We start from the raw sequence: 57,671 nt of genomic DNA, 5'->3' as shown, positions 1-57,671 counted from the left end.
ATGTAAGATTTTAGATCAACCACTATCTGCAAATATAACAATTAGCCAAATGAAGAAAATAACTTCAATAATATCACAGCGTGGAGGCATAGAAGATCTTGAAGGGTTACAATATTGTACTAATTTAGAGGAGTTGAACTTACTTGCTAATGAAATAAGTTATCTAGGACCATTGTCAAAGCTGACTAACTTAAAAGATATAAATTTAGGATTAAATCCTTTAAGCGATATAAGTCCATTGTCAAATCTAACTAATTTGCAAAGTTTAAATTTAGATTATTGTAACTTAAGAAATGATTTACCATCCTTATCTAAAATGACTAATTTAATTAATCTAAGATTAGGTGCTAATGGGATAAAGGATATTACTGCATTAGCAACATTAACTAAGTTAGAATTTTTAGATCTGGGGTATAACAATATAGAGGATATAAGTTTAGTTCCTAAATTTATAAACTTAAAACACCTAAATATACACAATAATTCAATAAATGATATGAGTCCATTAAAAAGTTTTAAAAGTATTGATTATCTAGAGACTAGTTGGCAAAAGGTGAAAGGACAGCAATTAATAGTCTATAAAGAAGATAAGATTTTAGAGGTTAAAAATCCAATAAAGGATAGGTATGGAAATCCCGTATCGAACTTTGAAATACAAGGAGGACGCTATAATAGTGCAAATAATACTCTTCAGTGGGACATAGCAGATGATATGAATTTCTGCGTTAACTTTTATGATGATGAAGGTAAATTTGGTATTATTGATTTCCCAGCTAACTTCGCAAGTATGCCAGAGAATGGACCTAAAATACAAGGGGTAGATTCTGCTACTTTAAAGGTAGGAGAAAAATTTGATTCCCTTAAAGGGGTAACAGCCTATGATGATAAGGATGGAGATTTAACTTCAAAACTTCAGGTTGAAGGTGTAGACACTAGTGAGCCTGCAGAAGTAAAAATAGTTTATGAAGTGACAGATAGTGATAATATTACTTCTAATATAACAAGGACCATAGTAATAAAAAGCAATAAAATTCCAGAAGTAAGTGGGATTCAGGATATAGCTATAAGTGTAGGAGATTATTTTAACCCTAGACTAGGAATTAAAGTTTATGATGATGAGGATGGTGATATAACTTCTACGATGAAGATAGAAGGTAAAGTAGATACTAGCAAGGGTGGTAACTATAATTTAACTTATAAGATTATAGATAGTGATGGAAATGCTGTGAGCTTAAAAAGAAACATAGTTGTATCTGAGCGAAAGATTCAAGTAATTCCAGGTATAGGCAAGGATAGATATGACACTGCAGCACAACTTAGTCAGCTGAAGTATATTTCCACTAGCACTGTAGTTATTGTAAATGGTGCTGCAATGGCTGATGGATTAGCTGCAACACCTTTAGCATCTTATTTAAATTCACCAATTTTATTAACTACTAAGGATACTCTTCCAGAGGTAACAAAGGAAGAAATTAAAAGATTGGGAGCTAAATATGCCATAATTGTAGGTGGGTCAGGTGTAGTTTCAGAGAAGGTTATGGGTGAACTGTATGACTCAGGAATTGATTATTTGAATGTATTAGGAGGAAAGAATAGATATGAAACATCCCTATTAATTGCTAAGTTCATTGATAGCTATTTTTATGATGTTAAAGATGTGGTTATAAGCTACGGATATGGGGAGGCAGATGCATTGTCCATTTCATCTGTAGCAGGAAGTCGTAATATGCCAATTATTTTGGTAGAAAAGGATTCGGTGCCTACTGATACTTATAAGTGGTTAAATGGAGAAATGGTGGATAATGCCTATATCATAGGGGGCACGGGAGTAGTCAGCGATGCAGTATTAAAGAGCGTTAATTCTTTGACTAGTTCAGATATAAGTAATAATAGACTTGGGGGTAAGGATAGATTTGCTACAAATGCCCAAGTAATTGAAAGGTTTTATAATGACTACGTGGATGTAGTGTATATAGCAAAAGGATATGAATTAATAGATGCATTAGCTTCAGGCGCTGTTGCAGCTTTAGATGACGCACCAGTCGTGATAGTAGGAGAGGATTTATCAAGTGAACAAAAGTCAGTTTTAACTGGGAAATCTACTTATATAATAGTGAGAGCTGGTGGTGGAATCTCTAACAAAGCAGTAAATAGCTTAGTAGAGTGTTTGAAATAATTAAATAAACTAAAATAAAAAACACCCGCAAGAATTGTTATCAAACTTAACATTCTTGCGGGTGTAAGAACCTTTTCCTTTTTTGCTTTTATGAATTCCGGTACCTCTTCCAATTTCACTGGTTTCAAATTTTCTTCTATTCAAATTCAGTTTATTCATATCAATGGAGAAGGACATACCTTGAATTAATTCCTTTTTAGATTTTTTCATTTAAATCATCCTTTCATCTTTTCTTTATAATATAGTATGATAAAATGCACACAAAATGCAACAGTTTTTAAAAAATCAGCATAAACCATAATACAATTATACCATATTTAACTAATTTTCCAGAGTGATTTTTTAATAGTTAGGGTAAGTGTTAGTTATTATTACATGATTATTTGGGGGAGTAAAAAAATAATAAGAGAGAAAAATGAACAAATAAATAAGATTTGGACTAAAAGAAGTTTAAGAGGGAAAATATTAAATAAAAGAAGAGAATATAATGTTATTGTATAATAAAACCTTCCTTAAAAATCATAGTTTTCAAGAAATTAAAAGGGAATATTATAGAAAATAGTGATATAATTAGTAAAGATAAAAAAGTTAAAATTAAGAAAGGTTGATTTTTGAATATCTAAATTGCTTTAGTAGATTATTAAGTAATAAATAAATGTTTGGAGATGAACTTATGGAATCAATAAGTATAAGATTGTTTAGAGATGAAGATTATGAAGAGTATAAGAAATTATTTTTTCAGGTATATAGGCATGAAATCAGTGATGAAGTGTTTAGGTATAAGAACAATGAAAATCCTTTTTTAAAAGGTAATCCTAAAATTTATTTAGTAATAGACGAAAATAAGATAATAGGAGCAAATTCATTTTTCCCTATTGAAATTATAATAGATGGTAAAACATATTTAGGAGTTCAATCTGGTGATACCATGGTATTAAGTGATTACAGGGGAAAAGGATTATTTAAAAAAGTAATAAGTTATGCCATAAAGGATTTGAGTCAAAGTGGATATGATTTTATTATTGGATTTGCAAACAATAATTCTTATCCAGGATTTATTAAGCTAGGGTTTAAGAAGGTAGATGAATTAAAGATTTATAAAACAATAATAAACTTTAAATGCATAAATAAAGTAAATAGAAGTTCAATATTAAAGCTGATAGCAAAAACTAATATACCTAATTTAGCTTTAAATATAGCCCGAAATACATCAAAGCTTAAAGATATTTATATTAATGAAATAGTTAATATAGATGGAGAAGTTTATAAATTTATTAATAAATGCAATGATGGTATTTATATAAATAAAAATTTACAATATAACAAATGGAAGTACAATAATAATAATAAATTAAAGTTAGCAGTATACAATAAAAATACAAATGAGATTATAGCATTTTTCATATTAAATAAATGCCAAGGCAATTCTATGTCAATTTTAGAACATTATATAGGTGATGAAAGCATGTTTAATGATATTTTCAACACACTAGAGATTTATATTTATGATAATTATAATGTAAGTTTAATTACAGTGTGGAGTTTAAATAATTCAAAACTGGATTTTATGGAGAAGAGTTACCTATATGGTAAATCAGCACCAGGTATTTATTATATATATAAGAATTTGAATAGTAAGAGTGATATTGATAAATTGGCAATGTTAAGTATTGTAAATGGGGATGCAGATACAGTATAGTTAATAAGGAGTAGGGGTAGAAAATGAACAGAGAGTTATACATAAAGCTATATAATTTATATGCAAAAGGATTACGAGTTAAAAATAATTTACCTATATATTCGATGAAAAATTCATCTTATTTTAAGAAGTGTTATTCTTTAGAACATGGAAATGAGAAAATAAATGCATTGAAGAATTTAGAAGGAAACAAGATACTAATTTTAGCACCACATGTTGATGATGATATAATAGGATGCGGTGGAGCAATATTGAAGTATATAAAGAATAACAAACAAGTATATGTTGTATATCTTACTAATGGGAATAAAAATGGAAATCCAGAAGAAAGAAAAAATGAAGCCATTTATGTGGCTTCCACTGTAGGAATTCATAGAGAAAATTTATATTTTTTAAATAGTAATGATAAAGAATTAATAACTTCAAATATAGAAGACGAATTGATTAGTGTAATAGAACAAGTTAAACCAGATACTATTTTTTTACCATGTACATTAGATACCCATATAGATCACTTTGGAGCTTCATCAAAGTTGGTAAATGCATATAATGGTTCTAAAAATACATTTGCCACGATAAAGAGAGTGTATCAATATGAATCTCAAAGTCCGATAACACATATTTATGCAAATACACTTCTGGATATAACTAATGAAATAAATAGGAAGATGAAAACTTTAAGTTTCTATCCATCACAAAAAGTGAGCTTTAGATTTTTTAAAGAGCTATATAGAATTAATGGAATGTTTATAGGTAAGAATAGATATGGAGAGTGTTACATTAAATCTACTTTAGAAGAATTTAATAACTTCTATATTAATAATTTTAAAAAGAATGAAGATTATGAAGATATTAGTGTGAAATTAATTCCACTTCGAAATAAAAGTTCTATGATTACAGCATATAATAGTAGTATAGATAACAAGAGTATGTTAAACCAACTATAATAGGAGGGAATGCAAAAATAAAATTATGAAGAGTAGATGAATTTGTGTAAAGCAAACTTATCTACTCTTTTGTTATTTCAACACACTTTGAAACAACAAAAGTACAGTGAAAAATATTTGAAAAAATATCCAAATAGGTTATAATAATTATAAGGTGGAATAATATTATAATAAATTAAGGGGGTGCATTTAAATGGAAATGTTAATGAATTTAGGAGTAAGCTTAGTATTTGGGTTAGTTGGAATTGTTATTTTAATAGTAGGATACAAGCTATTTGATTTTATAGTGCCAGCAGATTTTAACAAAGAATTAGAAAAAGGAAATACAGCAATAGCTATATTTTTAGCAGGTATGCTTATTGGATTAGCAATTATAGTTTCACAGGTTGTTAGATAAACGAATAAAGTAATTATTAAGTTAAATGATGAGTAGATTTTTTACTATAACTAATAAAATTGTATAGAGAAAAATCTACTATTATTATAAGTAATAATAGCTATTACTTATGACATGGACTTGAATATGGGGGTAAATAATTTGAGCATATATCTTTATAGAGATTATTTGGAATGGGAAAAGGATGAGCCTTTTGAAGTTCTGGAGGGTCAGCTGAATATTACGAGTAAAGGTCGTATTGTAATTGAAACTGTAGAGGATTTTAAAACCTATAAGCAAATACTTTCCTTTGATAAAATTTTTGCTATCGTATATAAGTTACCCTACAATTATATGAGTTATGAAAGAGAAATAAACATTTTCGAAAATAGTAATTCATGGTCAAACTCAACTCCAGAGGCAACCTTCAAAGGGGAAGTTCAGGAAAGCGAATGTAGCGATAGTCATATTACTTTTAATACAGTAGATAATTTTAAACAAATTATCTCTCTTTCTAAAATTTTTGCTGTTACTTATGAAAGCTAGGTGAAAGAATGAATTTGAAAGAAAAAGACTTTAGAAAAATATATAGATTTTGGAAATCTAATTTGGGGACTTTCGAACCGTTTATGAGAAGTGGACCTTTCGTATCACTTCAAACATATTCGGATTTTGAGATTACTTATTCCTTAGATGAACAATACCTTTACAATGAACATAAAGACAAATTAGAGGCGATAAAGAATCATGATTTAGAAAAAACTTTTGTTATTATAGATATTAATATGAGAGAATCTTTAGAAGTAGCTTATTTACTTAATAATAAATTCAACATAAAACCTATTATAAATTTTAATTTTCTATTCAACCCTTATGGGTTAATCGGAAGCAGGGATTCTATTGAAAGATTAGTAGTCTTAGGGGAAAATCTACAAAACATTAAGCCGATAGCTTATGTATTATTTTTAGATTATGAAAGATATGGTGACTTTCCGGAAGAGGCATATAAAAAGAAACTCAATAATCAATATGAATTTTCAGATGAGGATTTACCATACGGAAAAACATTAAAAACCTTAGGTTATACTAACTTAATCATTTATACAAAAAATAATATTAAAGAAGATATGAAAGATTATATTGAGACAATAAATAATGATTTAAATATTGAAATAAAAAGCTGGGGGTAAATATGGATGATTTTAAAAAATTATTAACTGTTAATAAAAGTAAAGCATTAGCTCTTGCAGTTGCAACAGCAATGACAGCTTCTTTATTTGTTGGCTGTACTCCAAAATCTGAATGGGATCAAAATCAAATTAACAATGAGGAAGAAGAAGAAGAGGAAAACTACAACGGTAACGTTGGTGGTTACTATAGACATATTTATGGTGGTAGGTCTGGTTTCATAGATTCAAAATATAATACAAATCAAAGTACTAATACAAATAAAAGTACGAATACAAATATCAAAGATGGTAATTCTAGCACAAGTACAAAAAAATCAACCACGGTATCTAAGGGTAAGTCTGGATATTCAAGTTCAAGAGGTGGAAGTTCTTCTAGCTAAGCTTCATAAAATAAATTAATAGAAAGGCTTTAATATGAAAAATCAAAGATTATTTACAGAAGATGTTTTATTTAATAATTATATGATTAGTAGCCCTTATGAAAATTATATTCATAGCCAAATACCATTTTATGTGGATACAAATTGTTATGATAAAATGGTGTATTACTCAGAAGCTATTAATAAAATTTCTATTAGAGTTCTAAGTGAATTAAATACAAATCATAAAAAACTTCTTTCATATATAGATAGCTTTCCTTTTAAAGATAACATTTTTAATTTGACTTGTCCTATAGCACCTATGCTATGGACAAGATTTGATACCTTTAGAGATTCAAAGGGTGAGGTTTATTTTGCTGAGTTTAATTACGATAAACCTTGTGCTCAAAAGGAAATAGCTTTGGCTGGTGACTTGGATTTTGAGAAAAATATAAACAAGGGCTTTAAGAAACACTTTATAGATTCATTAGTATCAATTTGTAATGACTTATATAATGATGAGAATATTAATGTTGGTATACTTATAGATCCATGTCATTATGAGGAACTTCATTTAGCTACTTATATTAAAGATATATTAAGTGAAACTAATATTAGTATTTATCAAGTTGGACCTAAAAATTTATCTGTTAAAGAGGATGAAGTTTATGCCTTTGACGAAATTAAAATCAATGTTATTTTAAAACTATTTCCCGCAGAGTATCTTTATGAGATAGATAATTTTATAGAAATATTAGAAGTGTTTAATAAAGGTAAGGTTACAATACTAAATGATCCTAGAGTTGTTGCTATTCAAGCTAAAACCTTCTTTGCTTATCTTTGGGAATTAGTATTATCAGATTCACCATTATTGTCTAGTGTGGAAAAGAAAGATATAGAAGCATGTATCCCATATACTACCTTATTTAATAAGGATATTGATAAAAATTTACAAAGCCAAATTTCCGAACTTATAAAGAATAAAGATAAGTATGTTATTAAATCTTCCCTTGGAAGGTATAGTGGTCAAGTATATATAGGTAAGTTATATAATAAAGATGAATGGGAAAATCAAGTTAAATTGGTGATAGAATCTGAAAAAGTTCATATAATTCAAGCTGTAATAGATATAAAACAAGAATATACCTATAGACCAGGAGAGTATAATATGAATTTGCCAGTACTTGGCTATGGGAATTTTGGAACATATATTACAAAAGAAAAGCTCATAGGTGTTTGTATAAGGTGGAGTGAAGATTTTCTTACTAATGATAGTAATTCTTGGATGTGTCCACTAGGTGTGAAGGACTATCCTGTGGAAATAGATTCTAAATATCTAAAGCCTAGAAAAGCAGTGTGGGATAGAGTTGTTGAGCGGTCCTTGTTTGAATATAACTTTACAGGTCCCTATACCAACGTAGATGAATTTTTATCTATAGATAGATTTATTATTACTAAAGAATTATATAATGAGATGAATGTAGCTAGCACTAAGTTTTGCAGTATATTAAAGAAAACTAATGAAGTTATAAAAGCTAATTTTTCTATGTTTTCTAATTTGTTAGGGTTACCAGAAAATTTAGTAGAGGCTATGCTAAATTCTGATACTGATACATTATGTGCAATAGGTAGAATAGATTTTGTCTTAGATAATAATGGGGATTTGAAAATATTAGAATTCAATTCAGAAACACCAGCTGGATTAGTAGAAAGTATTGGAATAACAAAGATTGTTAAAGAAGAATTGAATTTAGAATACATCAATCCTAATGAGGGATTAAAAGATAATGTTAGTGCTACATTTAAAAAAATTCTTAAAGATATTAAGAAGAATAAAGAAGTAAAAAACATTGGATTTGTATCTACAAATTATTATGAGGATTTATTTAACACTTCCATATTGTACGATATTTTAAAGGAAGAAGGAGAGTATAATTTAGTTATTGGGAATATTTATGACTTAGAAATTAGAGATGATAAAATATTCCTGTATAATACGGCTATTGATGCTATGTATAGATATTTTCCTTTAGATTGGATTTCTTATGACGATGATTTGTGTCATATTATACCCATGGTTAATAAGTCTATTTCATTTATAAATCCTACTCATACATTGATAACACAATCTAAGAGTTATTTAGCTGTTATTTATGAATTTATTGGCAAGGACTTTTATACAATAGAGGAAGAGGAATTTATAAAAAGGTATATTCCATATACGTGTTTAGTTCCAAATAATAAGATATCTACAGATTTTTTAGTTAAGCCTTATCTAGAGAGAGAAGGAGGCGGCATAACCATGAGTTATGAGTGCATCCCTGAAGATATAAGTAATGTTGTTTTCCAAGAACGTGTTAACATTGCACCTGTGCAAATTGAAAGGCACTCTACATTGGGGTCAAAAACTTCTATACAATTCCCTGTTATGGGAATTTATATAACTAATGATACTCCAGCAGGTATATTTACTAGAATCGGGGACTTCATAACAAATTCATCTGCAATATTCCTTCCAACTTATATAAGGAAGTAGTTAAAATAATATTGTTATTAAAAATCATTAAGCTAAATTATTAATTATTTAATAATTTAGCTTAATTTTCTTCCTTTAAGAATTTATAATAGCTAATTAAGCTAGCCTTTTTTTCATCTGATAAATTAGTAATATCAATAAATTCTCTATCATTATTTTTAATACATAAAGGTTCCCTTTGATCTTTTATTGAAATTAAGTAAGATGAAATTGTTGATGTTAACATGGATAAAAACCCTATACCTGTAAGCATTAATAAAATAGCAATTACTTTTCCTGCAGAAGTTTTAGGGCTTATATCACCATAACCAACGGTGGTTAAGGTAACTAAACTTAACCATAGAGCATCTCCATATGTAGAGATTGCCTCTCCACCTTTTTCAAAAAAGTATAGTGATAAAGAGCCAAAGAATGTTACTATACCAGTTCCTATAATAATTTGGATGAAGCAAGTTTTAAATAAAAAGACTTTCATATTATCAATTATTCTTAAAAAATAGGTTGCTACCCTTAGAAGCTTGAATATACTTCCAAAATCTCCAACAATAAAAAACTGAAGGGGGATTAGCGCTAAATAATCTATTTTATTGTCCATAACGAATTTTTTATAATTACTAGACAAAAATAGTTTAACTATACCATCCAATAAAAATATTACATATATTATATTATCAAAGTAATTTAACATACTTATTTGGTAATTAGTTAGATTATTGTTAAATTGAAATATAACTACAAAGACTGCAATAATAGATAAAAAGCCGATTATAACGTCATATATAATTCCTACAGTTTTGTTTTTGATAAACTCAAATTCATGCATAATTAATATCTCCTATAACATTGAAATTGCTAAGTATATTTTACCATAAATTACAGCTAATAAACTACTGATGATGATGAGGATATATTAAAATTTAAAAGTTTTTTAATTGAGGGGTATTTTACAATACCATAGAAGAAAAATTATAATAAAACATAAAACATACTTAACAATACTTAACATATACTTAACAATGCCTAATATAAACTTAACATCATCATGATAATATTAACATGCTGATAATTTGTTAATAAATTCAGTGCATAAAATTAAGGTGGAAACTATAAAATTCATAAGTAATAATTTAAAAGATAATTGTATTTTTAATTAGTAGATTTATAATCAATATTTTAAGAAGGAGTAAGTATATGAACTATAAGATGTTTTTTTCATTATTAGGTGGTCTTGGTTTATTCATTTATGGAATGAGTATGATGGGAGACGGATTACAGAAGGCAGCAGGTGCTAAACTAAAGAGAATACTAGAAGTTTTAACAAGTAATAGATTTCTCGCAGTTATAGTAGGGGCTGGAGTAACAGCTATAATTCAAAGTAGTAGTGCTACAACTGTAATGACTGTTGGATTTGTTAATGCAGGGCTTATGAATTTATTTCAAGCTGCTGGAGTAATAATGGGAGCTAACATTGGTACCACAATGACAGCTCAGCTTATAGCCTTCAAATTATCTGATATAGCACCATTTATTTTAGCTATAGGTGTCTGTATGGTTCTTTTTAGTAAGAAAAAGAAGACTAAAGATATTGGTGAAATTGTTCTTGGTTTTGGTATTTTATTTGTTGGTATGAGTATGATGGAACATTCAATGACACCATTAAGAGAATTGGAGAGTTTCAAAAATCTTATTTTAGTTTTAGGTAAACATCCTGTAATGGGAGTTTTAGTTGGACTTGCTATGACTGCTACAGTTCAAAGTAGTAGTGCTACAATAGGAATTTTAATGGCACTTGCTGCAAATAATGGAATACCTCTTGAAGTTGCACTTCCAATACTTTTTGGAGATAATATAGGAACATGTGTAACTGCACTTTTAGCAAGTATTGGAACTACTAGAAATGCAAAGAGAGCTTCATTAATTCATTTTATATTCAATCTTACTGGAACTATAATTTTTATGTGTGCATTACCATTGGTATTAACAATAATACCAAAATTTGGTGGAGATATACAAAGACAAATTGCCAATGCCCATACCTTATTTAATATATCAAACGTAATAATTCAAGTTCCATTCATTGGAGTATTGGTTAAAATAGTTGAAAAGTTAATTCCAGGAGAAGATGAAAAATCATCTGCATTAGTACTTCAGCATCTTGATAGAAGATTATTAGAAACACCTTCTATTGCAGTTGGACAAGTTGTTAAAGAAGTAGTGAGAATGGGTAATGTTGCATCACAAAACTTAACAAATGCAGTAAATGCTTTCATAAATAATGATGAAAAATTACTTGCTTGTGTAAATGAGCATGAAGAACTTGTTAATTATCTTGAAAGAGAAATAACATCTTATATGGTTGCTCTATCAAATACATCATTGTCTGAAGAACAATCTGAAATAATTACTTCTCTTTTCCATGTAGTTAATGACATTGAGAGAGTAGGAGATCATGCTGAAAATCTTGGAGAACTTGCTCTAAGTAAAATAGAAGGTAACATTAAGTTCTCTGAAAAAGCTATAAAAGACTTAAAATATATGTATGAAAGTGCAAAATATGCTATCGATAGTGCTGTTGTTGCCTTAGAAAATTCTGATGTTGAAGAAGCTAAAAAGGTAATTGAAACAGAAAATAAAATTGATGATATTAATAAACAATTAAGAGCAGAACACATAGGACGTCTTAATAAATATGAATGTAATCCAGAGTCTGGTACTATATTCTTAGAAATAGTATCAAACTTAGAAAGAGTTGGAGATCATTCAAATAATATTGCTGAGATAGTACTTAATTTTAAATAGAAATTAAAAACTTTAATTAACATAAAGTAACCCCATACATTTGTAGGGGTTACTTTTTTGCGAAAAGTGATAAAGATATAAAATTACTATAGGAGGTAGTGATATGTCAGAAATAAGTCACAGAAAATAACAACAACAAAAACATTGCTATATAGGCAATGTTTTTGTTGTGTGCTGTGATATAATAAATAAGTTCTAGTTATGTTTCTATACTAGAATTATGTGAAACTTTTTAAAGCAGTAATAACTAGCAATGAATTTCAATTATTAGAACTTATATAAGGTCATGTTAGCTGTTATAATCTACTTTAATGAAGATGGGGTTTTACAGGTGATAGACATCAGATAAATACAAATATAATCATATGAAGAAAGAGGAAGTTAAATGACGAAATCAAATTTTAAAGATTACAAACTAAGTGATGAAATACTAAAATCTCTTAGTATTTTAAATTATAAAAATCCAACAAAGGTACAGGAGCAAGTTATACCAGTTGCATTAGAAAATAAAGACGTACTTGTTAAATCACAAACTGGAAGCGGTAAAACAGCTACTTTTGCAATTCCATTATGTGAATTAGTTGATTGGGATGAAAATAAGCCACAAGCTTTAATACTTACACCAACTAGAGAACTTGCAATTCAAGTTAAGGAAGATGTATTTAATATAGGCAGGTTTAAAAGAATAAAAGTACCAGCACTTTATGGGAAATCCTCCTTTGGATTGCAGCAAAAAGAGTTAAAGCAAAAGACTCACATAGTTGTCGGAACTCCAGGTAGAACAATAGATCATATAAAAGAAGGCAATTTTGTTACAGATAATATAAAATACCTTGTAATAGATGAAGCAGATGAAATGCTTAGCATGGGGTTCGTAGAGCAGATAGAAGAAATAATAAAAAGTTTGCCAACAGACCGTGTAACAATGCTGTTCTCAGCAACACTTCCAGAGGATATAGAGACTTTATCTAAAAAATACATGAAAGAACCTGTTAAGATAGAAATTGAATCAAAAACTTTAACAGTAGATAAAATAGTACAAGATTGTTACAACGTAGAAGAAACAGGAAAATTGAACCTTCTAAAGGATATAACAACAGTAGAAAATCCAGATAGCTGTATGATTTTCTGCAACACACAAATTAAGGTAGAAACACTTTATCGTGAACTTTCAAAGCTTAAATACCCATGTGATAAAATACATGGAGGTATGGAGCAGGATGATAGAATAAGGGTGATGTCTAACTTTAAAAAAGGATACTTTAGGTATTTAATAGCTACAGATGTGGCAGCTAGAGGGATAGATATAGATAGTATAACTCATGTAATAAACTACGATGTACCTATTTTAAGAGAAAACTATGTTCATAGAATAGGAAGAACAGGACGTGCAGGCAAAGAAGGCAGAGCAATTACCTTTGTAATGGGATCTGATGAAAGACGTATATTTGAGATTAACTCATATACAGGTAAGGAGCTTACTTTCAAGAAAGTTCCTAGCAAGAAGATTGTCACAGAGTTAAAGGCTGATTTTGAAAAGAAATTAGCAGAGAAAGCTAAGGTTAAGGAAGATAAGGGTGCATGTCTTAGTGAAGACATATTGAAGATTCATATTAATGCTGGTAAAAAGACTAAGATGAGAGCTGTTGATATAGTAGGGACTCTTTGTAGTATAGATGGAATGACTGCTGATGATATTGGAGTTATAAGTGTACTTGATGTATCTACCTTTGTAGAAGTATTAAATAACAAAGGTGAGATGGTTCTTAAGGAATTACAGACTAAGAATATAAAAGGAAGACCTCGTAAAGTTACGAAGGTTGAAGATCAATTATAAAAAAAATTAATAAAAACTATAATAAAAACAAGTCATTTTAAGAATTAATTTAATATGACTTATTTTTGATTTTTAGATTGTACAATGAAGTGAAACCGTAATAAATATAATACTTAAAAAAGATTAATAAATATATGGTTCAAATTGTTATTTGTATAGTAGTAGGATATAATTATTTTAATATATTATTATATAAAGCAAATTAAGTTAAATATATAGATTGGATTAGGAATAACTGCAAAGGTATAATTGGGAGGATAAGATATGAATAAGAAGGATTTTTTAGATTTAGGAGATCAAATTAAGTATACTGTAGAAGATGCATTAAATTCTAGGGATTTTACTAGATTAAAAAATGAACTTGGTGATATGGCAGAAAGTACTTTAGGTGGAGTGTGGAGAAATTTAAAGACTAATACCGATCCCTACAAACAAAAAAGAGGGATGGAAGATAATCCATGGAGAGAAACTCATGACCCAATAAATAAAAATAGCAATCAGAGTAATATACAAGTTTGTAAAAAACCACATGGACGTGTTTCAGGAGTGCTGCTTATGGTATTTGGATCTTTAGGAATAGTAGTTTCTGGAGCGTTACTACTGGTTTATGGAATTATTGATTTTATTTTAGGAAAATATTCAATAGTTAATAGTATTAGTGTTGGAATTTTCCTTTTGGTTTTAGGAAGTAGTATTTTTATGATTTTAAGAGGAACAAAGTTAAGAAGGCGTGTAAAACGATTTAGACAATACGTTAAAGGACTTCGTGGTAGAAGTTATTGCTTCATTAGTGAGCTATCCACTTATATCAAAAAGCCAGTGAAATTTGTTGTTAAGGATTTAAAGAAGATGATTAACCTAGGAATGTTTCCAGAGGCTCATATAGATGATCAAGAAACTTGCCTTATGTTAAATTATGAAGTCTATGAACAATACTTAATGACAAAGCAAGGATTAGAGTTACGTAAACAAGAGGAAATAAAACGACAAGAAGAAGAAAAAGCAGCAGAAAATATAAAAGATCCGGCAATGAAGGAATTAAGAAGTGTAATTAATGAAGGTAAGAACTATATTATGCAAATTAAAGTAGCTAATGATGCAATACCAGGGGAAGAGATTTCAAGGAAATTATATGTATTAGAAGAAATTACAAGTAAAATATTTAATTACGTAGAGAAGCATCCTAAAAAACTTCCAGAGATTAATAAGTTTATGAAGTATTATCTTCCAATTACATTAAAACTAGTAAATGGATATAAAGAACTAGATGCCCAGCCTATTCAAGGTGAGAATATTATCACAGCGAAACAAGAAATACAGGATATATTAGATACCATAAATGTTGCCTTTGAAAATCTACTAGATAAGTTATTCCAAGATATGGCTTTTGATATTTCTTCTGATATTTCTGTGCTAGAAACAATGCTATCACAGGAAGGTTTAACAGAAAGTGATTTTAAAAAGTAAGACAAACAGGAGGAGTTTATAATGAGTAATGAAATAAAGGACAGTTCAAATATTGTACCCTCATTGACCTTTGAACCTTTTGAGGGAAGTGCACCTATTATTGAGAAGCAGAAAAAGGAAGAGGTACCAGTATTAGATGATAGCTATTTAACAGAAGAAGAGAAAAATATGGTAAATGAATTTGCAGATAAGATTGACATAAATAATTCTAATATGATTCTGCAATATGGGGTAGGTGCACAGAAGAAGATTGCAGATTTTTCTGAAACAGCTCTAGGTAATGTAAAAACTAAAGATTTAGGAGAAATAGGAGATATGCTTTCAAGTGTAGTATCAGAACTGAAAAATTTTGATGCTACAGAAGAGAAATCAGGATTTTTAGGGTTTTTCAAGAAAAATGCTAATAAGCTTACTATGATGAAAACAAAATATAATAAGGTAGAAGGAAATATAAATAATATTTGCAACATCTTAGAAAGTCATCAAATACAACTTTTAAAGGATGTGGCGATGCTTGATAAGATGTATGAACTAAATAAGGTATATTTTAAAGAACTATTAATGTATATTTTGGCAGGGAAGAAGAAGCTTGCACAATTAGAGGAAAAGGAGTTACCTATTCTATTAGAAAGAGCACGACTTAGTGGACTTCCAGAAGATGCTCAGATGGCAAATGATTTTTCAGCCCTTTGCAATAGATTTGAGAAGAAAATCCATGACTTAGAATTAACAAGGATGATTTCTATTCAGATGGCACCACAGATTCGTCTTGTGCAGAATAATGATACATTGATGTCTGAAAAAATCCAATCCACAATTGTAAACACTATCCCACTGTGGAAAAGCCAGATGGTATTGGCTCTTGGAGTCGCTCACTCTAGTCAGGCGGCTAAGGTTCAGCATGAAGTAACGGATATGACAAATGAACTTCTTCGTAAGAATGCAGAAACCTTAAAAATGTCCACAATTGAAACTGCAAAGGAATCTGAAAGAGGAATTGTTGACATTGAAACCTTGCGTATAACAAATGAATCCTTAATTTCAACCCTTGACGAAGTAATTCGTATACAAACAGAAGGAAAGCAAAAACGTAAAGAAGCTGAGGCTGAATTAAACCATATTGAAGAGGCATTGAAAAATAAACTTCTTAATATGAGAGGATAGAAAAAGAATATAATTATAGTGAAAAACCAGAGTGGAATTTTGTTAAACTCCACTCTGGTTTTATATGCATTTCTATTAATTAATCTTTATTTATAGCTTCTGGTTCTTTACTAGGGGAAATCTGAGAATTAAAATTAAGATTATTTAATAACTCTTTTTTTAATTTTTCTATTTCTTCACTTGAAATAGAATTTGATTCATAATTAGTATTTGTTAATTTTTCACTTAGGAGTAACATTATTAGAGATTCAAAGGCATTTGATGTTGAACCATCTCCACCTGAATTAACAACTGTTTTAGGAACAATATCAATTTTTCCTTCTTTAATAGCATTGGCAAAGGAAGACATGACATCACTTATAACCTTGTATTGAGGACCACCATAAGCATTAACTTGTTCTTTGGCAGCAATGGCTTTAGAGATACCAACTCTTGCTTCTTTGTCAGCATCAGCTTCGGCTATAACTTTAACACGGAAGGCCTCTGCTTCAGATTGTTGTTTTACTTTATATGCTTCAGCTTCTGAAAGTTTTTGAATCTTTTCAGCATCTTGTCGAGCTTTTTGCAATTCAGCTTTACCTTGATTTTCTTGAATTCTAATGTTGATGTCAGATTCAGTTAATACTGTTTGTTGGTTAGCTATAGCTTCAGCGGCTCTAAGTTCTTTTTCTTTCTCAGCAGCCTTTTGTTGTGTATCATAAGTTTCAAGTTGTTCTTTAGCAACTTGACGACTTCTTAATTGAGTTAAGATGGTCTCTATAGCATTATCACTATCTGAACCTCTAGGAGTTCCGATTAATACTTCTTCTAACTCTAAGTTATAATGATTAAATTTCTCTTTCATTTCCTGGGTACTTGTATTTTGAATTTCTGTTCTATCATGGATAATGTCTAGTAGAGTACGTGAATTACCAATGTTTTTAAAATATGCAGATATCATTGGATCAAGGGTTTGTTCTACTAACATTTTAATATCACCAAAGCGTTGAATTACTAGCGGTGCTTTTTTATAGTCTATATGGAATACTACAGAAAGTGGTAACAATGGTTCAAAGGCATCCTTAGTTATAATTGCAACTTCTGAAAGGTTGTCATCTAAACGATGGTTACCAGTTTGATTAGAAATCCACTTTAATATTACGTTAGTTGTTGGAACCTTTATAATAGAACCACTATAAGTATTGAAAGCGTATTTGCCAGGCATTAAGCCTTCACTCCATACTCCACGACAACCTTTTTTAACAAGTTCACCATGTTTATAATCACTACCAGAAGAATCTTCGCCCTTAGCTCCAGTGTAGCTTACAACAACGCCTAAATATCCAATTGGAATTATTGTTTTTGGAATTAGTTCAATTGATGCAAATAACCTATTGATATGGTAACTACCATCAGAAAGTACTTGATACTGTCTGCCTCTAAATCCACCAGCTATTAAGAACGCATCTATATCTTGAAAGTTGTTATGATAGTTTGGATCAGATGGGTCATCACCAACAGTTGGGCAAATAATATTATCAGAAGGCAATGAAGGGCCATCGTGAGTAGTTACAATACCTACTTGATCAGCAGAACCTTCAATAATAACTGGAACGAATCCATTTCTCTCAGTAATAAGCTTTGCCATTCTGTTTAGAGGTTCTTGTTCTTCTTTATCCCTAGACTTTAGACTATAAATTCTATTTTCTGTAATTATTACAAATATAGCTAGGTTAAAAGCGTAAGTACCTTCTCTTATGATTCCTCTTTGTGGTCCTTTTTGTCCACCACTATTTAAAAATCCTTTAACATCTTGAAAGTTATGTCCTTCAGGTATTATTTTACCAAGTGTTTGAGCTGGTTCTAATGATTTACCATCCTTAGCAAAGACATAAGCAATTTTACCTTGAGGAACTGTTACAAGTGGAACAATATGAGTTTTATACATTAGTGGAGTTTTGAAGTGAATACCTCCTCTTAAAACATTAGGTTGATATCCAGCTTCTCCATTTAATGCAATAATTTGTTCCTTTAAAGAACCTTTTGTTGACCACCATTTTTCCACTATGGCAATTTTGTTATTTGGAATAATTCTGAAGCCCAAAAGCCATAGCAAAAACCATAACCCTAAAACTCCACCTAAGACTTCAAGTAAGATTTTAATTAGACTTGCTTGTAATAACATATTCTAACCTCCATTAATTTAATTGATGAGTATAGAACAATTGGCTTGATTGTATATTAGTCATTATCCATTATGTATATTATGAAAAGTTGTGGGTTAGAACAATATGAGCAAATATGATGAAGGTTAAGATTGTAGATGGACAACTACACTATTGGATTTGGAATAATAGAGTATTTGAATTTGCAAAGGGGAAAGACGTAGGTTGGGATGGCCTTGAAATGTAAAATGTACCCTATAATGTGGACATGTTAAGAAAAGGGTAACCCTTAAAATGGACACTAAGAAAAGGAGCTGGCAAAGGAAAATCAGACTTACTTATAAAACAGCTAATTAAAAAGTTTAAAGTTTTACCAAAGGAATATAGGGAAAAGATTGAAGAATTGTCCAGTGAAGCCATTGAGGTTATAGGTACGGAAATTTTTGATATGGAATCTATAGAGGATTTAAAGAAATATTTTTAGATTCTAAATAGTGTAAAGTAATTAATTTAGAAATACTGTAAAAGAATTAGATATATAAAACTAAAAAGACTAATATATAAAATTATAATAAAATAAACTTTGGTATAAATCCTCATTGAAAGTAAAAATTCAATGGGGATTTTTTTATTTCATAATAAGTTACTAGAGCGTAAGCACTTACAGTAAAAATATTAATAAAAATTACTGCATTTCAATGTTTTTATGTTTTTATGTTTTTATGTTCTTAGAGGGTTCAAAGCTTAGGCGTTACTGGGTTTGAGCCGCTTAGAGAAAATGTGAATTTTAGCGGAAATTTTAATTAAAAATTTGAAAAAGATTTATTAGGTTATGTTTTAAATTTATGTTCATAAGAAGGTGAACTAGGATTTAAAGTGTAGCCTTATTTTTATTCTAAGATAAAATTAAAAATTTTAAAATTAATTAGAAAATACCTATAAAAAAATTTCATAATTACATATATATTATTGGGATGATTTTGAAGGGCTAAAATATTAAATTTTAAATGTATGTTTTAAATCAGCGTTGATAAGGACTTCATATTATCTTCGCTAAACCGTTTCGGAACCTTTATTTACTAAAGGCTCTGGTAATGCCAAAATCTAAAATACAACAACTCGCATTCGCTCAAACACGTTGTATTTTTTAACGATTTAGTCCTTCCCATATCCTAAGTAAATTAAAGAACCCTGCAAATGGTGTTACGCTCAGATAATATTGAAGTCCAATTTCAACAATCATCTAAAACATATTTAATTTTAAATAGAAGGAGAGAAAATTATGAAATATACAATTATGGGTTTTAGACAAGAAAAGCTAATTCAGTTAGGTCTTGATACTTTGGATGCCACTATACTTAGATATTTTATTGACTTCAAAGAAGCTAAGGGGATGAAGGTTCAGATTGTAGACGGACAAGCGTACTATTGGATTCGATATGATGGAATTTTGAAGGAGTTACCTATACTTAAAATGAAAAAATGCACTGTTCAATCTAGATTTTTCAAATTAAGAGATGCAGGAGTTCTTACCCATCAAGTTATCAGAGAAGGTGGGACGTATTCCTATTTTGGCATAGGTGAAAAATATACAGAGCTGATAACTAGTGGTGTAAATATAGAGGATGAAAACAGTGGTAGATTAAAAGAATCTGTTGATTGCGATAATTTAGAGGAAGAGAATAATCTAAAGAGTGTAGATGAAAACTCCTATAGTGTAGATGAAAATCTTCAGTGTGCAGATAAAAACTCTTATAGTATGGATAAAAACCTTCAGGGTATGGATGAAAATCTAAAGGGTTATCAGTGCAAACCCATAACAAATAATCCCTCTATTAAAGATCCCTCTACTAAAAATATTAATAACCTTGTTTTTCTAAAGAAAACGGCTTTTGAGATAATAGAGTATTTGAATTTGCAAACAGGAAAGAAATTCAGAGGTGACACTAAGGTAACACTTAGGCTAATTAAAGCAAGGTTTCAAGAGGGGTTTACAGTGGATGATTTTAAAACTGTTATAGACAACATGAGGATAAGGTGGACTGGCACTAAGTTTCAGGAATATTTAGCACCAACAACACTTTTTGGTAGTAAGTTTGAAACCTATCTAAATCAAGGGAAAGAAGTAGGGTGTGATGGACTTAAACGTGGAAATGTTGTCATATCTAGTGGGGGAGATAAAGCAGAGTTAGAGGAAAAATTACGTAATATGGTTTTAAGGGAGGATATGTGAGATGGAAATGGTGAAAGAAAATATACTTGGTTTAGCAACACGAACACTGAGTTTAGAATAGACCATGCTTTTGCTCAAGGAAAGTATATACATCTAATAAAGGACTGCTATTATATTCATGAACCAAGATTAAAGAAAATTTCATACCGTTCTATTATGATAATAGAACTTGATATTTAGAGAAGAAAGTTGTATAAATCCTTGTTGAAAATAAAAATCAATGGGGAGTTTTTATTTTATGGTAAGTAATTGCTGAAAAATAAATGGACCTCACGGGTGTTGCTGAAGGAGGTATGTTTGAAGTTGTTATTATATTTTTATTGGGTTGGGGAAGTTACGAAGTTTTTAGCAAAAGTTTAATTTTAAACAACCATTTTTTTAACAAAATGGAATCATGACTTTAGCTAAACGCGTATATTAAAGCTATGATTCTCACTAAGTTGATGACATTGTCCCTAGGGGAAGGAGTGATTGCCAGGGCAAGCACTTGCTCAGGAGAGTCGTGAATTCTAGTGAGTGCAAATGGGAAGCATTTGCTCTGGGAGAAGCCTTGTGCTTGGAAATTAACTGGGTCTCCAAAGTGCTTATTTTGCAAGCCTGGTTTCAGAATTTGATATCTCTCCTGTGATACTGAAGGAACGTTAAAGTAAAGTTAATAATTATCTATGAAGGGTAATTGGAAAGAATGTCTAATATATTAGTGGGGAGAGTGTGGTGAAAAAATGTATTATGCACATGTAAATGAAAAAGGGGATAAACAAACAGTACAAGAACATGTGGAAAATGTTGCAAGGATTACAGGTGAATTTTCAAATAAGTTTGGAGCCAAAGAGACGGGGAGAGTATGCGGACAGTTACATGATGTAGGTAAATGTAGTTCGGAATTTCAATGTAGATTACTTCAAAATGGACCTAAAATTGATCATGCCACTGCAGGAGCAAAAGAAGCTTCCAAAATCTTTGGGAGATTGTATGAGAGAATATTAGGATATATAATTTGTGGACATCATTCAGGGTTACCCGACTTTGGGACAATGGAAAGTGGATTATTACAGAGATTGAATAAAGATATACCTAAATATTATGCTGATGACATTACAGAAAAAGCAAAGATAAGTAGCAATATATTAATAAATGAAATTCCCCAAAATACAAGTAGGAACAGAGGGTTTACTATAGGTTTTTATATTAGAATGATATATTCATCTTTAGTTGATGCAGATTTTTTAGATACTGAAGAGTTTAATGATTGTGAACGTAAAATACAAAGAGGCAATTATAAAAAATTTGGGGAGTTAGAAACATATTTTAATGATTATATGAAGAAAAAGAATGTGGAATCTAAGAAAAGTTCGATAAATATCTACAGAAAGCAAATATATGATAATTGTATTGATGCTGCTTTCCAAAGAACGAACTTATTTACACTTACAGTACCAACAGGTGGAGGAAAAACTTTATCTTCTATGGCATTTGCTTTAAATCATTTAAAATTTAATTATCTAGAGCGAATTATATGTGTAATACCATATACAAGTATCATTGAGCAAAATGCAAATGTGTATAAAGGTATTTGGGGACAAGATTCGGTTTTAGAACACCATAGTAATTTTGATTTTAGTGAAGTAACAGATACTGAAAATATGAAAGATATAGAAAAACTTAAGTATGCTTCAGAGAATTGGGATGTACCTATAATAGTTACAACTAATGTTCAGTTCTTTGAATCATTGTTTGCTAATAGAAGTTCAATGTGCAGAAAGCTTCATAATATTACTAATAGTGTTGTTATAATTGATGAAGCACAGATGATGCCGACTAAATTTCTTACACCAACTATAGCTGCACTTAAGGAATTAGTAAACAATTATAATACGAGTGTTGTATTGACAACTGCTACTAAACCTAAGTTTCCAAGCGCAATTTTAGAGGGTACAGGGGTTGAAATAATTAAAAATCCAGATGAGTTATATAATGCATTAAAACGTACTAAAGTTGAATATATTAATGAATTAAGTGATGAAGGGTTAGCAACTATGATTGAAGAATTAGATAAAGTGTTAATCATAGTAAATACGAGAAATCATGCGCAAAATATTTACGATAGGTTAGATAAATCAGAAAAGGATAGTTTATTTCACTTGAGTGCAAAAATGTGTCCAGAACACAGAAATATTATTTTAAGTAGAATAAAAGATAGACTGAAATTAGGTGAAAAATGCAAGGTGATTTCTACACAGTTAATAGAATGTGGTGTAGACATAAGCTTTCCAGTTGTATATAGGTCATTAACAGGAATCGATTCTATAGCCCAATCTGCAGGAAGATGTAACAGAGAAGGTGAACTAGACATTGGGAAAGTATATGTATTTAAATCTACAGAAACGTATGGAAAACCTGTGATGTATCAAAGCAGAACAGCGGATTTTGGTAGACAAGTACTTGAAAGATATGAAGATCCCTTATCCTTAGATGCAATATCAAAGTATTTTGACCTCTTATATGATATGGAACGAGATAAACTAGATAGTAAAAATATAATGGATAACTTTGAAGAGAAAGCATCAAATCTTGAGTTTGCATTCGCAACTACGGCAAGGGAGTATAAGCTCATAGAAGAAGGGGAAACATTAATAATTCCATATAATGATGAAGCTTGTAAGTTAATTGAAGGTCTTAGATACTCAGAATTTCCAAATTCATTCATGAGAAAGTTACAAAAGTATACTATTAGTATTCACAGTAACCAATTGAAAAAATTACAAGAGGAAGGAGGTGTTATTATAATACATGATATATTCTATGTATTATCAACTAAAGAAGGTTTTTATGATGAAAATACAGGATTAGTATTAGGCAGACAAGAAGTACTAATTTGTTAAGGAGGAGTTATATGGGATATGGTATTAGACTTAAGGTGTGGGGAGATTATGCTTGTTTCAGTAGACCAGAAATGAAGGTTGAAAGAGTAAGTTATGATGTAATAACTCCATCAGCAGCTAGGGGGATTTTAGAGGCGATATACTGGAAGCCTGCAATCAGATGGGTAGTAGATAAAATTACGGTAATAAATCCAATAAAATTTGAAAATATAAGAAGAAATGAATTACTTGGGAAAATATCTATTAGTTCAGTGAAGAGTGCATACAAAGGAAGTACAAAAGTAGAACTTTCACAGAGTACAAATGATATAGTTCAGAGATCATCATTAGTATTAAAGGATGTTTGTTATATTATTGATGCACATTTTGAATTGACTGAGAATGTGGGAGAAACGGATACAGTAGAAAAACATTATAATATAGCATTAAGAAGATGTAAAAAAGGTCAATGCTTTCACAGACCATATTTTGGATGCAGAGAGTTTCCGGTAAGATTTGAACTTTCAACAGAAGAAGAGGTAGAAAGTTTCTATAAAAATAGTGAGAGAGATTTAGGATTTATGCTATGGGATATAGATTTTAATAATCAAGAGAGCCCTATGTTCTATAGACCAATAATGAAGGATGGAGTTTTGGAGATTCCAGATTTGTTAGAAGGTGATAAGCGATGATACTTCAAGACTTATATGATTATTACAATATTCTAGATAGCGAAGGGGTTAAGGATTTACCAAAAGAAAACACATCTATGCAGAAGATATCTTTTGCATTAGTTATATCAAAGGAAGGTAAGTTAAGTGGGATTATAGATTTAAGGGAGCAAAGTGGAAAAAAGGTTGTTTCAAGTTTAATGGTAGTTCCTGAACAACTAGGGCGTAGTGGAAAAAATGCACCATCATATTTCCTTTGTGATAATGCAAAGTATGTTTTAGGAATAGGAGATAAGGACGGTAATCCTTGTTTTAATAGTTTTAAAGAAATGCATAATAGATGTCTAGATAAAGAAAGTCCTATTTGTAAGTTTATAAATTCGTGGATTCCAGAGGAGTATGAAAGTAACAATATTATTAATCAGTATATCAAAGATTTAACACCTAGCTGTAATATAGTTTTTAAGCTAGAAGGTGAAACAGGATATTACCACGAGAAGAACGAAAATTTAGAAAACTGGAAACGTGGATTAGTAAGTAAAGATGATGAGATAATGCAGTGCCTAATAACTGGAAAAGTTGAACCTGTAGCAAGAATTCATACAGCTATAAAAGGAGTTAAAAATGCACATACAGCAGGAGCTAAAATAGTATCTTTTAAAGATGATTGTTTTAAGTCCTATGGGAAGAAAGACAGTTACAATGCACCAATTAGTAAGAGTGCTATGTTTAAATATACAACAGTACTAAACTATTTAATAAGAAGTGAAAAAAATAGGATAATTATAGGGGATAATACGGTTGTATTTTGGGCTGAAAAGAAAGGAATATATGAAGATTTATTATTAGAATTAATAAATCCAACTTATGAACAAGAAGAAAATGAAAGTATAACAACAGATAAGGAAACTAGGGAGTTAACTAAAGATATACTCATGAAGTACTCTATGGGATTAAAGCTAAATCAAGAGAAGTATGGTATAGATATAGATACCAAGGTTCATATATTAGGACTAGCATCTAATGAGAGTAGATTATCCATAGCCTTTTATGAAGTAAATACCTTTGATTATTTCACTACGAAAATAGCTCAGCACTATAAGGATTTAAATATTATAGGAAATGATAAATCAATTCCTATATGGATGATTTTAAGTGAAACAATACCAAAGACTTCTAAGGATAAAAAGGTATCGCCAGTACTTAGTAAAAGCTTAATGAATTCAATTTTTAGAGGAGTTATTTATCCAAGCTCTTTATACAATGCAATGATTTCTAGGATAAGAGCAGATAAGGATATTAACTATAAACGAGCAGCTATAATTAAGGCATGTCTAAATAGAAGATATAGATTATACAAAGAGAAGGAGGAAATGACAGTGAGTTTAAACGAAGAGAGTAAAAGTATTCCATATCAATTAGGAAGGTTATTTGCAGTTCTAGAAAAAGCACAGAAGGAAGCTATACCTAATCTAAATACAACGATTAAAGACAGCTACTTTACAAGTGCATCGGCTACTCCAGCATCAGTGTTTCCAATACTAATAAAATTATCATTTCATCATACTAAAAAAGCGGAGTATGGAACGAACCTAGAAATTAGAAAAAATAAAATAATAGATAAGATTGATAGTTTTCCTAAACACCTATCTTTAGAAGAACAAGGGGAATTTATTTTAGGATATTATCATCAAAATCAAGATTTTTATAAACCACAAGGAGGGAAATAATATGAGTAATATAATTGATAAGAGGTATGAATTCATTTTACTATTTGATGTAGAGAATGGTAATCCAAATGGTGACCCTGATGCAGGGAATATGCCAAGGATTGACCCGGAAACAGGGAGGGGAATAGTTACAGACGTATGTATTAAACGTAAAATAAGAAACTATGTAGATTTAGCAAAGGAAGGAACATCAGGCTACGAAATATATGTTAAGGATGGAGCTGTTTTGAATTTGCAACATCAAAAGGCTTATGATAGCTTACAGATAAAAAATAGTACAGATGAGGAAAAGAAAGCCGTTGCAAAGGACAAAGAAACACAGAAGAGTCTCACTAAATTTATGTGTGATAATTTTTACGATATTAGAGCTTTTGGTGCAGTAATGTCAACAGCAGTAAATTGTGGAACTGTACGTGGACCAATACAAATTAATTTTGCTAGAAGTATAGACCCCATTTTTCAACAGGAAGTAACTATAACTAGAATGGCGGTAACTAAAGAGGGTGAAGATAAAACCACTGAAATGGGAAGAAAGCATATTGTACCATATGGCCTTTATAGAGCAGAAGGATATGTATCAGCAGAACTTGCAAAGAGGGTTACAGGATTTACTGAGGATGATTTAAATTTACTTTGGGATGCATTAATTAATATGTTTGAGCATGACCATTCTGCAGCAAGAGGAAAAATGGCAACTAGAAAACTAATTGTTTTTGAACACAACACTTCTCTTGGAAATGCACCTTCACATGTTTTATTTGATAAAGTTGATGTGAAATGTGTTAATAGTCCAGCTAGAAGCATAAAAGATTATGAAATAACTATAGATAATAGCCCAATAGATGGGGTTAAAATAATAGAGAAGCTATAATATGTATAATGAAGAAGAACTTTTATCATTATCAGGAATTCAACACTATTATTTTTGTAAAAGACAATGGGCATTAATTCATATAGAACAGCAGTGGGCAGAAAATAGAGCCACCATGGAAGGTAAAATAATTCATGAAAATGCTGATGATCCATTTTTTACTGAAAGTAGGAAAAATACATTCATAAGTAGAGCAATACCATTAGTTTCTTATGAACTTGGATTCTATGGGGTGGCTGATATTATTGAGTTTACCAAATCAAAAAGTGGCATAAAGCTAAAAGATAAAGATGGTTTATGGATTCCTAACATAGTTGAATATAAAAGGGGTAAACCCAAAGAAGATAAGAGAGATATTGTTCAATTAGTTTTAGAAGTAATGTGTATAGAGGAAATGCTTAAGTGTAGCATTTCCTCAGCAGATTTTTTTTATAATGAAACTAAGAGGCGAGTTAAGGTTAAAATAACAGACGAATTAAGAGCAGAAGTAATTAACCTGTCAAAAGAGATGCATGAAACGTATAAAAGAAAAATTACTCCAAGGGCTGAGGGCAGAAAACATTGCAAGAACTGTTCATTGATAGATATTTGTATACCAAGAATAACAAATAAGAAAGTTAATGTTTTAAACTATATAGAAAAATACTCAAACATAGGAAGTGATGATATTTGAGAAAATTATTAAATACCCTTTATATAACTAACCCTGAAGCGTATATTTCTAGAGATGGAGAAAATATAGTTATTAAGGTTGAAAATAAAGAAGTAATGAGAAGACCTATTCATATACTTGAGGGGATAGTTTGCTTTAATTATGTTGGAATTAGTCCGAAGCTTATGAAATTATGTGTTGATAATAATGTTAGTATTTCATTTGTGAATGAATTTGGAAGATTCATGGCTAAAGTTACTGGTGAAGTAAAGGGGAATGTATTACTTAGAAGAACACAGTATAGATATGCTGATGATAAAGAGATATCTTTAAAAATATCTCGTAATTGTATATTGGGGAAATTAGTTAATTGTAGAACCGTACTTAATAGATCCTTAAGGGATCATGAAGATAAAATTGATGGGAATAAGGTTAGAAATACTATAGAAAGGCTTAGTCTATCTATAGTAAATGCTAAAAGTTGTACTTGTGATGAAGAGTTAAGAGGTATAGAGGGAGAAGCGGCAAGAAATTATTTTTCAGCATTTAATAATCTTATTTTATCTCAAAAGGAAGATTTTCATTTTATAGAGAGAAGTAAGAGACCTCCGATGGACAACTTGAATGCAATGCTTTCTTTTGCATATACGATGTTAGCAAATGATATTCAGAGTGCATTAGAAACAGTAGGATTAGATCCATATGTAGGATTTATGCATACAGATAGACCAGGAAGAATAAGTTTAGCATTAGATCTTATGGAGGAGTTAAGACCATATATGGCAGAGAGATTCGTTGTTTCACTTATCAATAAGAAGCAAATTACAGGCAGTGGATTTGTGAAAAAAGAAAGTGGAGGAATTATTATGGACAAAGACACCAAGTCTATATTTTTAACAGCCTGGCAGAAAAGAAAGCAGGAAGTTATAACTCATCCATTTATAAATGAAAAGATAGAAATTGGATTATTACCCTATGTTCAAGCAATGTTGTTAGCTAGGTATATTAGAGGTGATATTGAAAGTTATCCACCATTTTTTATGAGTTAGGGGTGAGTATAAAATGATGGTTTTGGTAACCTACGATGTTAATACTGAAAGTGAAGGTGGAAGTACAAGATTAAGAAAAGTAGCTAAGGTATGCGTAAATCATGGTCAGAGAGTTCAAAATTCCGTATTCGAATGTCTGTTAGAACCAGCTCAATTTGTATCATTAAAAAAATCACTTTCAAATATAATCGATTTGGACAAAGATAGCTTAAGGTTTTATTTGCTAGGCAGGAATTGGGAAAATCGAGTGGAAACTATTGGGAAAAATAATACATATCATCCATTGGATGATACCATGATTATTTAATCTATAATCTGCGAATAATAAGCACACAGAAAATTATAGTGTATTCGCAGAAGTTTAATTTGAAAATCATATATTATATTGGATGAAAGTGTAATAATATATGATTATAAAGTGTAGAAGTATATTGTTTTAGCTATATTGTTAGAATAATTATGAAAATACATGATAAATTTACTTAAAAGTGCGGTCGCATCCTTCAGGGGTGCGTGGATTGAAATTAGTTATATGTTGATTCAAGGAACCGACGAAAGGAAGTCGCATCCTTCAGGGGTGCGTGGATTGAAATTGCCATTAGAAAACTATCTTTCGATAATCCATTGGTCGCATCCTTCAGGGGTGCGTGGATTGAAATCAAAATGAAATTTCAATAGCTTTTGAAGATTTTGGTCGCATCCTTCAGGGGTGCGTGGATTGAAATTTAGAAAGAGTAGTAGAATCTATTTTAGATGGAAAGTCGCATCCTTCAGGGGTGCGTGGATTGAAATTGATATATATTCATTTTAACTAACCTCCTCAAATGTCGCATCCTTCAGGGGTGCGTGGATTGAAATTTAACTGTGATATGCGACCAACTAAATGGATTATGTCGCATCCTTCAGGGGTGCGTGGATTGAAATTCAATAACTTCTGATATTCCAGCTCCTGCAGCCGCAGTCGCATCCTTCAGGGGTGCGTGGATTGAAATCTTGATCTTCCCAAATGGTCCCAAATAATTGTGTTCGTCGCATCCTTCAGGGGTGCGTGGATTGAAATTATTACATCTTTTAATAATAGTTTCAAATCATCAACGTCGCATCCTTCAGGGGTGCGTGGATTGAAATTTTAAAGTCCTCATTGTAACATTCAGAATGGATTCGGGTCGCATCCTTCAGGGGTGCGTGGATTGAAATTCTGAATTGTAACATCTATTGTTATTTTAGTTTTGTCGCATCCTTCAGGGGTGCGTGGATTGAAATAATAAAGGATAGGAATGGAAATGTAGATAAGATATGTCGCATCCTTCAGGGGTGCGTGGATTGAAATTCTAAATGATTACGATAGAGGTAAAATAACTAATCGTCGCATCCTTCAGGGGTGCGTGGATTGAAATATATAATGAAAAAGAAAGAAAGTTAATCATCAAACCGTCGCATCCTTCAGGGGTGCGTGGATTGAAATACCGATAGAATTGTATTGTGTAAAAATTCTAAAAGTCGCATCCTTCAGGGGTGCGTGGATTGAAATATAAAAAGATAAAGTTGAACGTGCAATACCTGTTGTCGCATCCTTCAGGGGTGCGTGGATTGAAATGGTAAAAAAAGAAACGATGTATTTGAAGTGGTATATGGTCGCATCCTTCAGGGGTGCGTGGATTGAAATTCTAAAATAAGGTTATTAATAATATAACAATTAGGTCGCATCCTTCAGGGGTGCGTGGATTGAAATTATGAAGTGATATTGTACACCGTTAGTTTCACCATGTCGCATCCTTCAGGGGTGCGTGGATTGAAATTGCTAAGGATATTAAGGTATATCCAAGCTCTATTGTCGCATCCTTCAGGGGTGCGTGGATTGAAATCAAATATAATTTTGTGTAATTGAATTATCTTCCAATAGTCGCATCCTTCAGGGGTGCGTGGATTGAAATTATCCATCTGCATCATATGCAAATTACTTTTCACTGTCGCATCCTTCAGGGGTGCGTGGATTGAAATATAGTAAATCCTATGTAGTCACCCAAGTCATCTTTGTCGCATCCTTCAGGGGTGCGTGGATTGAAATTCTTGTAATTAGCACATGAGTAGGAAGTTTTGCTTGTCGCATCCTTCAGGGGTGCGTGGATTGAAATTTTTAAAATCCTTGTTTTATATAAATATTTTAAATGTCGCATCCTTCAGGGGTGCGTGGATTGAAATCTCAGATGTTATATCTGAATCCTCAGTTTCAGTTAGTCGCATCCTTCAGGGGTGCGTGGATTGAAATAGGAGTATTGGATATTATAAATGAAATGATAGCTAGTCGCATCCTTCAGGGGTGCGTGGATTGAAATCAATTTTTGATAATGCTGTATCAAGTTGTTTCGAGTCGCATCCTTCAGGGGTGCGTGGATTGAAATCATAGCTTTATCTAATAATTTCCAATCCTCATATTGTCGCATCCTTCAGGGGTGCGTGGATTGAAATTGTAATGAGTTATGATGATATGAAAAAAGCTATTGTCGCATCCTTCAGGGGTGCGTGGATTGAAATTATCAAATCTTCATGGTATGACATAGTGTTATCATGTCGCATCCTTCAGGGGTGCGTGGATTGAAATTGTAAAACAAATCAAATGATTATCTTGTGCATCTAGTCGCATCCTTCAGGGGTGCGTGGATTGAAATACACAAAGTACAGTTATATTCGTCAGCACAGTATTGTCGCATCCTTCAGGGGTGCGTGGATTGAAATCAAAATACACTTGTCCACCTTGGATCTCTTATATCGTCGCATCCTTCAGGGGTGCGTGGGTTGAAATTTAATATAAGGGTATTGGAAAAAATTTAGTACCTTGTCGCATCCGTCAGATATTCTAATGCCGTAAACAAGCCAACATTGTTTACGGCATTTTCACCCTAAATTTGTATATCCCCAACCACAATGGTAAAATAAGTTATACAAAACAACATGTCAGGGGGTAATCAATTTTGAGACAAGGCTTAGAGGAACAAGTTGTTAATCTAACAATACAACCCAAATTAATTGAAATTGGTTCTAATATAGATGATAAGGTAGCGGATGATATTTTAGGAGCTTCTAAAACAGGGTTAGTAAATCATAGAATAGATTCTAACCTAGCTTTACGTCCGCAACTACTTATAAATGATCATAATAAAGGGAATAAAGTTTTAAGTGATATTGTAAAGGAGTTATCTAAATGTAATGAATTTATCATGTCTGTGGCCTTTATTACTACCAGTGGTATAACTCCACTTTTGGAGAATCTAAAATCCTTAGAGGCGAGAGGTATTAAAGGTAAGATATTAACTACCGATTACCTGAATTTTAGTGAACCAAAGGCACTTAAAAAGCTTTTGGAGTTTTCTAATATTGAGGTGAAGGTATATTCTAAAGAAAACTTTCATACAAAGGGATATATTTTTCGCCATGATGATCATTATAAGCTTATTGTGGGTAGTTCTAATCTAACGCAAACCGCTTTAACTAAGAATAAAGAGTGGAATGTAAAAGTATCTTCCTTGGACGAAGGCTCACTAACAATGAGTGTCCTTGATGAGTTCAACACCATGTGGAAGGATGCTGATAGTTTAAACCTTAAGTGGATTGAGACTTATGAGAAGTTATATAAGCAGCAAAGAGAAATTGCTAGACGAAGTAGAATTCCAAGAATTACACAATATAAATTAAAACCTAATAAGATGCAAGTTTCTGCAATACAAGCCTTGGATAATCTAAGAGCGAAGGGGAAGGATAAAGGATTATTGATTTCAGCAACGGGTACGGGGAAAACCTATTTATCTGCCTTTGATTTAAGAAATTATAATCCAAATAGAGCTTTATTTATTGTACATAGGGAGCAAATTGCAAAACAAGCTTTAGAAAGCTATAAGAATGTTTTTGGTGATACTAGAACTATGGGAATTATCTCTGGTCATTCAAGGGATATGGATAAGGAGTTTGTGTTTTCTACTATGCAGATGATGGTTAAGGACAATATATTACATAGTTTTGATAAAAAAGAGTTTGATTATATTATCATAGATGAAGTTCATAAAGCAGGGGCAAGTAGCTATCAGAAAATAGTTGATTATTTTCAGCCAAAGTTTTTACTAGGAATGACAGCTACACCTGAGAGAACAGATGAATTTGATATCTTTAAAATGTTTGACCATAATGTAGCATATGAAATTCGCTTGCAACAGGCTTTAGAAGAAGATCTGCTATGTCCATTTCATTATTTTGGAATTACAGATATATTAGTTCAGGGTAATGAGTTAAGCAGCAGTAAAGAATTTAAATATTTAGTGGCAGATGAAAGAGTTAATCATATTATTAATAAAATTAATTTTTATGGTTATTCTGGAGATAGAGTAAAAGGATTGATCTTTTGTAGTGATAAAAAAGAAGCAAGGGAGCTATCTTGTAAATTCAATGAACATGGATATAAAACATTGGCACTTACAGGAGAGAATACACAAGACCAGAGAGAGGATGCAATTGAGCGTTTAGAGCAAGATGAAGTAGAGGATTCCTTAGATTATATTTTCACTGTTGACATCTTTAATGAAGGTGTAGATATTCCAAAGGTAAATCAAATTGTAATGCTTAGGCCAACGGAGTCATCAATTATCTTTGTTCAGCAATTGGGCCGTGGTCTTAGAAAATGTGAAGATAAAGAATACGTTGTTATTATTGATTTTATTGGGAATTATGAAAAGAATTTTTTAATTCCAATAGCACTCTCTGGGGACAATACCTATAATAAAGACAATATTAGAAAATACATTATGGAAGGAACCAGAATTATTCCGGGATGTTCTACCATTAATTTTGATGAAGTTTCTAAGAAACGTATTTTTGATTCTATAGACAATGCTAATTTTAATGATGTTAAGCTTATTAAGGAGAGTTATAAGAATTTAAAGCAAAAGCTAGGAAGAATACCCAGATTAAAAGATTTTGATTTACATGATTCTATTGATGTAATGAGAATTTTTGATAATAAGTCTTTAGGCTCCTATCATAAGTTTTTAATAAAATATGAGAAGGAATATACAGTGAAGCTTAGTCCTATTCAAGAGGAATTTGTTGAATTTATCTCTAAGAAACTTGCATCAGGAAAGCGAATCCATGAATTAGAGATGATTAAATGTGCAATGAACCATGAATATGACTTAATGACTAGGTTAAATTTTATTTTAGAAGAACAATATGAAATTACTCCTAAAGATATCACAGAAGTATCAGTTGTTAATGTACTTACAAATCAATTTCCAACGGGAAGTGGAAAAGATAAGTATAAGAATTGTGTTTTCTTAGATAAGAATGAAACCGATTATAAAACATCAGATATATTTAAAAAGAATTTAGAAAATCCTAGCTTTAAAGCTATAGTTGAAGAGCTAGTAAACTTTGGAATAGAAAGAAACAAGAAGCTTTATAGTCACCGCTATATGGGGACAAGTTTTCAATTATATGAAAAGTATACCTATGAAGATGTATGTAGATTATTAGAATGGGAAAAGGGCGAAGTAGCTTTAAATATTGGTGGATATAAGTTTGATAAAAAAACAAAAACCTATCCAGTGTTTATTAATTATGAGAAGTCACAAGGTATTAGTGACTCTACTAATTATGAAGATAGATTTGAATCATCTTCACAACTAGTTGCTATATCTAAATCAGGTAGAACAGAGACCTCAGATGATGTTCTGCAAGCCTATAACGCAGAGAAAGATGGAGTTGAAATGAGCTTGTTTGTTAGAAAGAACAAGGATGATAAAGCCTCAAAAGAGTTTTATTATCTAGGGAAAATTGGAGCAGTTGGGAAACCACATCCTATTATTATGAAAAATACTAATAAGAAAGCAGTGGAAATTAAATATAATCTTTATACTCCAGTAAGAGAAGATATTTATGAATATATTACTTCCTAGATAGCTTAATATTGCACTTCATAGGACAAGTCATGAGGTAATAGTTTTATAGTTAAATAGTTTTAATATAGTTCAATAAAAAAATGATACTTTAACTAGAGTATCATTTTTTTATGTAAAGATTTTTAAGGCTTTCTATAACTAAGATATCAGCTGGTAACCAATTAAGATCATCTAATTCATCTAAGGTAATCCACTTAGCATCATTATGCTCATTTAGCTGTAATGTACCACCTGCTATTGTACTTATAAAACAGTGCATTGTAAGATGGAAATTAGGATAATCATATTCAACGGTAACTAAAAATTCATTTATGTTAATATATAGCTCTAATTCTTCTTTGATTTCACGGCAAAGGGCGTCTTCATGGGTTTCACCTGATTCAACCTTGCCACCAGGAAATTCCCACATATCTATAAATTCACCATATCCTCGGCGCGTAGCTAATATTTTATCTTTATCTTTTATAATTGCTGCAACTACTTCTATTGTTTTCATATATGCTCCTTGAAATAAAAATTTTAATTTTGCTATCTTAAAAATTATAACATTAGGAATAATGGGGTTCAAGGTTGAGTATCAAAGTGAAGTATCTCAATATTTAATAAACATATAGAAGGGAAAATTGGGATTTTATAGAATAATATAGTGTGGTTTACTTTTAAACTTAAAAATGTACTTTGAAGAGATTAGTGAAAGATAAGTTGAGTTGTCTAACGACATTCATAGAAGGGAGGAATCAAAAATGAAAAACTTAAAATCCTTACTAGATCCATATAGGGGGTTACCAAAGGAAATATATATAATATTCATATCAAAAATAATAAATGCCATGGGATGTTTTGTAATGCCCTTACTTACTCTTATACTTACAGAAAAAATAGGATTATCAAAATCATTAGCAGGAACATATATAAGTATTTCAGGTCTTATATTTATGTTTATTCCAATTTTAGGTGGGAAATTAGCTGACACTATAGGCCGTAAAAAAATTATAATTGTATTTGAAAGTCTATCAGCATTATTTTATATCATTTGTGGGCTTATGAATCCATCTATGAATATGATTTATGTACTTATGATTGCAGCTGCTTTTATGGCGATGGCAGGACCAGCACATGAATCCTTAATTGCTGATTTAACAACTCCAGAAAATAGAGATGGTGCTTATGCTTTGTCATATATGGGATGGAATATAGGATTTGCTATTGGACCAGTTATTGGAGGGTTATTGTATAAAAATCATTTATCAATTGTATTCATTGGGGATGCAGTAACTGCAATTATAGCATTATGTCTATTAATGTTCTTTGTTAAGGAAACAATACATCTATCAAAAGAGGAAATTGTTGATGAAAGCAGAAAGCTAGAAATGAGAGAAGAAGGTTCAATTATATCGGTGTTACTAAAAAGACCACTTCTAATTTATTTTGCATTATGTGCTTTTGGTTATAACTTTGTATATTCTCAATGGGGCTTTGCATTGCCTATGCACGTGGAGCAGAATTATATAGGTTCAGGAGCAAAATATTATGGTTTTTTAGCAAGTTTTAATGGACTTGTAGTTATGTTTTTTACACCAGTAATAACTAAAATGTGTGAAAAAACCAATAATATTAGAAAAATGGTTTATGGAGGATTATTATATACTGTTGGATTTGGAATTTTAGGATTTTTAAATACTTTGATGGTTTTCTTTATATCAGTATTTATATTTACTCTAGGGGAAATTGTATTGTCAATAAGTGTTAGTCCATTTATTGCAAATCACACACCTGCTTCACACAGGGGAAGAATGAATGCAGTAATTCCAATGATTTTAGGAGCAGGATACACCTTTGGTCCTTTCGTTGTAGGCAAGGGGTTAAAGTATATGAGCATGGAATCAGTATGGATTATACTTGGGATAATAGCTTTTGTATCTTCAATATTTATGTACAGGCTTGAAAAATATGAAAAAAAATCCTCATTACTAGAGGAGTAGAGTAAAATTTAATGTAGGCGGTAAGTAACTTGTGAACTTGACAGTTATTTACCGCTAATTTTTTTTGTATAACAAAGTTCATCTAAAATAAGACTGAAAAATCTATTATTTTCAAAGTCTATATTAGGCATCGTTTCAAACCAATAGCTCCGAATAAATCATGGCTTTCAGAGGTGAATTAAATGTTTTCAAAATATTAAGAAAATTATTCCATAATTTATTTTGTTAATATAGAATTGATGATATAATATTTTGTAAGAAATGTTTTTTAATTATTAAAATGTAAAAAAATAAAAACAAAATTTAAGATAAAAGGGATGCAATAGATTATTTTGATTTAGATGCAGTCAAAGGACGTGTAAAAAAATGAACCTGAATATCAAGGTTATCCAGATTTCTGCTAGAAGGGGCAAGGAAATTGATGAGTGGGCTGACTGGATAGGTACTGAAGTTAAAATTTAGAATAAATAATAAGACCATAGCGAAATTTAATTTGGGGGTAATAGATGTGGTAAATGAAAAAGTATTAGAACTTGCCAATAAGATTAGTAGGGCAAAGCGTGGTTCGAAATTAGAAATTACGCCAGAACATCCGGAATATAAAATTTTGGAGAATGTTGTTACAGACGAGATGGTAGAAGTAGCACTTTGTCTTGAATTACGTAAACCCAAGAGTGCAGAAGAAGTGGCTGAAATATGTGGTAAATCTGTAGAGGATACAAAAAGAATTTTATGGGATTTAGCAGTTGCCGGTGTTTCTCTTATTGGTGAAAAAGATGGTGTTGATAAATATTGGTTTGAGGTTTGGGTTCCGGGACATATGGAAATGATAGTTAATCACCCACATAAGGAAAATATTAAAAACTTTAGGCAAATTGGCGAGGCTTTTGATGGATACGGGAGAAAAAGAGCCCCAATAGCCGCAGGGGTTTTTCCTGTAGGAACAGGAGTGATGCGTGTAATCCCTATCGAAAAATCCATTGAAGGGGAAACTAGAAGAGCATCCTATGAAGAAGTTTCCAAATATCTAAGGGAAAATACTCTTTTCTCAGTTTCAGATTGTTCTTGCCGTACATCAAGAGAAGCTATGGGAGAAGGTTGCGGTCATTTGAAGGAAGATATGTGTATTCAGCTGGGAGATGCTGCTGAATTCTATATCCGTACAGGTAGAGGCCGAAAGATTAACCGTGAAGAAGCTTTTGAAATTATTAAAAAAGCTGAAGAAAATGGCTTAATGCATAGTATACCAAATACCGATGGACCTGGAAAAACCCATGCTATTTGTAACTGCTGCGGTTGTTCCTGTTTATCTTTGAGAAATGCTAGTATGTTTTTAAACAATGATATGGTGCGTTCAAATTATATTTCACAAGTGGATAAAGATAAATGTGTTGCTTGTGGAGAGTGTGTTCAGGTTTGTCCTGTTAATGCATTGAAATTAGGTCAGAAATTATGTACTAAAACTCCAATTATTGAAGAGCAGAGAGAAGATTTCCCATCTAATACAGAGTGGGGTCCAGATAAATGGAATGTGGATTATCGTACAAATAGAGAAAATGTTGTTGAAACCGGTACAAGTCCTTGTAAAACAGAGTGTCCAGCTCACATATCTGTTCAAGGGTATATTAAGTTGGCTTCTCAAGGAAGGTATAAAGAAGCACTTGAACTTATCAAGCACGAAAATCCCTTTCCAGCAGTATGTGGACGTATCTGTCCAAGGAAATGTGAATCCGCTTGTACAAGAGGTGATATCGATGATCCCGTTGCTATCGATGAAATCAAAAAATTTATTGCGGAACAAGATTTAAATATGGATAATCGCTATATGCCAAAATTGAGACATGAATACGGAAAGAAGATTGCCATTATCGGTGCTGGACCTTCAGGTCTCTCTTGTGCTTTCTATTTAGCAATTGACGGTTATAAGGTAACTGTGTTTGAAAAACAAAAAGCACTTGGTGGTATGTTGACACTTGGAATCCCATCTTATAGATTAGAAAAAGAAGTAATTAATGCAGAAATTGATATTTTGAGAGAGTTAGGCGTTGAATTCAAAACCGGTGTTGAGGTTGGTAAAGATGTAAGCCTTAAATATTTAAGAAGCCAAGGGTATGAAGCATTCTATCTTGCAATTGGAGCTCAAACTGGTAGAAAACTTGGATTAGAAGGTGAAGATGCAGAAGGCGTTGTTACAGGTGTTGATTTCTTACGAGATGTAAACCTAGGTAATGACATAAAACTTGAAGGAAACGTGGTTGTAATCGGTGGTGGTAACGTTGCTATTGACGTTGCAAGAACTGCTACAAGAGTTGGAGCTTCAAAAGTTGAGATGTTCTGTCTTGAAAATAGAAAGGAAATGCCAGCTCTTGAAGAAGAAATTGAAGAAGCAATGGGGGAAGATATCGGTATTAACAATTCTTGGGGTCCTAAAAGAATTCTTCAAGAAAATGGACGTGTTGTAGGTATAGAATTCAAAAAATGTCTTTCAGTTTTCGATAAAAGTGGAAAGTTTAATCCTACTTTTGATGAAAAGGAAACAAAGATTGTTAAGACAAACAATGTTCTCATTTCAGTAGGTCAAGGAATGGATTGGGGAAATTTATTAGAAAATAGCAAAATAGAATTAAATCCAAACAAGACAATCAAAGCAGATTCCTTTACGCTGCAGACAGGAGAGTCAGATGTATTTGCAGGTGGAGATGCATTGACAGGTCCTAAGTTTGCTATCGATGCCATTGCGTTGGGTAAAGAAGGTGCAATTTCAATTCATCGTTATGTTCATCCTGGACAAAGCTTAATTCTAGGTCGTGACAGGAAAGAGTACCATGCCCTTGATAAAGGAAACTTGACTCTTGAAAGCTATGATCGTATGCCTAGACAAAGAGCACTACCTGTAGATGGAAAGAAATCAAGAGAAACCTTTAAAGATTTGAGATCTACATTTACAGAAGAGCAAATGAAGAAGGAAGCAGAACGTTGCCTTGGCTGCGGTGCTACAACTAGAGATGAGTACATGTGTGTAGGTTGTGGTGCATGTACAACTAGATGTAAGTTCGACGCTATTTCACTTGTAAGAAAATATGACGCTGAAGGCGTAGAGCTAGAAAAGCTTAAACCGATAATTATTAAAAATATGATTAAGCGTAAAGGAAGAATCGCTATTCATAAGATTAAAAAGTCCTTGGGTGGTCAGAAAAAGGGCAGTAACAAAAATAAATATCAAGCTCAACAGAAAGGTCTCTCAAACACAACTGGGGTGTAAAATTTTCAAGGAAGAATCGCTAGATATAGTGGTTCTCCTTTTGCTTTAAGAAAAATATTTTAAGGGAATTAAATAAAGAGGGATTGTCTTATTATTCTATTGGTTTCTTTTGTTAAGTAGAGTGGTATTAGGTGTATTATTCAAATGTTTATTTGATGTGAACATAAATTTTAGGTCACTACTTTTGGGTTTCTGAAAATAATTCCACATAAATCAAGACTTTCAGACATGAAGTCACCTATTTTTTAAAATATTTAGAAAATTGTGCAATAACTTATTTTGTTAATATTGATTTTATGTTACAATAATTTTGTAAACGATGTTATTTTGTTCTTAATATAAAAAAATAGAAAGTTTAACATAAAATGGGGGTAGAGATAATATGGATAAATATAAGGTTCTTGAAATCAAGCAAAGTGTTTTTGAAGACAATGATAGACAAGCAGATTTGCTTAGAGAAGAATTGAAAAAAGACAAGACATTTTTGTTGAATTTGATGTCATCACCTGGTTCGGGGAAAACAACAACAGTTTTAAGAACAATTGAAGCTTTAAAAGATGAAATGAGAATTGGAATTTTAGAAGCTGATATTGACTCAGATGTTGATGCTCATACTGTTGCGCAGACTGGTACAAAAGTAATTCAATTGCACACAGGTGGGATGTGTCATCTCGATGCAGATATGACCAAACAAGGTCTATTGGGACTAGGAACAGAAGATGTTGATTTTGCTATTTTAGAAAATGTAGGGAATTTGGTGTGTCCAGCAGAATTTGACACTGGTGCATCAAAAAATGCAATGATTTTAAGTGTACCAGAGGGAGATGATAAACCTCTAAAATATCCTTTAATGTTTTCTATTGTAGATGTTGTGTTAATTAATAAGATGGATGCAATAGATTATTTTGATTTTGATTTAGAGGCAGTCAAAGAGCGTATAAAAAAATTAAACCCAAATATCAAGGTTATCCCAATCTCTGCTAAAAAGGGCGAGGGAATTGATGAATGGGCTGACTGGATACGTAATGAAGTGAAAAATTGGAACGAAAAATAGGGTTATAATTAAATTTTACTTTGGGGGGAATACATATGGCAAAAGAAAGAGTATTGGATCTTGCGAATAAGATTAGCAGGACAAAACGTGGGTCAAAAACAGAAGTTAGGCCGGAACATCCGGAATATTATATATTGGATCCTGTTGTTACAGATGAAATGGCAGAAGCAGGTCTTTGCCTTGAATTACGTAAACCTATGAGCGCAAAAGAGATTGCTCCTCTATGCGGTAAATCTGTAGAGAAAACAGAGGAACTTTTATGGGCATTGGCAGATGCCGGTGTTGCCTTTGTTAACAAAATTGATGGTGTTGATAAATACTGGCATGAAATTTGGGTTCCAGGTCATATGGAAATGATGGTTAACAATAAGGAAAACGTTAGAAAGTACCCGCAAATTGCCAGGGCTTTTGATGCATATGGTAAAAAAAGAGGCCCAGTGGCAGCAGGAATTGTTCCTGTAGGTTCAGGTCCAATGCGTGTAATTCCAATCGAAAGATCCATTGAAGGGGAAACTAGAAGTGCATCCTATGAGGAAGTTTCCAAATATCTTAGAGAAAATACTATTTTCTCAGTTTCTGATTGTGCTTGCCGTACATCAAGAGAAGCCATGGGGGAAGGTTGCGGCCACTTGAAGGAAGATATGTGTATTCAGATGGGACATGCTGCTGAATATTATATCCGTACAGGCAAAGGTAAAGAGATTACCCGTGAAGAAGCTTTTGAAATTATTAAAAAAGCCGAAGCAAACGGTTTAATGCATAATATACCGAATACAGATGGTCCTGGAAAAACTCATGCCATTTGTAACTGCTGTGGTTGTGGATGCTTTGCTATGAGACTTGCCAATATGTGGGCAAATCCTGATATGATACGTTCAAACTATGTTTCACAAGTTGATAAAGACAAATGTGTTGGCTGCGGAGAGTGTGTTGAAAATTGTCCTACTAATGCATTGAAAGTAGGTCAGAAAATATGCTCAAAAATACCTATTATTGAGAAGAAAAGAGAACTTCCATATGACACAGAATGGGGTTCAGACAAGTGGAATCCAGATTATCGTACTAATAGAAAAGTTTCTGTGGATACTGGCTCAAGTCCATGTAAAGCAGAATGTCCTGCTCATATCGGAATTCAGGGGTATATAAAGCTGGCATCTCAAGGAAAATATACTGAAGCACTTGAGCTTATCAAAGAGGAAAATCCATTTCCTGCAGTATGTGGACGTGTCTGCCCAAGATATTGTGAATCAGCTTGTACCAGAGGCGATATTGATGATCCTATTGCTATAGATGATATCAAGAAATTTATAGCTGAACAAGATTTGAATACAGGTCATCGCTATGTGCCTAGGATAAAACATGAATATGATAAAAAAATTGCTGTTGTAGGTGCAGGCCCTTCTGGTCTTTCATGCGCTTACTACCTAGCTGTTGATGGGTATAAGGTAACGGTGTTTGAAAAACAAAAAGTTCTTGGTGGTATGTTGGCACTGGGCATCCCTGCTTTCAGACTTGAAAAAGATGTTGTTAATGCAGAAATAGATGTGTTGAAAGAATTGGGTGTTGAGTTTAAGACAGGTGTTGAAGTGGGTAAAGACGTAAGTCTTAAAGACTTAAGAAGTCAGGGATTCAAAGCATTCTATCTTGCAATAGGTGCTCAAGCAGGAAGAAATCTAGGTATCGAAGGTGAAGATGCAAAAGGTGTTATCACTGGCGTTGATTTCTTACGTAAGGTTGGTCTTAATGAAGATGTAAAAATGGAAGGAACGGCTATTGTAATCGGAGGAGGTAACGTTGCTATTGACGTTGCTAGAACTGCTACAAGAGTGGGTGCTTCAAAAGTTGAGATGTTCTGTCTTGAAAGCCGTGAGGAAATGCCGGCTCTTGGTGAAGAAATTGAAGAAGCAATGGCAGAAGACATCAGCATAAACAATTCCTGGGGACCAAAACGCATTGTTACTGAAAATGGACGTGTTGTTGGTGTGGAATTCAAAAAATGTATTTCGGTCTTCGATGAGAATAAAAGGTTTAATCCTAAATTCGATGAAAATGAAACTAAGATAGTTAATGCAAGTAATGTGATGATCTCAGTAGGTCAGGCAATGGACTGGGGTAACCTGATTGCAGACAGCAAAGTAGAGTTGAATCCAAACAAGACAATTAAAGGTGATCTTATTACATTACAAACTGGTGAGTCAGATATATTCGCCGGTGGTGATGCATTTACAGGTCCTAAGTTTGCTATCGATGCTATTGCTATGGGTAAAGAAGGTGCAATTTCAATCCATCGTTTTGTTCAGAATGGACAAAGTTTGATTATCGGTCGTACTAAGAGAGATTACATTGCATTTGATAAATCAACTCTTAATCTTGAAGGATACGATAGTATTCCAAGACAAAAAGCAGGTCATGCTGAAGGAAATACATGCAAAGACACTTTCAAGGATTTACGTGGTACATTTACAGAAGAGCAGATTAAAAAGGAAACTGAACGCTGCCTTGGCTGTGGTGCTACAGTTGTAGATGAATACATGTGCGTAGGATGCGGTGCTTGTACTACAAAATGTAAGTTTGATGCAATCAAACTTGTAAGAAAGTATGATAATGCAAATCCAGAATTTGCTGATATGAAGTCTACCATAGTAAAATACGCGTTAAAACGTAAGGTAAGAATTGCTATAAAAAAGCCAGCAAAATTCTTTGGATCAATGTTCTCTAATGAAAAATCCAAGTAAGATAAATTTATAAATTATACAAAAAAAAAAGACGGGGGAATGCAAGTTCCTCCGCTTTTAAACTTTGATAAGAGAGGTGAGTTCCTTTGCACGAATTAGGCGTTGTAATTAATGTCATTGAAAATGTTGAAGACTTTGCAAAAAAAAATGGAGTAACAAAAATCGATAAATTAGTTCTCCAGATTGGCGAGCTCTCATCAATGATCCCAAAATATATTCAGGCGTGTTACCCAGCTGCAGTGGATGGTACGTCATTGCAAGAGACTAAATTAGAAATTGAGATATTACCAGGAAATGCTCTTTGCAAAGAGTGTAACAAAGTTTTTAATCTCATTGAGAATAAAGGTAAGTGTCCAAACTGCGGAAGTAAAGACTTTGAGATATTAAGCGGAAGAGAGTTTATGATCAAAGAAATCGTTGCTTGCTAAAATGAGACTCAGAAGCTGAACCTTAAATTCATATTTGAATTTTATTTGGTATAAAAAACGAAGTTTTTTCCAAAATACATCTATAAAAATATTGATTTAAAATATTAAGTTTAAAAGTCATAATTAAGTTTAAAAGTCATAATTAAGTTTATGGCTTTTTATTTTATCATTAAAATTGTGTAAATTATTATATAATGTTAAAATAAGGTGATGAAAAATTTTATAATGAAAGGGATAAAAGGAATTTATGTTTTACAAGTAGGAGGTTTTTAATATGGACAAGAAGAATATTGAAAAACAAAAACGGATAGAAAGTTATGAGAGTAATCGTTTGGAAATGTTAAACCAAGGATTTAATGAAAATATAGGGATTATTTCTATACTAAAAGCAAATCTTATGGCATTTATAACTGCGGCACCAATAGTCGTTGTTTGTTTTATTTTATATATGTTAAAATGGAATACTATCAGTTTTTCTTTTGAAGGAAATGGAATTTTCATGTTGATTTTGTACTTTCCAGTAATGGCGTTTTTTTTCGCAATTCATGAAGTTATACATGGGATAAGTTGGAGTTTGTTTTGCAAAGATAAATGGAAAAGTATTCATTTGGGTGTTGTATGGGAAAAATTAACTCCATATTGCCATTGTAAGGAACCATTGAAGTTTGGGGGTTATATATTTGGTGGTCTGATGCCTCTTATGATTTTGGGAATTGGATTATTTGCAATATCTTATTTTATTGGAAGTGGAGCTCTTATGTTTATTAGCTTGATAAACATTTTAGGGGCTGGCGGAGATATAACCATTGCATTAATGTTATTAAAGTATCGCGATGCATATATTTTAGACCATCCAACAGAATGTGGATTTATAGCATTCACAAAAAACTAGGATGGACCGGTATAGAGGATTTAAGGAATATTATATGTTAGCTTTATACTAAGGTAATATATAATATTTATTAATTAAATAAAATTGTTTTTATAATCTTCCTTTGATATAATCATATAAATATTAAAAATATTTATATTTTATATAAAATGGAAGATTTTAAAATATAGCTGTTGTTTTTATATGACAAAATAGTATTACTGGGAGGCAACATATTGAGAGAATTTGATACAATGGCATTACAAGCCGCTACAGATGAAAAAATACTTAATCAGTTTATTGAAGAAAATCAATTTTTTATCTTAAAATGTGTTTCTTCAATTACCCACCGATATATTACAAAAAATGATGATGAATGGTCACTGGCACTTGTGGCATTTAACAAAGCAGTACAATCCTACGATTTTAATAGAGGTAGCTTTGTTAGCTTTGCTGAAATGATTATTCGTTGTCAGCTTATTGACCACTACAGAGCACAATCTAAGTATAAAAATGAAATAGCAGTTAATCCTAAGGTATTTGATACAGAATCAAATGATGATGATGAAAATCTTCATATTAGACTAGCAGTAGTGGACAAGGTACATAAAAATAAAGATAATACGCTGCAATATGAGATTAATGATGCTAATGAAGCATTTGCTAATTTTGGATTTTCATTCTTTGAACTTTCAGAATGTTCCCCGAAAGCAGAAAAAACAAAAAAGTCATGTGCAAAAGCAGTTGTTTTTATTTTGAAAAATCCACTTTTAATTGAAGAAATTTATAATCTAAAACAACTACCATTAAAAATAATTGAAAAAAATACAAAGGTACCCCGAAAAATTTTGGAACGTCACCGTAAGTATATAATAGCGGCAGTGGAGATACTTTCCGGAGAGTATCCCGGCCTCGCAGAATATATGCGGTTTATCAGAAAGGAGCTAGATAGATGAAAGCGGTTATTGTAGAAATACGTGAAAAATATGTAGCAGCCCTATCTGATGATGGTTGCATAGTAAAAATAAAAAATAATAATTATGCGATTGGACAGGTGATTGAAATGAAAAAACAAATAACAAATAAATTTAAAAGGATTGCTATTTATACCGCAAGTGCTGTTGCACTTGTAATTGCGGGTGGTGTATATGTCTACACAACACCTTATACTTATGTAAGCCTTGATGTAAACCCATCTATCGAATACTCCCTTAATAGATTTGAACGTGTTCTTTCTGTCAAAGGAGTGAATAGTGATGGAACTGAAATTCTCAAAGAAATTGACCCAAGTAATCTAAGTAATATGAAAATTGATGATGCATTAAAAATTACTGTAGAACAACTTTCGCAAGATGGATATTTTGATGGTGATGTGGAGGGTGGAATTATAATTTCAACATCTTCAGAAGATTTGGAAGAAGCAGAAGAACTTGCCACTGAACTTGGCGAAAGTGTGATAGACAATACAGAAGAAAATGGAGATACAGTTGAGGTTGAATCAATCAGTGTAGGTGAACAACGTGTTAAGGAAGCCAAAGAACTTGGTGTCACACCAGGTAAGTTGAATCTTGTGCAGAAGTTACAAGCAAGTGCAAAAGACCCTAATAGTATAGACCTTCAGGAATGGCTAAACAAACCAGTAAAAGATATTATGCATGCAATAAAGGAAAATAAAAAAGCTGAGAAAGAAAACTCATCTATTTCTTTACCAGATAAGGAAGAAACAGATAGTGATAAAGCTGAAATAAATGAAGAAAATACTGTTGATAAAGCAGTAACCAATGAAGAAAAAGTAGCTAACCAGGCACAGATAGGTGAAGAAAAGGCCGCTGATAAAGCAGTAACCAATGAAGAAAAAGTGTCTAATAAGGCAAAAACAGGTGAAGAAAAGTCTGCTGATAAAGCAGTAAGTAACCAAGAAAAAGAGGCTAATAAGGCAGAGGTAGGTAAAGAAAAGGCTACGGAGAAAAAAGAAGACAATCAAGGAAAAGCTCCTGATAAATCAGAAAATAATGAGAAAAAAGAAAATTCCAATGGGAATTCTAATGGAAATAATAATGGGAATAAAAAATAATAATTAGTTATTGAAAGATGCTACACTATTTTATTAAGTTTGCACAAAGTTTTTTGCGTGGCCAGTTCTGGTTAGCTTAGACTTTTGGACAAGTAGAAAAAGCACAAGATGTTATTAAATATCTTGTGCTTTTTTATGCTAATAACCAAGTCTGGTTTATCGGGATATTTAGATGCTTCTAGTGGAGAATATATTTTTATTATTCCTTTGAAATTAGTGTTGCAAATTTGCTTGACTAGGTCATATTCAGGATATGGATGATGATTTGTATGAAAAAACTTCTTACGGAAGAAGTAATAAATAGTAAATCTAAGGACTATAAATTAGTTTAGGTGTATTATTAAAGTAGGTATTATTAATTTCATAGCAAAAAGATTAGGAGGCGTTTTTATGACCATAAAAATGAAAAATGTAAATAAAATATACAAAAGCGGAGAAGTGGAAACATTGGCTTTGAAGGATATAAATTTGGAGATACAGAAAGGTGAGTTTATTGTAATATTAGGACCTAGTGGAAGTGGAAAAAGTACAATGTTAAATGTAATAAGTGGATTAGATACACCAACTTCTGGGGAAATAATTATTAATGATGAAGATATAAGTAATTATAATGAAGAAAAGCTTACTAGATTTAGAAGAAAGCATTTAGGATTTATTTTTCAACAATATAATTTATTACAAAGCTTAAATGTAGAAGAAAATATAGAAATGGGTGCAGCTATAGGGAAAAATCCTTTAAATAGTGAGGATATAATAAAGGCAGTAGGACTTCAGGGGATGGAAAAGAAGTATCCATATCAGTTATCTGGTGGAGAACAGCAAAGGGTATCTATTGCTAGGAGTATATGTAAAAATCCAAATATACTTTTCTGTGATGAACCTACAGGAGCTCTTGATGAAAAAACAGGTAAACAGGTTTTAGAAATTATACAAAATATGAATGAAAAATATAAAACAACTACAATACTTATAACTCATAATCCGAGTATTGCTCATATGGCAGATAGAATTATTAAGATGAATTCAGGAAGAATAGTGGAAGAAATAAAAGTAACATCAAAATGGAAGGCTAGGGATATACAATGGGCATAAAGATGTTATTTAAAAACACTTTAAAAACTTTTAGTAATAAGAAGTTTCAGCTATTATCCATAGGAATAATTATTTGTTTAAGTGCCTTCATTTATACCACTATGAGTTATGCCATAGAAGGCTTAAGATCACCAATGGAAAACATGATGAAGGAAAATAAACAAGAGTCTTTTTCAATTGACATGATAAATGCTTTAACTGAACAGGAGATAATGAATTTAAAAATAGAGGATAGTGCAAGATATAGTATTTTAAGTGTAATGGACATAAAAAAAGTCAATCCACAGCTTTATTATAAGGTTTTAAAAGATAGAAAAGATAAGTTTAATAAATTCTATGAGGGATATAACTTAGAACTTAGAGAATTTAAAGATATTAATTTTACCACAAATGGACAAGGTCATAAAATTAGAGTTTTTAAAGCAGGAAAAGATATAAATATATCCTTAATTGAAAAGGGGCGAGGACCAGAAAAAGCTAACGAAATTGCTATAAATAGAGTTTATGCTGAAAAGAATAATCTTAATTTAAGCGATAACTTTGTATTAAATGGTAAGGAATATACTATTTGTGGATTTGTTACTTTCCCAGATTTTAATATGCCTATGATGGGTAATGAATTCATAATAGACAATTCAAAGATTACAGTTGGCTTAACTACTGATGAAGAGTATGAGAATATTAAAGGTGCTGTGGAAAATTGCTATTTTGCAGGCATAGGAAATATAGATGATTTTGATAATAAAATTGTAAAAACTTTCAAGGATAATAAGGATTTAAGCTTTATAACTAATATTACTCTAACAGAAAATCAGTTAAGGAGTGGTGCGATTTATGAAGAATTGAAATCTGGAAAAGCGGCTACTCTTGGAATTAGTATGATAATTGCATCCATAGCAGTGCTTATTGTTGCTATAATAACCTATAAGATTTTGAAAAGTGAAAAGTCACAAATAGGTGTTTTAAAAGCTCTTGGATATTCAAAATATGAAATAGCACTGCCTTATATTATGCTATTAATTATAGTATCGTTACCTATGTTAGTTGGGGGATATTTTTTAGGCACATTGGCAGCAGAACCAATGAAAAATTTATATTTAGAGTTCTATTTATTGCCTAATGTACCTATAGAAACAGATTTTAGTGTGGTACTTACTGCCATAGTATTACCACTAGTTTTCACAGTTGGATTTTCGTCTATAATTATAATGAAGATGCTATCTAAAAAATCCATTGAACTTTTGAGATCAGGAGAGAATGAAAAGGTAGGATATGTAAATAAACTAGTAAATAAACTTTTGAAAAATTCAAAGGTACAAACTAGATATAAATATTCCTTTATTTTTAGAAATACATCTAAGTTTTTAGTGTTTTTCATTGGTATTAGTTTTGCATCAATGCTTATTATTATGAGTTTTATGATGAGTGATTTCTTCGATAAAATGACTATAGACAATTATAAAAGTACAGCTTATAAATACCAAGGATATGTGGATTTTACAAAGACACTACCAAAGTTAAATAATGGGGAAGAAAAGTTTATAGATGTACAAAATGCAAAGTATGGTGGAGATAATATATCTATAAAAGGAATTGAGGCACACAATAAATTATACAATGTATTCAATGAAAAGGAAGAAAATATTACGAGCAAATTAAAAGAAGGGATTATAGTAAATAAAAGCTTTTCCATAGCTAAAGATGTAAAAAAAGGTGAAAAAATCAAGGTAGAAATAAATAATAAAGAGTATGAAAAAGAAGTAGTTGAAGTTTCTAAAGATTATGGAGAATCCACAGTTTATATGAACAGAGAAGAGCTTAGTATGAACTTAGTCCAGGGAAAAAACTTAGATAATGAAGATAAAGTCAGCTTCTTTACAGGTATTTATTCAGAAAATGAGCTAAATAAAGATGACTTTTTAACTGTAATAAATAAAAATGATATTATGGAACAGGCTGGTTTAATGCAAAAATTCATGAAGATTTCTATTTATGGTATGATAGGAGCTGCAATTGTAATAGCTGCATTAGTGCTTTATGTCTTAACAACTTTAACTATTGAGGATAATTATTATAATATTTCATTGCTTAAGGTAATGGGTTATAGTAAAAAAGAAGTAAATAATATGATGCTTAATAGTTACTTAGTTTATGCCATGTGCTCTTATTTAATCAACATACCAATAACCATATTATCTATGGATATAATGATAGGATACATGGGAAAAACCTTTAATATGGTACTTCCATTTGAATTCCAATGGTTTCAAGGGGTTCTCGGACTTATTATAGTAGTAGTTATTTTCCTTCTAGGTTCTTATGGAGCAAAAAGAAGAATTGGAAATGTTGCATTACAAGAAATCTTAAAAGCATACAGAGAGTAAGAATAGATATAAACAAATTCTTGAAATTAAAATAGTGGCTATCTTAAAGGATTTATATTAAGATAGCCACTATTTCATTATATAGTTTTGTATAATATAATCCCTTAATATTTAATTTAGAAATCTAATGAAATCATATTTAGCTATATAATTTCTGCTTAGCAAGTAATGCTATTTCATCATTTTTTTTATTCTTTTCATAAATCTTTTTAGTGTATTAGAAATTCTCGAATTCATAATATTTCTCCTTTCTTTATTGGTAATGCTTATATTATTTGCAAAGAGATAAGATAAAATTCTTAACATGTAAAAATTATTTATAAACTCTTTAAGGTGATTATTTATATGAGAGAATTTAAACAGTGTAATACATATAACCAATAAGCTATATTAAGTTAATTTTTAATATGGCTTAATTTACTTATACACCTTCAATGAACTTAACTAGCACAACAGATTAGTATATGGTATAATTAACTGTGAAAATAATACAATTGGTAAGCAAAGGAATGACATATATGGCTGTTATTGAATGGAAGAGTTTTTTAATTCCTTATGATCAAGCAGTAGAGGAGTTAAAAGTAAAGTTTAGAAGTATCAGAAGAGAACTTAGGAAGAAAAATGAATATTCACATATAGAGTTTGTAACAGGAAGAGTAAAGGAAGTCTCAAGCATACTGGAGAAGGCAAATAAATTTGATATACCTTTAGAGAGAATTCAGTATGAGATGGAGGATATTGCTGGACTAAGAATCATGTGCCAATTTGTTGATGATATTGATAAGGTAGTAAATATAATACGTGGAAGACGTGATATGCAAATAATCTATGAAAAGGATTATGTTACTAATGTTAAATCAAGTGGCTATAGAAGTTATCATATGATTATAAAATACCCTGTAAACATGTCAGATGGCATGTGTGAGGTTTTAGCAGAGTTTCAGATTAGAACCTTAGCTATGAACTTTTGGGCTACAGTGGAGCATTCATTAAACTATAAATATAAGCATGACATACCGGGGGATATTAGAATGAAGCTAAAGAATGCAGCAGATGCAGCCTTTAACTTGGATACGGAGATGCTTACAATAAAGGATGAAATTAAAGATGCGCAAAAGTTGTTTGAAGTGAAATCTTCCTTAGTAAGTAATATCGTTGAAAATATATTAACATTATCTTCTCAAGGGAAAATAGGAGAGGCTTCAAGATTTACAGAAGAATTAAATAAACTTTTAGAGGTTGGAGAAGTCTTTGAACTTACAAGTCTTTTAGAAGAAACTAAAAAAGTTCTTGATAGGTATAATAGATAGACACACAAATAATATATCCCTCATATAATGATATATAACAATATTTGACTGAGGAATATAATATGAGTGAACAATTAATAAAAATTAAGTCAACTACTTATGGAGATAACCACATAGACGCTATAGTTGAAACTGATGGCGATAAAAGAGCCGTTATTTATGGTAGAGTAATAGATAAAAATAATAAACCTGTAAGTGATGCTGTAGTAAAGTTGATTTTACTTCAGGACCCTAGTGATCCACTAAGTATTTTACCTATAACTCATAGCTTTACAGATGAGTATGGTCAATTTTTATTTGGACCATTGCCTCCAAATGAAACATACTTAATAAAGATATGGCATGATGATATATTTATTAAATCAGTGACTGTAAAAGCAAAAGCTACAAACCATAGTTGTATTACAGTAAGAGAAAGTGTATCTTCAGAAAAACTTAAACTGACAAAGAAATTGCCAGTTAATCATAGTGAAAAATAAAAATCAGAGGATTTACCTCTGATTTTTTATTATTAGTTAGCAACTATATTTACAAGTCTTCCTTTTATAACTATAACTTTTCTAACTGTTTTTCCTTCGATAGTAGCTTTAATTGTTTCATCATTTAAAGCTGCTTCTTTTATTTCATCCTCAGAAGAAGATGTTGAAATATTAATTTTAGATTTAATTTTACCATTAACTTGGATTGCAATTTCAACCTCATCTTTAACTAAAGCAGCTGGGTTAAACTCAGGCCATTTTTCATTGAATACTGAATATCCCATTCCAAGGTTTTCCCATTGTTCTTCACTGAAGTGAGGAGCAAATGGAGCAAGAAGTTTAATATAGTCAACTAATACTTCCTTTAGGAAATTAGTGTTTTTAACCTCTTCGTTTATATATTTATGAAGTGCATTTGTAAGCTCCATAAGTCTTGCTATAGCAGTGTTAAATTGAAGCTTTTCAGAATCCTCACTAACACCTTTAATTGCAAAATGTCTCCAGTAGTTAAGCTCTTTTTCAGCTCCATCTATAGTGTCTTTAGTAGCTTTGTCACATTTGATTTCAGAAATAGCAGAGTCAAGAGTTCTTTCTATTCTATCTACAAATCTACCTATAGATTTTAGACCGTCATCACTCCAAGCTCCACCGTCAATGTAACCAAAACCAAACATTAGGTACATTCTAAATACGTCAGCACCATACTCTTTGATATAGTCATCAGGTGAAATTGTATTTCCTTTAGACTTACTCATTTTTTGTCCATCAGGTCCTAGAATTAATCCTTGGTGAGTTAATGATAGGAATGGCTCATCAAAGTTTAAAAGTCCCATATCTCTAAGTGCTTTAGTTATAAATCTAGCATATAGAAGGTGCATACATGCATGCTCAGGTCCTCCTACATATTTATCAACAGGAAGCATTTTATTGATTAATTCTGTATTGAAAGCTTCTTCTGTATTCTTATTGTCGGCATATCTTAAATAGTAGAATGAAGAACAAACAAAGGTGTCTAAAGTATCAGCATCACGGTGAGCGTGACCACCACACTTAGGACAAGTTGTATTCATAAATTCCTCACAGTTTGCAAGTGGAGATTTTCCATCTGGTGCAAATTCTACGTCATATGGAAGCTCTAATGGAAGTTGTGACTCAGGTACTGGAACAGTTCCACATTTATCACAGTGAATCATAGGAATTGGAGCTCCCCAATATCTTTGTCTAGAAACTAACCAGTCACGTAGTCTGTAGTTAACTTTTTTCTTACCAAGACCAAGTGTTTCAAGTTCTCCAACCACTGCATCTTTAGCTTCTTCACCCTTAAGTCCATCGAATTTACCACTGTTAACCATTGGGCCATATTCAGTAAATGGTAGAGCTTCTCCACCTTGGATAACTCTTTCAATTGGAAGAGCATACTTTTGTGCAAAAGTATAGTCACGGTCATCGTGAGCTGGAACTGCCATAACTGCACCAGTACCATAGGTATTAAGTACATAGTCTCCAACCCAGATTGGAATAACACGGTTGTTTATTGGATTTATAGCATAAGAACCAGTGAATACTCCAGTTTTTTCTCTAGAGATAGATTGTCTTTCTATATCAGTTTGCTTTGCAGAAGATTCCTTATAGGCTTCAACAGCAGCTTTATTTTCTTCAATAGTAAGTTTATCTACTAATTCATTTTCAGGAGCAAGAACAACGTAGCTAACTCCAAATAGAGTATCAACTCTTGTAGTAAAGGTACTAAATTCAATATCAGAATCCTTAACTTTGAAAGTTACTTCAGAACCTGTAGATCTACCTATCCAATGTTTTTGCATGGATTTAGTTTTTTCAGGCCAATCTAAAGTATCAAGTTTTTCTAAAAGCTCATCTGCATAGTCAGTGATCTTAAGGAACCATTGTGTTAAGTTTTTCTTAGTTACTTCACTTTCACATCTCTCACAAGCACCATCTACAACTTGTTCGTTTGCAAGTACAGTGTTACAGCTAGGGCACCAATTTACTGGAGCATTCTTTCTGTATGCAAGACCCTTATCATAAAGTTTTAAGAATAACCATTGAGTCCATTTATAGTAGTCGGGTCTACAAGTTACAACTTCATTTTCCCAGTTAAACATTGCTCCCATAGCCTTAAGTTGTTTTTCCATAGTTTCAATATTCTTATCTGTAGAATCCTTAGGATGCACTCCAGTTTTTATTGCATAGTTTTCTGCTGGCAATCCAAAAGCATCAAAGCCCATTGGTTGGAACACGTTATATCCCTGCATTCTTTTCATTCTAGCCCATGAATCTACTGGTCCATAGTTAAACCAGTGACCTGCATGAAGCTGACTTCCAGATGGATAAGAGAACATCTCAAGAACGTATAATTTTTTATCCATTCTATTCTCATCAAATTTATATAACTGTGTTTCTTCCCATTTATCTTGCCACTTTTTATCAGTAGCAGTTCCATATTTAGCCATAGTAATCCTCCTCATTGATACATGTAAAGTTTATTAATAATGGACTATATTTTAGTAGATTGTTGAAAATGGTGTCAATATTATCTGAGTGCAATGCCATTTGCAGGGTTCTTGAATTTACTTAGGCTTTGGGAGGGGGAAAATCGTTAAAAAATACAACCTGTTTGAGAGAATGCGAGTTGTTGTATTTTAGATTTTTACCTGACCAAAGACTTTAGTAAATCAAGGTTCTGAAACGGCTTAGCGAGGATAATATGATACCAGAATTAACACTTGCATAAAATACAGCCAAATAAAAAAAGCCTTCATCTCTTATGTAAAGAGACGAAAACTTGTAATTCCGCGGTACCACTCTATTTAGACCATAAAGGTCTCACTTAATAAGATAACGGGTTAATCCGTACTTGATTTTGTCAAGTAAACTCATAGGTAAGTTCATATACCCTTATTACTACATCACACCACACTGTAGTTCTCTGAAAATAAAGTATTATATTACTACTCCTAATCACTGTAATGATTTATTAAGTTTTTTAAAATTATACATTAAATCTATAGTGAATGTCAAGTTATTTAAATCGCCTACCTCTTATATTATTAACGAATACGGTAAGTACATAGTCAAATACAAAGAAAGCTACATTTCCCATTAGAATTAAGGGGATTTCTAAACTTAAGCTTGGCATAAAGAATTCCTTGTATAGAACAAAGGATAGTAAAGTAACTGCATTAAAATATAGAATCTTTAATACTAATTCTAAAAATGTATTTCTACGTTGTTCTATAAAAAGTTTCACTATACCATAGGGTCCAAAGATTATAGTGTATAAAATCCAAAGTGTTTTATCAGGTATAATAAAATATGCTAGGATTGATGATGCAACATATACCAGTACACTAGTTTTAACATCGCTTATAATTATAGCTAGTGGAATAAGTGCAGAGGTTAATCCAAGCAAAAATAAAGTGTTAAAGGTTAAAAAATTTGCAGCATATAATATAATTAGGGTTAAAGCAATAAGCATACCACCCTTTGTTAGATTAGAAGCTTTAGTATTTTTCATAAAAACCTCCTTTTAACAACAACTAATACAATCTCCACCCATACATTCGCAACAAGTATCTAGCATCCAAATATTCATGCATGTACTACACATATCATTAGAACTATTTCGTTGACCGTAGTAGTTATTTCTATAAGATGTTTGTGTCTGGTTTAGTTGGTTGGCCACTTGTCTATATTCAAAGTTGTTTGGTTCCATTCTGCAAGCTGTATTTATTAGATTATTGGCACTGTCATACCAACCTTTTCTAAGATGTACAACTCCCATTAAAAAGTTCCATTCTGCATTTCTATTGGAAATGGCATTAAGTTTTCCTTCAGCACCTCCAATATTTCCTCTGTTGATGTCCATTCTAACAGCTTGAAGAGAGGGGTCATTATAGTTAGATGAGGTTCCATTATAGTTAGAGGAAGACCCATAACTTCCGTTAGAACTAGAACCATTCTTCTTAGATAAAGCATCATAGGCTTCGTTTATTTCTCTAAGTTTTTCTTCTGCTAAGTCTTTAAGTGGGTTGTTCTCATACTTGTCTGGATGATATTGTTTTACTAGCTCTCTATAGGCTTTTTTTATTTCTTCTGGAGAGGCATTTTCTTTAACTCCAAGTATTTCATAAGGATTATTCATGTTTATTGTCACTCCTTGATTTTATAGTTTCTATTTTATTCATAAGTCCTAATTCTAGTATATTAAATAGTAGATCTTTATTTTTTTCTAAGGGAAGTTTGTTTAAAGCTTCCACGGTGGCATTGGCACTCATTAAAAGGTTGAACTCCATTCTATTTCTTTGCTCTAACATTAAATCCTCATAACATAGATTTGAAGTATTAAAGGCTTTGTTTATAGCATTAAACTTATTTTTTGACATATCATCTTTTAAGTCATCATAGGCATCTATTATATAAATCCATCTTCCTAGGTTATATCCAAGTTGATATAGATCTTCATGAAAATCTTTATCTTTATAATAATAGGATATGATAAATCCTGTTAATGATGCAAAACTATCACTAAGTTCATCTATAGAAATATAGTCTTCAGATTTCTCTAGTATACCTAGATTTCTTATATTGTCCTCTATATTATTTAATAGAGGAGATAGGTCCGAATTACTATTATTTATGAATTTTTTAATGTATAAAGAAATAAATTTTTTGTTCAGAGCATTATCATCGTTATAATCGTCCAAAAGCTTGTAATAAACTAGTGCCACATTGCAAAAGCTTGCATAATCTAGAGCTTTGTTATTTATAACCTTTGGTTTTTTCTTCATAGGATGAGCGATACATCTGTTAACTACATATTCATGAGGGATATCCTCTAAGCTATCTAAAAGTATTCCTAAGAAGGTCATATCATAGTTTAAGGACATTCTACATAAGTTAGAAAAATTATTTTTAATAGATATACAAAGTCCACAGTAGTAGGCTTTAAACATCTCATAGTCTTTTATTTTTAGTTCCATTTTATATGGCATTACATAACCAAACATTATACTCCTTTAATTGGCCCTTCACTATTTAATATTTCAAATATAGTTTGTGAGGTTGTATCTTCCATTGTATATCCTAGAAGAAATACAATTTCTTTTATTTCGTCCTCATCCATAGATTCAATCTCTAGATAGGGGAAAGGGCAAAAGTTTTTATCATTTATATCAATCTCAACAAGAGAATTCTTATATTTATAACTTTCTCTATGCTTTTTAATTGATTCTACTAGTTCTAGTCCTAAAGATGTGAAAATTTGAGCACCGACG

General features: G+C 31.4%; 42 protein-coding genes, 1 pseudogene, 1 CRISPR repeat array and 1 other annotated feature (2 of these 45 cut by a window edge). Of the genes and pseudogenes, 34 read left to right on the top strand and 9 right to left on the bottom strand.

Annotated elements, in window-relative coordinates; genetic code table 11:
• Positions 1-2,176, top strand: partial view of a cell wall-binding repeat-containing protein gene (locus tag RSD37_RS00460; protein WP_346944725.1) — the 3' portion only. It extends 200 nt beyond the left edge of the window; only the last 2,176 of its 2,376 coding nucleotides appear in the window; the start codon falls outside the window, past its left edge; it ends in the stop codon at positions 2,174-2,176.
• Positions 2,177-2,185: 9 nt separating this feature from the next.
• Here the strand turns inward: RSD37_RS00460 and RSD37_RS00455 are convergent, their stop codons facing one another.
• Positions 2,186-2,386, bottom strand: a complete 201-nt coding sequence (locus RSD37_RS00455) for a hypothetical protein (RefSeq protein ID WP_346944724.1) — start codon at positions 2,384-2,386, stop codon at positions 2,186-2,188.
• Positions 2,387-2,849: 463 nt separating this feature from the next.
• On the opposite strand from RSD37_RS00455, the gene RSD37_RS00450 reads away from it, so the two are divergent.
• From RSD37_RS00450 to RSD37_RS00420, 7 genes are all read left to right on the top strand, one after another.
• Entirely contained in the window at positions 2,850-3,875 is a 1,026-nt protein-coding gene (locus tag RSD37_RS00450; RefSeq protein WP_346944723.1) for a GNAT family N-acetyltransferase, read from the top strand.
• 23 nt (positions 3,876-3,898) lie between these two features.
• Entirely contained in the window at positions 3,899-4,822 is a 924-nt protein-coding gene (locus tag RSD37_RS00445; protein ID WP_346944722.1) for a PIG-L family deacetylase, read from the top strand.
• A gap of 193 nt (positions 4,823-5,015) precedes the next feature.
• Positions 5,016-5,219 carry a DUF350 domain-containing protein gene (locus tag RSD37_RS00440; protein ID WP_346944721.1) on the top strand — a complete coding sequence of 68 codons (204 nt, stop codon included), beginning with the start codon at positions 5,016-5,018 and terminating at the stop codon, positions 5,217-5,219.
• Positions 5,220-5,360: 141 nt separating this feature from the next.
• Positions 5,361-5,744, top strand: a complete 384-nt coding sequence (locus RSD37_RS00435; RefSeq protein ID WP_346944720.1) for a hypothetical protein — start codon at positions 5,361-5,363, stop codon at positions 5,742-5,744.
• Between the two features lie 8 nt (positions 5,745-5,752).
• Complete coding sequence (locus RSD37_RS00430; RefSeq protein WP_346944719.1) at positions 5,753-6,388, top strand: normocyte-binding protein; 636 nt, start codon at positions 5,753-5,755, stop codon at positions 6,386-6,388.
• A gap of 2 nt (positions 6,389-6,390) precedes the next feature.
• Positions 6,391-6,768, top strand: coding sequence for a hypothetical protein (locus RSD37_RS00425; RefSeq protein ID WP_346944718.1), 378 nt, complete (start codon positions 6,391-6,393; stop codon positions 6,766-6,768).
• A 34-nt stretch (positions 6,769-6,802) separates the two neighbouring features.
• Positions 6,803-9,283 carry a glutathionylspermidine synthase family protein gene (locus tag RSD37_RS00420; RefSeq protein ID WP_346944717.1) on the top strand — a complete coding sequence of 827 codons (2,481 nt, stop codon included), beginning with the start codon at positions 6,803-6,805 and terminating at the stop codon, positions 9,281-9,283.
• Positions 9,284-9,344: 61 nt separating this feature from the next.
• Here RSD37_RS00420 and RSD37_RS00415 read toward each other — a convergent pair whose 3' ends face one another.
• A complete protein-coding gene (locus tag RSD37_RS00415; protein WP_346944716.1) occupies positions 9,345-10,106 on the bottom strand; it encodes an ion channel in 762 nt (253 codons plus the stop codon).
• 368 nt (positions 10,107-10,474) lie between these two features.
• Between RSD37_RS00415 and RSD37_RS00410 the strand changes: the two genes are divergently transcribed.
• From RSD37_RS00410 to RSD37_RS00395, 4 genes are all read left to right on the top strand, one after another.
• On the top strand, positions 10,475-12,082 hold the full coding sequence (locus RSD37_RS00410) for a Na/Pi cotransporter family protein (RefSeq protein ID WP_346944715.1): 1,608 nt from the start codon (positions 10,475-10,477) through the stop codon (positions 12,080-12,082).
• A gap of 385 nt (positions 12,083-12,467) precedes the next feature.
• Positions 12,468-13,919, top strand: a complete 1,452-nt coding sequence (locus RSD37_RS00405; RefSeq protein ID WP_346944714.1) for a DEAD/DEAH box helicase — start codon at positions 12,468-12,470, stop codon at positions 13,917-13,919.
• Between the two features lie 264 nt (positions 13,920-14,183).
• Positions 14,184-15,386, top strand: a complete 1,203-nt coding sequence (locus RSD37_RS00400) for a 5-bromo-4-chloroindolyl phosphate hydrolysis family protein (protein ID WP_346944713.1) — start codon at positions 14,184-14,186, stop codon at positions 15,384-15,386.
• 21 nt (positions 15,387-15,407) lie between these two features.
• A complete protein-coding gene (locus RSD37_RS00395; protein WP_346944712.1) occupies positions 15,408-16,550 on the top strand; it encodes a toxic anion resistance protein in 1,143 nt (380 codons plus the stop codon).
• Positions 16,551-16,629: 79 nt separating this feature from the next.
• Here RSD37_RS00395 and RSD37_RS00390 read toward each other — a convergent pair whose 3' ends face one another.
• Positions 16,630-18,714 (bottom strand): SPFH domain-containing protein, encoded by a 2,085-nt coding sequence (locus tag RSD37_RS00390; protein ID WP_346944711.1) that lies wholly within the window; start codon positions 18,712-18,714, stop codon positions 16,630-16,632.
• 299 nt (positions 18,715-19,013) lie between these two features.
• Here RSD37_RS00390 and RSD37_RS00385 point away from each other — a divergent pair.
• The 10 genes and pseudogenes from RSD37_RS00385 to RSD37_RS00340 all read left to right on the top strand — a co-directional run.
• Positions 19,014-19,178: pseudogene (locus tag RSD37_RS00385) on the top strand (DUF4351 domain-containing protein); the annotation flags it as partial.
• A gap of 798 nt (positions 19,179-19,976) precedes the next feature.
• Entirely contained in the window at positions 19,977-20,927 is a 951-nt protein-coding gene (locus RSD37_RS00380) for a conserved phage C-terminal domain-containing protein (RefSeq protein ID WP_346944710.1), read from the top strand.
• 722 nt (positions 20,928-21,649) lie between these two features.
• Complete coding sequence (gene cas3, locus RSD37_RS00375; protein ID WP_346944709.1) at positions 21,650-23,809, top strand: CRISPR-associated helicase Cas3'; 2,160 nt, start codon at positions 21,650-21,652, stop codon at positions 23,807-23,809.
• Between the two features lie 11 nt (positions 23,810-23,820).
• Complete coding sequence (cas5c, locus tag RSD37_RS00370; protein WP_346944708.1) at positions 23,821-24,480, top strand: type I-C CRISPR-associated protein Cas5c; 660 nt, start codon at positions 23,821-23,823, stop codon at positions 24,478-24,480.
• Positions 24,477-26,189 (top strand): type I-C CRISPR-associated protein Cas8c/Csd1, encoded by a 1,713-nt coding sequence (gene cas8c / locus RSD37_RS00365; RefSeq protein ID WP_346944707.1) that lies wholly within the window; start codon positions 24,477-24,479, stop codon positions 26,187-26,189. Before cas5c ends, cas8c begins: the two co-directional genes overlap by 4 nt.
• Position 26,190: 1 nt before the next feature.
• Positions 26,191-27,060 (top strand): type I-C CRISPR-associated protein Cas7/Csd2, encoded by an 870-nt coding sequence (gene cas7c / locus RSD37_RS00360; RefSeq protein ID WP_346944706.1) that lies wholly within the window; start codon positions 26,191-26,193, stop codon positions 27,058-27,060.
• Position 27,061: 1 nt separating this feature from the next.
• On the top strand, positions 27,062-27,733 hold the full coding sequence (cas4, locus tag RSD37_RS00355; RefSeq protein ID WP_346944705.1) for a CRISPR-associated protein Cas4: 672 nt from the start codon (positions 27,062-27,064) through the stop codon (positions 27,731-27,733).
• Positions 27,730-28,761, top strand: coding sequence for a type I-C CRISPR-associated endonuclease Cas1c (cas1c, locus tag RSD37_RS00350; RefSeq protein WP_346944704.1), 1,032 nt, complete (start codon positions 27,730-27,732; stop codon positions 28,759-28,761). The genes cas4 and cas1c overlap by 4 nt, the downstream gene beginning before the upstream one ends.
• 13 nt (positions 28,762-28,774) lie before the next feature.
• A complete protein-coding gene (gene cas2 / locus RSD37_RS00345; RefSeq protein WP_346944703.1) occupies positions 28,775-29,068 on the top strand; it encodes a CRISPR-associated endonuclease Cas2 in 294 nt (97 codons plus the stop codon).
• A 186-nt stretch (positions 29,069-29,254) separates the two neighbouring features.
• Positions 29,255-31,564: direct repeats of the CRISPR family, unit length 32 nt; unit sequence GTCGCATCCTTCAGGGGTGCGTGGATTGAAAT.
• A 208-nt stretch (positions 31,565-31,772) separates the two neighbouring features.
• Positions 31,773-34,703, top strand: coding sequence for a DEAD/DEAH box helicase (locus tag RSD37_RS00340; protein WP_346944888.1), 2,931 nt, complete (start codon positions 31,773-31,775; stop codon positions 34,701-34,703).
• A 103-nt stretch (positions 34,704-34,806) separates the two neighbouring features.
• Here RSD37_RS00340 and RSD37_RS00335 read toward each other — a convergent pair whose 3' ends face one another.
• Positions 34,807-35,202: a (deoxy)nucleoside triphosphate pyrophosphohydrolase gene (locus RSD37_RS00335; protein ID WP_346944702.1), complete on the bottom strand. Its 396-nt coding sequence runs from the start codon at positions 35,200-35,202 to the stop codon at positions 34,807-34,809.
• A gap of 247 nt (positions 35,203-35,449) precedes the next feature.
• Between RSD37_RS00335 and RSD37_RS00330 the strand changes: the two genes are divergently transcribed.
• The 12 genes from RSD37_RS00330 (at position 35,450) to RSD37_RS00275 (ending at position 52,377) form a co-directional block, all read left to right on the top strand.
• On the top strand, positions 35,450-36,688 hold the full coding sequence (locus tag RSD37_RS00330) for an MFS transporter (protein WP_346944701.1): 1,239 nt from the start codon (positions 35,450-35,452) through the stop codon (positions 36,686-36,688).
• Positions 36,689-37,196: 508 nt separating this feature from the next.
• Positions 37,197-39,950: an FAD-dependent oxidoreductase gene (locus RSD37_RS00325; RefSeq protein WP_346944700.1), complete on the top strand. Its 2,754-nt coding sequence runs from the start codon at positions 37,197-37,199 to the stop codon at positions 39,948-39,950.
• 382 nt (positions 39,951-40,332) lie between these two features.
• Positions 40,333-41,004, top strand: coding sequence for a hydrogenase nickel incorporation protein HypB (gene hypB / locus RSD37_RS00320; protein ID WP_346944699.1), 672 nt, complete (start codon positions 40,333-40,335; stop codon positions 41,002-41,004).
• A gap of 35 nt (positions 41,005-41,039) precedes the next feature.
• Positions 41,040-43,739, top strand: coding sequence for an FAD-dependent oxidoreductase (locus RSD37_RS00315; RefSeq protein WP_346944698.1), 2,700 nt, complete (start codon positions 41,040-41,042; stop codon positions 43,737-43,739).
• A gap of 86 nt (positions 43,740-43,825) precedes the next feature.
• Positions 43,826-44,167 carry a hydrogenase maturation nickel metallochaperone HypA gene (locus RSD37_RS00310; protein ID WP_346944697.1) on the top strand — a complete coding sequence of 114 codons (342 nt, stop codon included), beginning with the start codon at positions 43,826-43,828 and terminating at the stop codon, positions 44,165-44,167.
• A gap of 274 nt (positions 44,168-44,441) precedes the next feature.
• The gene (locus RSD37_RS00305; RefSeq protein WP_346944696.1) at positions 44,442-45,059 is read left to right on the top strand and encodes a DUF3267 domain-containing protein; all 618 of its coding nucleotides are present in this window, start codon (positions 44,442-44,444) and stop codon (positions 45,057-45,059) included.
• 215 nt (positions 45,060-45,274) lie between these two features.
• Positions 45,275-45,994 carry an RNA polymerase sigma-I factor gene (gene sigI / locus RSD37_RS00300; protein WP_346944695.1) on the top strand — a complete coding sequence of 240 codons (720 nt, stop codon included), beginning with the start codon at positions 45,275-45,277 and terminating at the stop codon, positions 45,992-45,994.
• Positions 45,991-47,112: a hypothetical protein gene (locus RSD37_RS00295; protein WP_346944694.1), complete on the top strand. Its 1,122-nt coding sequence runs from the start codon at positions 45,991-45,993 to the stop codon at positions 47,110-47,112. The genes sigI and RSD37_RS00295 overlap by 4 nt, the downstream gene beginning before the upstream one ends.
• 390 nt (positions 47,113-47,502) lie before the next feature.
• Positions 47,503-48,204, top strand: a complete 702-nt coding sequence (locus tag RSD37_RS00290; protein WP_346944693.1) for an ABC transporter ATP-binding protein — start codon at positions 47,503-47,505, stop codon at positions 48,202-48,204.
• Positions 48,195-50,588, top strand: a complete 2,394-nt coding sequence (locus RSD37_RS00285; protein ID WP_346944692.1) for an ABC transporter permease — start codon at positions 48,195-48,197, stop codon at positions 50,586-50,588. The genes RSD37_RS00290 and RSD37_RS00285 overlap by 10 nt, the downstream gene beginning before the upstream one ends.
• 518 nt (positions 50,589-51,106) lie before the next feature.
• Entirely contained in the window at positions 51,107-51,898 is a 792-nt protein-coding gene (locus RSD37_RS00280; RefSeq protein ID WP_346944691.1) for a GTP pyrophosphokinase family protein, read from the top strand.
• A gap of 62 nt (positions 51,899-51,960) precedes the next feature.
• A complete protein-coding gene (locus tag RSD37_RS00275) occupies positions 51,961-52,377 on the top strand; it encodes a carboxypeptidase-like regulatory domain-containing protein (RefSeq protein WP_346944690.1) in 417 nt (138 codons plus the stop codon).
• 32 nt (positions 52,378-52,409) lie between these two features.
• Here the strand turns inward: RSD37_RS00275 and leuS are convergent, their stop codons facing one another.
• The 5 genes from leuS to RSD37_RS00250 all read right to left on the bottom strand — a co-directional run.
• A complete protein-coding gene (gene leuS, locus RSD37_RS00270; RefSeq protein ID WP_346944689.1) occupies positions 52,410-54,848 on the bottom strand; it encodes a leucine--tRNA ligase in 2,439 nt (812 codons plus the stop codon).
• Between the two features lie 317 nt (positions 54,849-55,165).
• Positions 55,166-55,369 (bottom strand) — a binding site (T-box leader).
• Between the two features lie 48 nt (positions 55,370-55,417).
• Positions 55,418-55,912 (bottom strand): hypothetical protein, encoded by a 495-nt coding sequence (locus tag RSD37_RS00265; RefSeq protein ID WP_346944688.1) that lies wholly within the window; start codon positions 55,910-55,912, stop codon positions 55,418-55,420.
• A gap of 12 nt (positions 55,913-55,924) precedes the next feature.
• Positions 55,925-56,539, bottom strand: coding sequence for a DnaJ domain-containing protein (locus RSD37_RS00260; RefSeq protein ID WP_346944687.1), 615 nt, complete (start codon positions 56,537-56,539; stop codon positions 55,925-55,927).
• Positions 56,532-57,404: a DUF5685 family protein gene (locus tag RSD37_RS00255; protein ID WP_346944686.1), complete on the bottom strand. Its 873-nt coding sequence runs from the start codon at positions 57,402-57,404 to the stop codon at positions 56,532-56,534. Before RSD37_RS00255 ends, RSD37_RS00260 begins: the two co-directional genes overlap by 8 nt.
• Positions 57,404-57,671 carry the 3' portion of a CYTH domain-containing protein gene (locus tag RSD37_RS00250; RefSeq protein ID WP_346944685.1) on the bottom strand. The gene runs 281 nt beyond the window's last position, so the window shows 268 of its 549 coding nt (coding positions 282-549); its start codon lies beyond the right edge, outside the window; its stop codon occupies positions 57,404-57,406. Before RSD37_RS00250 ends, RSD37_RS00255 begins: the two co-directional genes overlap by 1 nt.

Origin of the sequence: Clostridium sp., assembly GCF_036646415.1 — a bacterium.
Taxonomy (GTDB): domain Bacteria; phylum Bacillota; class Clostridia; order Clostridiales; family Clostridiaceae; genus Clostridium_J.
Note: the sequence above shows the minus strand (reverse complement) of the source record. Positions and strands in the feature narration are given on the sequence as shown.

What these genes read in the sequence shown, in the direction of transcription:
- RSD37_RS00285 (WP_346944692.1), top strand. Translation starts at nt 48,195, where the DNA reads ATGGGCATAAAGATGTTATTTAAAAACACTTTAAAAACTTTTAGTAAT.
- RSD37_RS00305 (WP_346944696.1), top strand. Translation starts at nt 44,442, where the DNA reads ATGGACAAGAAGAATATTGAAAAACAAAAACGGATAGAAAGTTATGAG.
- RSD37_RS00450 (WP_346944723.1), top strand. Translation starts at nt 2,850, where the DNA reads ATGGAATCAATAAGTATAAGATTGTTTAGAGATGAAGATTATGAAGAG.
- RSD37_RS00275 (WP_346944690.1), top strand. Translation starts at nt 51,961, where the DNA reads ATGAGTGAACAATTAATAAAAATTAAGTCAACTACTTATGGAGATAAC.
- RSD37_RS00295 (WP_346944694.1), top strand. Translation starts at nt 45,991, where the DNA reads ATGAAAGCGGTTATTGTAGAAATACGTGAAAAATATGTAGCAGCCCTA.
- RSD37_RS00440 (WP_346944721.1), top strand. Translation starts at nt 5,016, where the DNA reads ATGGAAATGTTAATGAATTTAGGAGTAAGCTTAGTATTTGGGTTAGTT.
- RSD37_RS00395 (WP_346944712.1), top strand. Translation starts at nt 15,408, where the DNA reads ATGAGTAATGAAATAAAGGACAGTTCAAATATTGTACCCTCATTGACC.
- RSD37_RS00255 (WP_346944686.1), bottom strand. Translation starts at nt 57,404, where the DNA reads ATGTTTGGTTATGTAATGCCATATAAAATGGAACTAAAAATAAAAGAC.
- RSD37_RS00280 (WP_346944691.1), top strand. Translation starts at nt 51,107, where the DNA reads ATGGCTGTTATTGAATGGAAGAGTTTTTTAATTCCTTATGATCAAGCA.
- RSD37_RS00445 (WP_346944722.1), top strand. Translation starts at nt 3,899, where the DNA reads ATGAACAGAGAGTTATACATAAAGCTATATAATTTATATGCAAAAGGA.
- RSD37_RS00400 (WP_346944713.1), top strand. Translation starts at nt 14,184, where the DNA reads ATGAATAAGAAGGATTTTTTAGATTTAGGAGATCAAATTAAGTATACT.
- RSD37_RS00410 (WP_346944715.1), top strand. Translation starts at nt 10,475, where the DNA reads ATGAACTATAAGATGTTTTTTTCATTATTAGGTGGTCTTGGTTTATTC.
- RSD37_RS00315 (WP_346944698.1), top strand. Translation starts at nt 41,040, where the DNA reads ATGGCAAAAGAAAGAGTATTGGATCTTGCGAATAAGATTAGCAGGACA.
- RSD37_RS00430 (WP_346944719.1), top strand. Translation starts at nt 5,753, where the DNA reads ATGAATTTGAAAGAAAAAGACTTTAGAAAAATATATAGATTTTGGAAA.
- cas3 (WP_346944709.1), top strand. Translation starts at nt 21,650, where the DNA reads ATGTATTATGCACATGTAAATGAAAAAGGGGATAAACAAACAGTACAA.
- cas4 (WP_346944705.1), top strand. Translation starts at nt 27,062, where the DNA reads ATGTATAATGAAGAAGAACTTTTATCATTATCAGGAATTCAACACTAT.
- hypB (WP_346944699.1), top strand. Translation starts at nt 40,333, where the DNA reads ATGGATAAATATAAGGTTCTTGAAATCAAGCAAAGTGTTTTTGAAGAC.
- RSD37_RS00290 (WP_346944693.1), top strand. Translation starts at nt 47,503, where the DNA reads ATGACCATAAAAATGAAAAATGTAAATAAAATATACAAAAGCGGAGAA.
- RSD37_RS00260 (WP_346944687.1), bottom strand. Translation starts at nt 56,539, where the DNA reads ATGAATAATCCTTATGAAATACTTGGAGTTAAAGAAAATGCCTCTCCA.
- RSD37_RS00455 (WP_346944724.1), bottom strand. Translation starts at nt 2,386, where the DNA reads ATGAAAAAATCTAAAAAGGAATTAATTCAAGGTATGTCCTTCTCCATT.
- RSD37_RS00425 (WP_346944718.1), top strand. Translation starts at nt 6,391, where the DNA reads ATGGATGATTTTAAAAAATTATTAACTGTTAATAAAAGTAAAGCATTA.
- RSD37_RS00420 (WP_346944717.1), top strand. Translation starts at nt 6,803, where the DNA reads ATGAAAAATCAAAGATTATTTACAGAAGATGTTTTATTTAATAATTAT.
- RSD37_RS00390 (WP_346944711.1), bottom strand. Translation starts at nt 18,714, where the DNA reads ATGTTATTACAAGCAAGTCTAATTAAAATCTTACTTGAAGTCTTAGGT.
- RSD37_RS00405 (WP_346944714.1), top strand. Translation starts at nt 12,468, where the DNA reads ATGACGAAATCAAATTTTAAAGATTACAAACTAAGTGATGAAATACTA.
- cas2 (WP_346944703.1), top strand. Translation starts at nt 28,775, where the DNA reads ATGATGGTTTTGGTAACCTACGATGTTAATACTGAAAGTGAAGGTGGA.
- cas8c (WP_346944707.1), top strand. Translation starts at nt 24,477, where the DNA reads ATGATACTTCAAGACTTATATGATTATTACAATATTCTAGATAGCGAA.
- RSD37_RS00335 (WP_346944702.1), bottom strand. Translation starts at nt 35,202, where the DNA reads ATGAAAACAATAGAAGTAGTTGCAGCAATTATAAAAGATAAAGATAAA.
- RSD37_RS00415 (WP_346944716.1), bottom strand. Translation starts at nt 10,106, where the DNA reads ATGCATGAATTTGAGTTTATCAAAAACAAAACTGTAGGAATTATATAT.
- leuS (WP_346944689.1), bottom strand. Translation starts at nt 54,848, where the DNA reads ATGGCTAAATATGGAACTGCTACTGATAAAAAGTGGCAAGATAAATGG.
- cas7c (WP_346944706.1), top strand. Translation starts at nt 26,191, where the DNA reads ATGAGTAATATAATTGATAAGAGGTATGAATTCATTTTACTATTTGAT.
- RSD37_RS00265 (WP_346944688.1), bottom strand. Translation starts at nt 55,912, where the DNA reads ATGAAAAATACTAAAGCTTCTAATCTAACAAAGGGTGGTATGCTTATT.
- RSD37_RS00380 (WP_346944710.1), top strand. Translation starts at nt 19,977, where the DNA reads ATGAAATATACAATTATGGGTTTTAGACAAGAAAAGCTAATTCAGTTA.
- RSD37_RS00330 (WP_346944701.1), top strand. Translation starts at nt 35,450, where the DNA reads ATGAAAAACTTAAAATCCTTACTAGATCCATATAGGGGGTTACCAAAG.
- cas5c (WP_346944708.1), top strand. Translation starts at nt 23,821, where the DNA reads ATGGGATATGGTATTAGACTTAAGGTGTGGGGAGATTATGCTTGTTTC.